The organism is Psychrobacter sp. Ps1, from assembly GCF_022129425.1.
Lineage (GTDB): Bacteria > Pseudomonadota > Gammaproteobacteria > Pseudomonadales > Moraxellaceae > Psychrobacter.
Genome location: NZ_JADQAN010000011.1, coordinates 1 through 57,671, shown reverse-complemented (window position 1 = coordinate 57,671; position 57,671 = coordinate 1). Strand labels below are relative to the sequence as shown.

At 43.6% G+C, this 57,671-nt stretch carries 45 protein-coding genes and 1 riboswitch (1 of these 46 running past the window's edge); of the genes, 21 read left to right on the top strand and 24 right to left on the bottom strand.

Translation table 11 applies throughout. The features are described 5' to 3' along the window. Positions 1 to 218, top strand: partial view of a histone deacetylase gene (locus tag I3249_RS07295; RefSeq protein ID WP_238069313.1) — the 3' portion only. Its footprint begins 697 nt before the window's first position; the window shows 218 of its 915 coding nt (coding positions 698–915); its start codon lies beyond the left edge, outside the window; its stop codon occupies positions 216 to 218. A 32-nt stretch (positions 219 to 250) separates the two neighbouring features. On the opposite strand, the gene I3249_RS07290 is transcribed toward I3249_RS07295, so the two are convergent. After that, on the bottom strand, positions 251 to 1,033 hold the full coding sequence (locus tag I3249_RS07290) for a sulfite exporter TauE/SafE family protein (RefSeq protein WP_238069312.1): 783 nt from the start codon (positions 1,031 to 1,033) through the stop codon (positions 251 to 253). Between the two features lie 80 nt (positions 1,034 to 1,113). Then, a complete protein-coding gene (coaBC, locus tag I3249_RS07285) occupies positions 1,114 to 2,526 on the bottom strand; it encodes a bifunctional phosphopantothenoylcysteine decarboxylase/phosphopantothenate--cysteine ligase CoaBC (protein WP_238069311.1) in 1,413 nt (470 codons plus the stop codon). A gap of 128 nt (positions 2,527 to 2,654) precedes the next feature. Between coaBC and radC the strand changes: the two genes are divergently transcribed. The 3 genes from radC to I3249_RS07270 all read left to right on the top strand — a co-directional run bounded on the left by radC (position 2,655) and on the right by I3249_RS07270 (position 8,533). Next, positions 2,655 to 3,338, top strand: coding sequence for a DNA repair protein RadC (gene radC / locus I3249_RS07280; protein WP_238069310.1), 684 nt, complete (start codon positions 2,655 to 2,657; stop codon positions 3,336 to 3,338). A 349-nt stretch (positions 3,339 to 3,687) separates the two neighbouring features. Next, a complete protein-coding gene (locus I3249_RS07275) occupies positions 3,688 to 6,633 on the top strand; it encodes an acyl-CoA dehydrogenase (protein ID WP_238069309.1) in 2,946 nt (981 codons plus the stop codon). 523 nt (positions 6,634 to 7,156) lie between these two features. Next, positions 7,157 to 8,533 carry a dicarboxylate/amino acid:cation symporter gene (locus tag I3249_RS07270; protein ID WP_102091812.1) on the top strand — a complete coding sequence of 459 codons (1,377 nt, stop codon included), beginning with the start codon at positions 7,157 to 7,159 and terminating at the stop codon, positions 8,531 to 8,533. Positions 8,534 to 8,651: 118 nt separating this feature from the next. Here the strand turns inward: I3249_RS07270 and I3249_RS07265 are convergent, their stop codons facing one another. After that, the gene (locus I3249_RS07265) at positions 8,652 to 9,407 is read right to left on the bottom strand and encodes a TSUP family transporter (protein WP_101206038.1); all 756 of its coding nucleotides are present in this window, start codon (positions 9,405 to 9,407) and stop codon (positions 8,652 to 8,654) included. Positions 9,408 to 9,871: 464 nt separating this feature from the next. Here I3249_RS07265 and nhaA point away from each other — a divergent pair, with 464 nt between their 5' ends. The 3 genes from nhaA (at position 9,872) to I3249_RS07250 (ending at position 13,328) form a co-directional block, all read left to right on the top strand. After that, a complete protein-coding gene (gene nhaA, locus I3249_RS07260; protein WP_238069308.1) occupies positions 9,872 to 11,074 on the top strand; it encodes a Na+/H+ antiporter NhaA in 1,203 nt (400 codons plus the stop codon). 200 nt (positions 11,075 to 11,274) lie between these two features. Continuing rightward, a complete protein-coding gene (locus I3249_RS07255; protein ID WP_238069307.1) occupies positions 11,275 to 11,877 on the top strand; it encodes a DUF2799 domain-containing protein in 603 nt (200 codons plus the stop codon). 77 nt (positions 11,878 to 11,954) lie between these two features. Continuing rightward, positions 11,955 to 13,328, top strand: a complete 1,374-nt coding sequence (locus I3249_RS07250; protein WP_238069306.1) for an oxygenase MpaB family protein — start codon at positions 11,955 to 11,957, stop codon at positions 13,326 to 13,328. A gap of 132 nt (positions 13,329 to 13,460) precedes the next feature. On the opposite strand, the gene I3249_RS07245 is transcribed toward I3249_RS07250, so the two are convergent. Beyond that, positions 13,461 to 14,195 carry a CoA pyrophosphatase gene (locus I3249_RS07245; RefSeq protein WP_238069305.1) on the bottom strand — a complete coding sequence of 245 codons (735 nt, stop codon included), beginning with the start codon at positions 14,193 to 14,195 and terminating at the stop codon, positions 13,461 to 13,463. Positions 14,196 to 14,752: 557 nt separating this feature from the next. On the opposite strand from I3249_RS07245, the gene I3249_RS07240 reads away from it, so the two are divergent. Next, positions 14,753 to 15,316 (top strand): NUDIX hydrolase, encoded by a 564-nt coding sequence (locus I3249_RS07240; RefSeq protein ID WP_102091805.1) that lies wholly within the window; start codon positions 14,753 to 14,755, stop codon positions 15,314 to 15,316. Positions 15,317 to 15,398: 82 nt separating this feature from the next. On the opposite strand, the gene I3249_RS07235 is transcribed toward I3249_RS07240, so the two are convergent. Further along, on the bottom strand, positions 15,399 to 18,464 hold the full coding sequence (locus I3249_RS07235) for an insulinase family protein (protein WP_238069304.1): 3,066 nt from the start codon (positions 18,462 to 18,464) through the stop codon (positions 15,399 to 15,401). A gap of 291 nt (positions 18,465 to 18,755) precedes the next feature. On the opposite strand from I3249_RS07235, the gene I3249_RS07230 reads away from it, so the two are divergent. Together I3249_RS07230 and I3249_RS07225 are read left to right on the top strand one after the other, a co-directional pair. Next, a complete protein-coding gene (locus tag I3249_RS07230) occupies positions 18,756 to 19,217 on the top strand; it encodes a universal stress protein (protein WP_238069302.1) in 462 nt (153 codons plus the stop codon). 99 nt (positions 19,218 to 19,316) lie between these two features. Further along, positions 19,317 to 19,778, top strand: coding sequence for a universal stress protein (locus tag I3249_RS07225; RefSeq protein ID WP_057761630.1), 462 nt, complete (start codon positions 19,317 to 19,319; stop codon positions 19,776 to 19,778). A 118-nt stretch (positions 19,779 to 19,896) separates the two neighbouring features. Here I3249_RS07225 and I3249_RS07220 read toward each other — a convergent pair whose 3' ends face one another. Beyond that, entirely contained in the window at positions 19,897 to 20,832 is a 936-nt protein-coding gene (locus tag I3249_RS07220; RefSeq protein WP_238069301.1) for a LysR substrate-binding domain-containing protein, read from the bottom strand. 230 nt (positions 20,833 to 21,062) lie between these two features. Here I3249_RS07220 and I3249_RS07215 point away from each other — a divergent pair, with 230 nt between their 5' ends. Beyond that, positions 21,063 to 22,187, top strand: a complete 1,125-nt coding sequence (locus tag I3249_RS07215) for a YeiH family putative sulfate export transporter (protein WP_238069299.1) — start codon at positions 21,063 to 21,065, stop codon at positions 22,185 to 22,187. 317 nt (positions 22,188 to 22,504) lie between these two features. On the opposite strand, the gene I3249_RS07210 is transcribed toward I3249_RS07215, so the two are convergent. Together I3249_RS07210 and I3249_RS07205 are read right to left on the bottom strand one after the other, a co-directional pair. Next, positions 22,505 to 22,714, bottom strand: coding sequence for a cold-shock protein (locus I3249_RS07210; protein WP_045453470.1), 210 nt, complete (start codon positions 22,712 to 22,714; stop codon positions 22,505 to 22,507). A 243-nt stretch (positions 22,715 to 22,957) separates the two neighbouring features. Further along, a complete protein-coding gene (locus tag I3249_RS07205) occupies positions 22,958 to 23,380 on the bottom strand; it encodes a YbaN family protein (RefSeq protein ID WP_238069298.1) in 423 nt (140 codons plus the stop codon). A gap of 431 nt (positions 23,381 to 23,811) precedes the next feature. Further along, positions 23,812 to 23,928, top strand: a riboswitch (TPP riboswitch). Between the two features lie 171 nt (positions 23,929 to 24,099). Between I3249_RS07205 and I3249_RS07200 the strand changes: the two genes are divergently transcribed. Then, positions 24,100 to 24,996: an ABC transporter substrate-binding protein gene (locus I3249_RS07200; protein ID WP_238069297.1), complete on the top strand. Its 897-nt coding sequence runs from the start codon at positions 24,100 to 24,102 to the stop codon at positions 24,994 to 24,996. A 110-nt stretch (positions 24,997 to 25,106) separates the two neighbouring features. Here the strand turns inward: I3249_RS07200 and I3249_RS07195 are convergent, their stop codons facing one another. The 3 genes from I3249_RS07195 to I3249_RS07185 all read right to left on the bottom strand — a co-directional run bounded on the left by I3249_RS07195 (position 25,107) and on the right by I3249_RS07185 (position 30,744). Next, positions 25,107 to 26,405, bottom strand: a complete 1,299-nt coding sequence (locus I3249_RS07195; RefSeq protein ID WP_238069296.1) for a VWA domain-containing protein — start codon at positions 26,403 to 26,405, stop codon at positions 25,107 to 25,109. Positions 26,406 to 26,440: 35 nt separating this feature from the next. Beyond that, entirely contained in the window at positions 26,441 to 27,505 is a 1,065-nt protein-coding gene (locus tag I3249_RS07190; protein ID WP_269137226.1) for a RelA/SpoT domain-containing protein, read from the bottom strand. Positions 27,506 to 27,774: 269 nt separating this feature from the next. After that, positions 27,775 to 30,744, bottom strand: coding sequence for a valine--tRNA ligase (locus tag I3249_RS07185; RefSeq protein ID WP_238069294.1), 2,970 nt, complete (start codon positions 30,742 to 30,744; stop codon positions 27,775 to 27,777). 260 nt (positions 30,745 to 31,004) lie between these two features. Here I3249_RS07185 and I3249_RS07180 point away from each other — a divergent pair, with 260 nt between their 5' ends. Continuing rightward, positions 31,005 to 32,147: a formate/nitrite transporter family protein gene (locus I3249_RS07180; protein WP_238069293.1), complete on the top strand. Its 1,143-nt coding sequence runs from the start codon at positions 31,005 to 31,007 to the stop codon at positions 32,145 to 32,147. A 189-nt stretch (positions 32,148 to 32,336) separates the two neighbouring features. Here I3249_RS07180 and I3249_RS07175 read toward each other — a convergent pair whose 3' ends face one another. The 6 genes from I3249_RS07175 to I3249_RS07150 form a co-directional block, all read right to left on the bottom strand. Then, positions 32,337 to 33,260 (bottom strand): bile acid:sodium symporter family protein, encoded by a 924-nt coding sequence (locus I3249_RS07175; RefSeq protein ID WP_179799341.1) that lies wholly within the window; start codon positions 33,258 to 33,260, stop codon positions 32,337 to 32,339. A 305-nt stretch (positions 33,261 to 33,565) separates the two neighbouring features. Then, positions 33,566 to 34,072: a heavy metal-binding domain-containing protein gene (locus I3249_RS07170; RefSeq protein WP_102090473.1), complete on the bottom strand. Its 507-nt coding sequence runs from the start codon at positions 34,070 to 34,072 to the stop codon at positions 33,566 to 33,568. Positions 34,073 to 34,165: 93 nt separating this feature from the next. Then, positions 34,166 to 34,606: a YbjQ family protein gene (locus I3249_RS07165; protein WP_227673332.1), complete on the bottom strand. Its 441-nt coding sequence runs from the start codon at positions 34,604 to 34,606 to the stop codon at positions 34,166 to 34,168. Positions 34,607 to 34,714: 108 nt separating this feature from the next. Then, positions 34,715 to 35,272 carry a UPF0149 family protein gene (locus tag I3249_RS07160; protein ID WP_101206057.1) on the bottom strand — a complete coding sequence of 186 codons (558 nt, stop codon included), beginning with the start codon at positions 35,270 to 35,272 and terminating at the stop codon, positions 34,715 to 34,717. Positions 35,273 to 35,570: 298 nt separating this feature from the next. Beyond that, positions 35,571 to 35,807: a hypothetical protein gene (locus I3249_RS07155; protein WP_057761656.1), complete on the bottom strand. Its 237-nt coding sequence runs from the start codon at positions 35,805 to 35,807 to the stop codon at positions 35,571 to 35,573. A 186-nt stretch (positions 35,808 to 35,993) separates the two neighbouring features. Then, on the bottom strand, positions 35,994 to 37,451 hold the full coding sequence (locus tag I3249_RS07150; RefSeq protein WP_238069292.1) for a hypothetical protein: 1,458 nt from the start codon (positions 37,449 to 37,451) through the stop codon (positions 35,994 to 35,996). A 434-nt stretch (positions 37,452 to 37,885) separates the two neighbouring features. Here I3249_RS07150 and serB point away from each other — a divergent pair, with 434 nt between their 5' ends. The 6 genes from serB (at position 37,886) to hemJ (ending at position 43,690) form a co-directional block, all read left to right on the top strand. Next, positions 37,886 to 39,076, top strand: a complete 1,191-nt coding sequence (gene serB, locus I3249_RS07145) for a phosphoserine phosphatase SerB (RefSeq protein ID WP_238069291.1) — start codon at positions 37,886 to 37,888, stop codon at positions 39,074 to 39,076. Positions 39,077 to 39,416: 340 nt separating this feature from the next. Then, the gene (locus I3249_RS07140) at positions 39,417 to 40,412 is read left to right on the top strand and encodes a DUF368 domain-containing protein (protein ID WP_238069290.1); all 996 of its coding nucleotides are present in this window, start codon (positions 39,417 to 39,419) and stop codon (positions 40,410 to 40,412) included. Between the two features lie 282 nt (positions 40,413 to 40,694). Next, on the top strand, positions 40,695 to 41,087 hold the full coding sequence (gene aciT / locus I3249_RS07135; RefSeq protein WP_238069288.1) for an AciT family ciprofloxacin tolerance protein: 393 nt from the start codon (positions 40,695 to 40,697) through the stop codon (positions 41,085 to 41,087). A 206-nt stretch (positions 41,088 to 41,293) separates the two neighbouring features. Then, positions 41,294 to 41,800 (top strand): SCP2 sterol-binding domain-containing protein, encoded by a 507-nt coding sequence (locus tag I3249_RS07130; RefSeq protein ID WP_102090478.1) that lies wholly within the window; start codon positions 41,294 to 41,296, stop codon positions 41,798 to 41,800. A 245-nt stretch (positions 41,801 to 42,045) separates the two neighbouring features. Beyond that, entirely contained in the window at positions 42,046 to 43,209 is a 1,164-nt protein-coding gene (gene bioB, locus I3249_RS07125; RefSeq protein ID WP_269137225.1) for a biotin synthase BioB, read from the top strand. 46 nt (positions 43,210 to 43,255) lie between these two features. Beyond that, on the top strand, positions 43,256 to 43,690 hold the full coding sequence (gene hemJ, locus I3249_RS07120; RefSeq protein ID WP_057762639.1) for a protoporphyrinogen oxidase HemJ: 435 nt from the start codon (positions 43,256 to 43,258) through the stop codon (positions 43,688 to 43,690). A gap of 108 nt (positions 43,691 to 43,798) precedes the next feature. Here hemJ and I3249_RS07115 read toward each other — a convergent pair whose 3' ends face one another. The 6 genes from I3249_RS07115 to I3249_RS07090 all read right to left on the bottom strand — a co-directional run bounded on the left by I3249_RS07115 (position 43,799) and on the right by I3249_RS07090 (position 52,412). Next, positions 43,799 to 44,437 (bottom strand): hypothetical protein, encoded by a 639-nt coding sequence (locus I3249_RS07115; protein ID WP_238069286.1) that lies wholly within the window; start codon positions 44,435 to 44,437, stop codon positions 43,799 to 43,801. Between the two features lie 264 nt (positions 44,438 to 44,701). Continuing rightward, positions 44,702 to 45,193, bottom strand: a complete 492-nt coding sequence (locus tag I3249_RS07110; protein ID WP_101206065.1) for a hypothetical protein — start codon at positions 45,191 to 45,193, stop codon at positions 44,702 to 44,704. Between the two features lie 118 nt (positions 45,194 to 45,311). After that, on the bottom strand, positions 45,312 to 46,028 hold the full coding sequence (gene rph / locus I3249_RS07105; protein WP_057761673.1) for a ribonuclease PH: 717 nt from the start codon (positions 46,026 to 46,028) through the stop codon (positions 45,312 to 45,314). 181 nt (positions 46,029 to 46,209) lie between these two features. After that, a complete protein-coding gene (locus I3249_RS07100; RefSeq protein WP_160023500.1) occupies positions 46,210 to 48,009 on the bottom strand; it encodes an AMP-binding protein in 1,800 nt (599 codons plus the stop codon). Between the two features lie 528 nt (positions 48,010 to 48,537). Continuing rightward, on the bottom strand, positions 48,538 to 50,265 hold the full coding sequence (locus I3249_RS07095; RefSeq protein WP_160023498.1) for an AMP-binding protein: 1,728 nt from the start codon (positions 50,263 to 50,265) through the stop codon (positions 48,538 to 48,540). A 353-nt stretch (positions 50,266 to 50,618) separates the two neighbouring features. Further along, the gene (locus I3249_RS07090) at positions 50,619 to 52,412 is read right to left on the bottom strand and encodes a von Willebrand factor type A domain-containing protein (protein WP_238069284.1); all 1,794 of its coding nucleotides are present in this window, start codon (positions 52,410 to 52,412) and stop codon (positions 50,619 to 50,621) included. Positions 52,413 to 52,869: 457 nt separating this feature from the next. Here I3249_RS07090 and parC point away from each other — a divergent pair, with 457 nt between their 5' ends. Together parC and I3249_RS07080 are read left to right on the top strand one after the other, a co-directional pair. Continuing rightward, positions 52,870 to 55,176, top strand: a complete 2,307-nt coding sequence (gene parC, locus I3249_RS07085) for a DNA topoisomerase IV subunit A (protein ID WP_238069282.1) — start codon at positions 52,870 to 52,872, stop codon at positions 55,174 to 55,176. An 80-nt stretch (positions 55,177 to 55,256) separates the two neighbouring features. Then, positions 55,257 to 56,375: an SEC-C metal-binding domain-containing protein gene (locus I3249_RS07080; RefSeq protein ID WP_238069281.1), complete on the top strand. Its 1,119-nt coding sequence runs from the start codon at positions 55,257 to 55,259 to the stop codon at positions 56,373 to 56,375. 81 nt (positions 56,376 to 56,456) lie between these two features. Here the strand turns inward: I3249_RS07080 and I3249_RS07075 are convergent, their stop codons facing one another. Then, positions 56,457 to 56,936: a BLUF domain-containing protein gene (locus tag I3249_RS07075; RefSeq protein WP_238069280.1), complete on the bottom strand. Its 480-nt coding sequence runs from the start codon at positions 56,934 to 56,936 to the stop codon at positions 56,457 to 56,459. Positions 56,937 to 57,671: the final 735 nt, after the last annotated feature.

The following is a 57,671-nucleotide window of genomic DNA, read 5'->3' as shown; positions in this document are numbered from 1 at the left end:
TCGACGTACTCGCGACCGATAAGCTCGGCAAACTTGGTTTGACACAAGCAGGATGCAAGGCGCGTGATGAATACGTTCTGCAGCAAGCAAAAGCCGCAAATATCCCTGTCGCTATCGTGATGGGTGGCGGCTACTCAGAAGATATCGAAGATGTGGTTGAGGCACACTGTAATACCTTTCGTTTGGCACAGCAGATATTTTTTGAAGAATTGGTCTAATAAGATATCGCTGAAAAGGCTTATATCTTTAGCTATAACAATGCGGTAATACCTTGCCAGCCAACGCGTATTCCAAGCACGATTAAGATTAATAAAATAAGCTGACGAAAACGCGCTTGTGGTAAATAACGACGCAAACGGATTCCAACTAGCAGTGTGACTATAGACAGCACACTTAAAAAAGTAATCAGCTGCCACTCACCACTGCTCAGTGCCATGATAGGCTCACGCAACACGATAATTTGAGCAATCTTTCCTAAGAAATAGCACATGTTGCCGACTTTGGCGATGGTGTTTTTATCATCACTGGCAGACAATAAATACATCATCAGTATGGTCGACATTGCATTGGTCGAGCCGCCAATCACGCCTGCACCAAAGCCAACGGCAATTAATATAGGCTTGGTGTTTGGTAGACGGATTTGCTTACCGAGTAAACTACTCACAACGTAGAAGGCAATGACCGCGGCCAACAATAAAAGAATATAAGCGCTATCGACCCATAGCAAGAGTTTCGCACCTAAAATGCTACCTAGTAAGCTGGTAAGCGCAAGCAACCAATAGCGTCTGCCGTAGTAGATGAAGTTTTGCCAAATGGTGCGTTCACCGCCTACTAGCCACGTCATCACATTAACGACTAGCGAGGGGAAAATCACTAGCACAATGGCATGTTGCAATGGGTACATGCTAGCAAGCGCGGTGGTCGTCACTAGCGTTGCGCCAAGTCCGCTAATACCGTGTAGCAGTGAGGCAAGCGCAAAAATGACCGTCAGCACTAGCATCTGAGTGCTATCGTTACCAGCTATATTCATCATATCGGTCACACCATTTGAGGCTCAGCGTCCATATCTACACACTATCTACATGCTAGCTATCAGATTTAGCGCCTGTAGCTCTAACTATCTTTACGTTGACCGATTGCTTGACCAATAATGCTAGCCAGTTGCTCAGCAATTTTATCTTTACTGGTCTTCTCAAGCGTTATCGCGTCACGCTCATAGCGCTCAGAGAAAAACACCTGCATCGCATTGTCATCACTAGCAAAACCGATATCTGCACGTGAGACATCATTGCAAGCAATCATATCCAAATCTTTTGCGACCAACTTACCACGGGCATAACGCTCGACATCTTGCGTCTCTGCGGCAAAACCAACGACAAACAACGCAGGATGCGCAAGAGAAATCGTCGCTAGAATATCAGGGTTTTTCACCAAACTAAGCGTCATGGCATCTTGCGTTTTTTTAATTTTTTGCGGTGCGGCTTCTTCCGTACGATAATCTGCCACGGCTGCAGTGGCAATAAAGATATCTGCTTTTACAAACTGGTTGTCATCATAAGACTGTAGCAAGTCATGATTGTCGTTATGGTTATGGTCACTTACATCATCACCGCAACCACAGTCACCATGATGATGTTCGTGGGAATGGTTGTGAGAGTGATCGTGCGTATGGTCATGAGAATGGTCATGCTCATCTTCAAGGACCCATTGCAGCTCGCTATGCGTGCCATCCACACATTGCTGCGCCGCTATCAGCATATCTTCAGCAGACAGTACATCGATTCGTGTGACATTGAGCGGCGTGGCCAATGCCACTTTACCACCAGCGATCAAGACAACGTCTGCACCAGCAGCCACGCAGGCGCGCGCCAATGCAAAGCCCATTTTTCCTGAAGAGTGATTAGACAAATAACGCACAGGGTCAATCGCTTCTACCGTTGGACCTGCGGTAATGACCACTCTTTTTCCTGCCAGTAATTGCGGCGTCGTATTCATCGCTATGAACAGTAACACCTCATCCAATAATTGCTCAGGCTCAGGCAATCGTCCTGCTCCGACATCACCGCACGCTTGCTCACCGCTAGCTGGCTGGATAATTTGATAATTCATATCGCGCAATGTTTGCACGTTTAGGTTGACTGCCGGATGTGCCCACATCTGCTGATTCATGGCAGGAGCAATAATGACAGGAGCTGTAGTGGCAAGGCACACTGTGGTCAATAGATCATCAGCCATTCCCATGGCCAGACGCGCAAGCGTGTTGGCTGAAGCAGGTGCAATTACGATTAAGTCAGCCCATTTAGCCAGCTCAATATGCCCCATGCCTGCCTCGGCTTGCTCATCGAGCAACGAGACGTGCACCTCATTACCCGTCAACGCTTGTAGTGTCAGCGGTGTGATAAATGCTTGTGCGCCTGTCGTCATGATAACGCGCACATCAAAGCCTGCCTTAACCAACAAGCGGGCAAATATAGCAGATTTATAAGCGGCGATACCGCCAGTAATAGCAAGCACAATATTGGACATAAGCGTGGCATCAACAAAAAAGTGAAAAGATAAAATTGCGCTTATAGTAACAATTATGAGATAAATTGGGTAAGATTTTCCGTATCTATCTCAGATAACGAGTATCAACCCATTTTCAAGGAGTGACAATGGCGATCAAAGACTGGCATGAGGATGACAGGCCACGCGAAAAACTTTTAAAATTTGGTGCAGCTCATTTGTCTGATGCCGAGATACTGGCCATATTTTTGCGTACGGGTACTCAGTCTCAATCAGCGATTGAATTAGCGCGGCATTTGATCAATCAGTTTGGTAGCTTAGCCGAGCTATTAGCCGCCCCTCAAAAGACGGTTCTTGCCTGCCATGGTATGGGACCTGCAAAGTACGCCCAAATATTAGCCTCACTTGAGATGGGTACGCGCTATCTGGACAGCCAACTCAAAACTGGGCAAGCACTAGGACGCTCACAAGCGGTCAAAGACTATATCAGTACCCAGTTGCGCGGTGAGCACCGTGAAGTATTTGCAGTACTCTGTCTGGATAATGCCCTCAACCTTTTAAACTTCGAGATACTATTTACAGGTGGTATCTCATCATGTTCCGTCTGTATCAAGCACGTATTGCGACATGCACTAAGCCATGCTGCTAGCCAACTTATCATCGCGCATAATCATCCTCATACCGATGCTAAGCCATCAACGGCAGATAACTTACTGACCTACGAGCTAAAAAAAGCCTGCGACCTGTTAGATATCTCGCTTGTCGATCACATAATCGTTGGTCGTAACGACACTTTGTCTTATGCCGAAAGCTGCCTTGCCCCTTTTGGTTAGCTCTTTGACAAGTTTTCGATAATAGCTGGCTACGTGTTCCAACTAGACATATGATGAACCTGCAAACAATTATTTTTGATACATATCATCGACAGAGCGTAGCATTTTGGCTCTTGATAGTTATCGACAACTGTTTCATATTAGTAGCCATTCTTGTCATTTATTTGTCAATTACTTACTAGACCGTTAATACTAGTACTTAAGAGACGTAAAACCGAGCATTTATGGATTAACAAATCATTCGATTTACTTGTAAGACAGTGAATGGCAAGACGAAAAACAATTATAGTTAGCTCTTTCATTCACGTACTTTTCGCATTTTTTATTCAGCGCTTTAAAGGAGATAGTCATGGCAATTGGCTTGTTTATTTTGGCAGTCATCATTCAGTTAGCCGTGGTCTTGGCCATCTTTTTGTTGTCCTTATCACGGGTCACCGGTAGCATCGTCGCCCTGATTACGGTTATCGTTACCGCAATTATCAGCCCATGGTCGCTCATTTTGGGTATACCAATGGCATTACTGTGCTTGGTCTTACTCATTGCACCGCTTCGCCAATCGTTAATCACTAAGCCTGTTTATAAGGCGCTGGGCGGTGCGATGCCAAGTATGAGTGATACGGAGCGTGAAGCACTTGATGCGGGTACTAGTTGGTGGGAAAAAGAGCTGTTTATGGGTGCGCCAAACTGGGATACCTTTGCCAATTATCCTTATCCGCAGCTCTCAGAAGAAGAGCAAAGTTTCATCGATAATGAAGTAGAAACTTTATGTGCCATGCTTGATGAATGGCAAATCCAGCATAAAGATAAAGACCTATCACCTGAAGCATGGCAATTTATCAAAAGTAATGGGTTCTTAGGCTTAATCATTCCAAAAGAATTTGGCGGCTTAGAATTTAGCTCTTATGCGCAAAGTCGTGTGATGAGCAAAATCGCTTCGCGCTCGCCGACTGCCGCTGTGACCTGTATGGTTCCCAACTCGCTCGGCCCTGGTGAGCTATTGATGCACTATGGTACAGACGAGCAAAAGCAGCGCTGGTTGCCAGGTCTTGCGAAAGGTGATGAAGTGCCTTGCTTTGGTTTAACTGGGCCCGAAGCGGGCTCTGATGCAGGTGCGATTCCTGATACAGGTGTAGTCTGCTACGGTATGCACGAAGGCGAGCAAGTGCTTGGCCTACGCATGAACTTCTCTAAACGTTGGATTACCCTAGCACCTGTCGCTACTGTCGTTGGCTTAGCATTTAAAATGCACGATCCTGAAGGTCTGCTTGGTAATCCTGAAAAAACCGATTACGGCATTACTTGTGCCCTCGTCCCAGCCAACCACGAAGGTGTCGTAACAGGGCCACGTCATAATCCAATTGGCTCACCATTTATGAATGGTACAGTCGATGGCAAAGACGTCTTTATCCCGTTAGATTACATCATCGGCGGTGTCGAGAACGCTGGTCGCGGCTGGCGTATGCTGATGGAGTGCTTGGGCGTTGGACGTGGTATTTCTCTGCCAGCTCTATCGACATCAGCCAGTGAAATGACTTACCTATCTGTCGGTGCATTCGCCAAAGTTCGCGAACAGTTCAAGATATCAATAGGTAAATTTGAAGGTGTACAAGACGCTACTAGCCGTATGGCGAGTAACACTTATATGTTAGAAGCGTTCCGACATTTGGTCACTTGCGGATTAAACCAAGGTGGTACGCCCTCAGTCATGACTGCCATGGCAAAATACTATGCGACTGAAACCATGCGTAGTGTCGTCAACGACGGTATGGATGTGGTCGGTGGTCGTGCTGTGCAAATGGGTCCGCGCAACTTCTTAGCGACACCTTATCAGGCGATTCCTGTTTCTATCACGGTTGAAGGCGCTAACATTTTGACCCGCTCACTCATGATCTTTGGTCAAGGTGCGATGCGTTGTCATCCTTATTTATTCGACGAGCTTCAGTTACTACAAAGTGAAGATAAAGCGGCGGCCACTGAAAAATTCGATACCCTTTTCTTTAAGCATTTAGGTTATACGTTTAACCGTGGTGCAAAAGCCTTTGTCGCAGGCTATGTTGGCGGTAGCGATAAGGCCCCGAGTTTCGCAGATGCCTTTACCCGTCCCTACTACAAACATATTAATCGTTTAAGTGCGAGCTTTGCCCTAACTGCTGATATGGCATTAGGACTACTAGCAGGGGACTTAAAGCGTAAAGAGATGCTCTCTGGTCGTTTAGCAGATATTCATAGTCATCTATTTATTGCGACTGCTATTTTGCAGTTCTATGAACATGGTAGTAAATCAGAGTCTGAGCGCTTACATGCCGAAGTTGCGTTACAAAACAGCTTGTATACGATTCAAGAAGCCTTTGTGTCATTCTTTGCCAACTTCCCGAATCGTATGGCAGCCAATGTGGTTAGCTTTGTAACCTTCCCAAGTGGACGTATCTTTACGCCAGCAAGCGATGAGCTAAAACGCCAGTTAGGTGACACTTTCATGGATGATTTTGCAGCCAACCCGTTCCGTGATTATCTAAAAACGATGGTTTATTACAATACCGATGCAGACGATGTGACTGGTCGTATGGAACATGCTTATCAGACGTTAGTAGAAATTGAACCGTTGTGGCAGAAGTTCAAAAAGGCAGAGCATCAAGACAGCTTTGAAGGTCTAACCTTTGAAGACCATGTGGTACACGCCAGTCAAAATGGCGGCATTACTGAAGAAGAAGCAGAAGTGCTGATTCAATATAACGCCATGCGTTTTGATTCCTTACTGACCGATACGTTTGACGAGCATCTATCAGAAGCGCTAGAACGTGACAATCCGCATGCGCTTGAAAATGCAGTCCATCAACTGACTGATTACGCACAGCTAAAAAGACAAGCTCAGAGTAAAAATAGTATCGCTGTGGATACCGATGCATCTGCCGTTGATGAGCTAGCCACTAACGAACCAACTATTAACGAACCAGCTATTAACGATCTAGACAGACCTGCAAACACAGACAATCATACTGGTGATGCCAATCCTAATCATGGTTATGAAAGTGATGGCGATGTAGAGTTAGTCAGTGAGCAAGATACTATCAAAGAAGTAAATTCGCAGACAGATTTTGAAGAGTCAGAGCCTGAGAGAGAGGCACTCGATCATCGCCATCGTGATGCTGAATCACATCTTAACGAGCGTATGGGCAATAATCATAATCGTCATATTGCACCACCTGACGAGATCAATACTGAAGTAATTGATAATGATATCAAACCTTTAGAACGCCAATCACCTTTATCACGCGAAGAAGACGATAAAGTTTAAAGGTCTATGCTGTTTTTGATATTAGTATTAGAAACTGAGTATTATTAGATTTATAGTAAGAGTTTCATTTTTTATTAGCCAGACTATCTATAAACGATAGTCTGGCTTTTTTTGGTCTATTGGAAATTCTGAGCTTAATTAATCATATGAGTCTTATTCTTTTCTTTGCATTTCGATGATTTGAAATCAATGGTTCAATATCAATTGTTTGACATATTCGCTTACCCTAAAAACTCTTTCATGAATATTTTGTTTCATATGGGAAACAAACCGTTTAGAATAAATATTGACTATATTATGGGCACATAGTTGTAACGAGGAATGTACATTTAGAATAAAATCAGAAAAAAATCTTGCAGTGCCCTTAGCTATTCTTTTATATTGTCCACGAAAATGTGACATCGAGCGAAAATCACGGGAACTTAATAGTCGTAACAAGCTTTGTAGTAAGGCTGATAAGTACAATCATGTTGGCTAATGAACACTTACTATAAAGCTGTTATGCACACAAAGGATATGAATTATGTGGAAGAATTTAGGACTGACGGGCAAGATTATTGTTGCCATGGTGCTCGGTATTGGACTGGGCCTATTTCTAAACTACTCAGGATTGAACGGCGAAGGTAGCTTTGTTAATACTTACATCACCAACGGCTTCCTTGCCATTGTTGGTAAACTATTTGTCAACTCGCTAAAAATGTTGGTCGTACCTTTGGTGCTTATCTCACTGATTTGCGGTGTATGCGGTATTGGTGATATTCGCCTACTTGGACGTATTGGTACCAAAACGTTCATTATTTATATGATAACCACTGCACTCGCTATTGCGACTGCAATTGGTCTTGGCTCGTTATTCGGTATCGGTAAAGGCATGAATATCGGAACGGAAGCCGAGTTTGAAGCAGCGTCAGCGCCGCCTCTACTTGATGTGTTCTCTAACATTATCCCATCGAACCCCATCAGCGCGATGGCAAATGGCGATATGTTATCGATCATCTTCTTTGCTATTTTGATCGGTGTCAGTATCTTGATGGTAGGTAAACCTGCCAAAGGCTTAGTGCAGAGCCTAGAGCTAATCAACGAAGTTATCTTAAAGATGGTCACGATCATCATGAACCTTGCACCATATGGTGTATTTGCGCTATTGACCAAAGCAATGGCAGAGCTAGGTTTAGACTTGATTTGGTCACTACTTGGTTATGTCGCGGTATTGGTCGGGTCATTGGCCTTCCACTTCTTTATCACCATGATGATTGTACTAAAAGTGTCTTCAGGCTTGTCTATCAAGACGTTTTTGGCAAAAATGCGTGAAGTACAGATCTTTGCTTTTAGTACCTCAAGCTCGAACGCGACGATTCCTATTACCTTGCGTACTGTTACCAAACGTATGGGTGTGAACAACTCAGTTGCGTCGTTCACTGTTCCTTTTGGTGCTACCATCAATATGGATGGTACAGCTATCATGCAGGGTACTGCGACCATCTTTATTGCCAACATTTACGGCATTGATTTGGGTGTAACCGAATACTTAACCGTCATCTTGATGTCAGTACTGGCGTCTGTTGGTACGGCTGGTGTACCTGGTGTTGGTCTAATCATGCTGTCTATGGTATTTGCTCAAGTGGGTCTGCCAATCGAAGGTATCGGTCTAATCTTGGGTGTGGATCGTATCCTTGATATGTTACGTACTGCTGTAAACGTTGGTGGTGATGCTGCTGTTACTACTATCGTAGCAAAATCAGAAGGCAAAATGGATCTGGCTATTTACAACGATCCTAATGCTGGTGCAAAAGACGTATTTGATGGTCATATCGATGAAGACAATGAGCGTGAGTTCTCTGAAGTCTTTAGTGATGGCATCATGGGTAGTGAATACGATGATGTCGATCGTCGCCGCTAACCCACGCCTGCTAGATAGAAGTGCATAAAATAAAAAACCTCAGTCAAGTTGGCTGAGGTTTTTTTATGATCAATAACCAGTAAATAATAATGGTTGATACGGTTCTATCAACAACTAATTAGCCAAACACGTACTTGGTCAACATCGCCAGACAGACCAGTACAATCACTGGACGAATCAATTTGCTACCGCCTTTGACCACCATATGCGAGCCAAAATAGGCGCCGATGGTTTGTCCAACCATCATCGCTAACCCCACTTTCCACAGTACGTTACCACCCAAAATAAAGAAAATTAACGAGCCAATATTGGTCGATAAATTCAACACTTTAGCCGCGCCTGTTGCTTCAATAATTTGACGACCACGTAATGCCACATTACCAAGCGCAAAAAACATACCCGTACCTGGACCGATATAACCATCATAAAAACCAATCAACGGTGCCACGACTTTTTGCCATTTGCTCTCTGAGATGCGCGGTGCAGCCTCTACTTCACCCAATCTAGGGGCAAATAACGTATAAATACCGATAGCAGCGATTAAAAATGGAATGACCTTTTCAAGCAAGTCAGGTGGTGACATTTGTACAGCGATGGTGCCGATAACGGAACCAATAAAAGCGGCGATGATAGCTACTTTGATACGTTGCGGTTTGACGACTCCTTTTCTAATCATAGTAATAGACGCCGCTAGGGCGCCTGATGCCGCTTGCAGTTTGTTGGTACCGAGCGTCAATACTGGTGGGATGTTGGCCAGTAGCATGGCAGGGATAGTCAATAACCCGCCGCCGCCAGCGATAGCATCAATAAATCCTGCCAATGCGGCCACCGCAGTAAGCATTAAAATAATCTCTAACGAGAAAGTTAAGTCCATGACACTGACCTGCAAAATATGATAAGAAGAGAAAAGGAGTTCTAAGTTGAAGCTAAAATATCATTATCGATAAGCTGACAGCTTACCAGTGCTAGCAAAAGAAATAATGACACGTCGCACAGCGCTGCTCATTATAAAGATAAAACCGTAAAAAAAGCCAAAAACGTAACAAAGTCTGCTAAATTTGTCTAATAACGTTCCGAATATGCTCAGCCAAATAGCGACTTATTAAAAAGATGTAACGACTTACAACTATTGTGCTCGTCAAATCCTCTTTATAATATTGCTATTGTGAATATAAAAAAGTAGACCGTTGGCACTGGCTCAACGTATTTTGTTGTCTATATTGATAAGAGTATGAGAAACTGTTTCTGTCTATTTGCTACCTCGAAATTATAGGTAGCGCAGACATTGATGGATATTTGAGGTTATTTAGTAAATTGTATTTAGCGAATGAGGATGATATGGCAATACGAAGGATTAAGGCATTTTTTGAATTTGAGGCAGCGGGCGGTATCGTCTTAGCATTGGCTGCCGTTGCTGCAATGATCATTGCCAACTCCCCTCTTAATGTTTGGTACGAAGGTTTTATTCACGCACCAGTTGCCATTCAAATTGGCGAGTTTGCGATTGCCAAAGATGCTCACCACTGGATCAATGACGGTCTAATGGCTGTTTTCTTTTTCTTGGTCGGACTTGAGCTCAAGCGTGAAGTATTGATTGGTGAGCTGTCCAACGTCAAACAGATTATTCTGCCAGCTGGGGCAGCACTGGGCGGTATGATTATGCCGGCGATTGTCTATCTGCTCTTTAACTACAATGAGCCTGAGTTTTGGAAAGGTTGGGCCATTCCTGCGGCGACAGATATTGCGTTTGCACTCGGTATTTTAAGTCTTTTAGGTAACCGTGTACCTAACTCTTTAAAGGTATTTTTGGTCTCTATTGCTATCTTCGATGACATCGGTGCGATTCTGATTATTGCTTTGTTTTACACCAGTGAGTTGTCGCTAGAATCATTAGCAGTAGCTGGTCTATGTTTGCCGTTCTTATATGTTCTTAATCGCCGTAACGTTACCAACATCACGCCCTATCTACTCATTGGTCTGATCATGTGGATTGCCGTACTCAAGTCTGGTATCCATGCAACATTGGCCGGTGTGGTACTAGCACTGTTTATTCCGATGTTCGACCGCACTGATCCTGAGCACTCTCCACTTGAAGAGCTAGAGCACGATCTACACAATACCGTCGCCTTTGGTATTTTGCCAATCTTTGCTTTTGCCAACTCGGGTATTTCGCTCGAAGGCGCAGGTTTTGCTGAGTTATTCCACTCAGTACCGCTAGGTATTGCCGCTGGTTTATTTATTGGTAAGCAATTAGGCGTCATGTTCATGTGCTGGTTAATCTTTAAGCTTGGTATCTCAACCATGCCAAAAGGTATGGACTATAAGCAAATCTACGGTGCAGCTCTATTGTGTGGTGTTGGTTTTACCATGAGTTTGTTCATTGGTGGCTTAGCGTTCGCTGGCGACACCACTATGTTTGATGAGCGCTTGGGTATTATCATGGGTTCAATCGTCTCTGGTATCGCAGGTTACATCATGCTAAAAATGAGCTTGAAAGACAATGCTAGCGGTACATCGGTCGATTTGACTCGTCCACATTAATGAAACGTAGAGTAGCTTATAATGGTACTGCTTAATGTTGATGCCACTTATAAGCTGCTCTATTTTATTTGTATGTACGTTATCGAGATACCTACAAGTGACCTAGCAATCAATCACAAGGCTGCATAATGTGATTGATTGCTAGCGTTATTTATTTATGTTCATAGTTATTATAGTTATCACAGCTATCGGAGCTAACCATGTACCAACCTATATACCATGCTGTACGTCAACTGGCATTAGGATTATCTGTGTTCGGTAGTGTCTATCTGCTAGCAGGCTGTGCAACACTCTCCAAGCAAGAATGTCTCATCGGTGACTGGCAAGCTATCGGCTATAACGATGGCGTGGCAGGTTATCATTCAGACCGCTTAGCCTCTCATACAAAAGCCTGTGCCAAAGCTAGCGTCGCGCCTGACTATCAGGCATGGGAGCGAGGTCGTAAACTTGGCCTGCAACAGTACTGCACCATCAATAATGCCTATAACATCGGTAGACGTGGTCGTCAGTTGAACAACGTTTGCCCGATCACTATGGCCAACACATTGCAAGCGGCTAATCAAAAAGGGCTAGATTATTACGCCTTAGACAACCAATTAGACAAAGATAATCGCCTCTTAGATACTTATCAATCAGAATTCGATAAGTTAGAAAATGGTGAAATGCTAGATTTTGCTAATGAAAAAGAAGCCCGTGCACGGCTGCTATCTCTATCTGATGAGATTCGTGATACCAAACGCCGCATCCGAACAACACAGCAGCAATTAGACTCATTGAACCGATCCAGTAGTTTTTACGAATGACTGGGATGCGAAGCTATCGCAATGCAAGTTTTACGTTCTAAGGCACGCTCTAACTCTGAAAATGGTACTTGATAACTATGGATAAGAAAATCATCAATACGGCAAGTACTGCAACTGACAAACCTGACTTTCCATCATCGAATGCTCAATCATCGAACGCTTATCAGCGTCATGGACGTACCACTGCTATCGATGACCATAGCGATTTGCAGGTTTTAAAACGCATTAAACGTTATCTATTGCCAAAAGACTTTACGATATCGCCTGCTCTACTAAATGAGATAGTGGCAGGTTACGATATTGGCGATCCACTCGCAGACGCGTTAGCTACACAGAGCATAAAGTTTGCAAAACCTTTACAGCACACTATTCTTGGCGATAGTCCAAACCATAAACTTACGAACAACGACCTTGTAAACAATCCATCATTTAGCGCGCTCACTGAGCAATTTAGCAACCATCCTGACTGGTTCGACCCAAAACTTGCCCAGATAGGCGCGGTTGCCTATCGGCGCTATCCACTCATGCTCATTTGGCTACTGCGTAATGTTGCTTTGATGGCTGGCTATAGCATCCCTGCCCTCTCGCTACCGCTCATTCAGACGGGCGCACTGATGCACGATGCGCTACCACGACTGATGCGTACTTATGCCTATATCTTGGCCGTGTCTGAACACCCTTCATCTAATATGAGCGCAGGCAATCAAAATAAACCTGTCGAGCAAATGCTGGCCATTGGCTCTGAGGGCTGGCGACAATCGATCCAAGTACGTCAGATACATACCTTGGTACGGCAGAACCTACTCAAAGGTAAAGGCAATGCTGCTACAGGCGTGATACCAAACGCCGAGCAACATCATAACCCTGATGGTAGTTGGAATACCGACTATTGGGGCACCCCTATCAATCAAACCGATATGATTGCCACCCACTTACAGTTCTCGTTACTAATTATGCGCGGTCTAAGATTGTTAGGCGCACGTATTAGCACAGAAGAAGCTGAAGGTATCCTGCATCTATGGAACCTTGCCAGTTATTGGATGGGGGTTGATCTAGATCGTCTGCCAAAAGATGAGGCCGCGTGTTGGGAATGGCTGTATACCTATCTATCGATACAGCAGCTAGACTTTAAGATGGGACAACCACTGGCAAAAGCATTGCATGATTTGCCGCGTCAGCTAATGGGTGAAGACAATCGCCGTGGACGTTTTGTCGAAATGGTCAATGCGAGTGTCACTCGGACTTTGGTCGGTGATGATATAGGCGATGGGCTGGACTTACCAAAATCGAAGATACGCTTTGGCGTGTTGTCTTCCGTACCGATTCTTTTTGCGCTCGATACTGCACGGCAGCATAATGCATCCGTTGCTCATAAGTTAGAAGCATTCCGTGCCAAGCGCCAAGACAATATGAACTGGTGGCTTAAAAAGAACGATGATTATTATAAGTAGATGATTATAGTCATCCCACTATAAAAGCATTACTGTGTTAACCTCGTTTGAAGTATCACATATACATCTACACTCGGTTGCCTTGTACTACTTTTAAATTGAATCGACTATATTATAAGTAGATGACATTTATCAGCGTTTGTTTTCTACGCGGTAATACCATTCTAGCTGTCGATCAAACCCTGTTTCTAATAGGTTAGCAATTACCCGTCCTGTTAGCCCCCATACTGTCTCGCCATCGACCTGCCAGCTCGGCGTCAGTATGGTAGCCATTTGCTCCTGCATTTTATACTCAATTTCATACTCTACCGTTGGTTGAGTGACTAACGATTCTAAATCTGCCCAAAAAATACGTGATATTTCTCCCGCTTCAGGTACGAGTACTAGACCAGGAGCGATGAGTGCCACGATTGGGCGTACGCTCATACCACTTTTTGAAGTTTGGATCGGTAGCTGACCAAGTAATTGGACTTTATTGGGCGGTAGCGCTGTTTCTTCACAGGCTTCACGCAATGCAGTAACGACATTATTGCCATCGCCTCGATCATGTTTTCCACCCACACAAGACACTTCACCCGCATGACTGTTCATGTGGGCGGCGCGGCGTGTTAATAATAGTTTAGGCCTGCGCTCATGAGTAATAGCGACCAGTATTGATGCATCTGCAATCGGTGTCTGATATAAGCTGTCCAAAATACGCGTACTTTGTGAGGTGTTGCCACTCTCGTACATCGCTGGACTCGTCAGCGCGTTCAATGTCTCGTGCTGTACTCGCTCGGCCAGTTTTCTGAGTGTAGGATGACGAATAAAACTTGGGACAGCAACTGACAGGTTATCGAAGCTTACAGCCTCCGGTGGGAATAACATTATACTTGCCCTATATTTTTATCGTTATTAAGCGGTATCAACAGCATCTTTCTTGTTTTCTATTATTAAAATCGCGACTAGTAAATAAAACCAACAATCTATTTATTGTTCTCGGCCACGCGACTTGTCAGCGGCTTTGATATCAATAATTACTGAACACTCACTAGACTAGCGCAATATAATAGTGGCTGCATGCTATTTATGTGACTGATTCATTGCTTATCAATGCTCAATAACGGCCTTGTTGACCAATAACAGTAAGCCTATCTGTGAAATGATGCGTTACTGTTATCGTGATTCTGTCCGTCGATAATATGTGCTATCTTAAGACGATAGCTGCTCTTTAGAATAATATCTTATATAGTCGATCTTATATAAGTCAGGTACGTTTAAGTTAGGTTTATCGTCAGGTTCACTCAGTTTACTGCTTGTGGTACTTGTCTCATCATCCTTGTATCTAACGTATCTCGAAACGATGACAGCAGCACTTCAGAATATAGGTCTTATAACCTATAAAAAACATCATACACAATAACTTTTATAACAAGGTAGTTGATATGCGCTATTGCCTCCAATGCGGTCATGAAGCAGAACGAAAAATCCCACCTACAGATAATATGCCGCGTTTAGTATGTCCCAATTGCCACTATATCCACTACGAAAACCCAAAAGTTATCTGTGGCTCGCTGGTGGTACATGAAAATAGAGTACTACTCTGCCGCCGTGCCATTGAGCCACAATATGGGCTATGGACGATACCTGCAGGTTTTATGGAAAATGGTGAGACCATGGCTGAGGGTGCTGCGCGCGAGAGCTACGAAGAAGCTGATGCTATCGTACTAAATCCGCATCTATACTGCATTTATGATTTGCCAGATATTGGGCAGATCTACTCTATTTATCTGGCCGATCTAAAAGATGGCGCGTATGGTATTGGCTCAGAAAGTCTCGACTGTGCACTGTTTAGCGAAGAAGACATCCCATGGGATACACTGGCATTTGAAGCCATTCGCCGTACTCTAAAAAGCTACTTTGCTGATCGTAAGCAGTATAACGAGTTGTCAGAATTTCCGATTCATCAAGACAAAATTGGCAAAGATTTGAGTATCAAACGATATTAGTCAATTACCTAACCGCAAAAAGCCAAGCATGATGCTTGGCTTTTCTGTGCTTAACTTTTAATCAAAAATAAACCTAATTGTCTTAGCTCTTTATTCTACAAACCTCAAAACCAAGACCTTTTACCGTCTCTTCTTTGTCGTAAGGCGCTAGTACTGCACGTACATGCTTTTGCCCTTGTAGATATTGCTTAGCAACGCGCTGCAAATCAGCGACTGTCACGGCCAATATTGACGCACGCATTTTGCGCTGCCAGTCGACACCGCGATGATGTAGATTTGCAAAGCAGGCTTTGATTGCTTCTCCTGCAGGAGAGCCTGGCTTATCCATGCCTGAGATAATACCTAAAATAGCTTCTTCCAATTGCTCATCGGTCTGTGGCTCGTTTAATAACCACTCGATACTGGCTTCAAAATGAGCAAAGGTCTCAGCACATTGTGGATCACGATAGCTAAAGAATTTAAAGGCACAAGCGTTGGCATCGTAACCTGCACCGCCACCGTAGGCACCGCCGCGCTCACGAATCGCACTGTGCAAATAACCGTTACGTAAGTAAGGCGCTAATACCATGAGTGCAGCGGTATCAGGATGGTCAGCAGCAGGTACAGTATAAGCACTGGCATTGTGATATACGTTGGTTGGTACTAGCCATGCTAGATCTGCAACATCAAGCGCTACCCCGTTTTCTAATGCTTTGACTGTATCAGTCGCACCATTTAACGCAGTATCTAATTGCAGGTTTGCAAACTCACTTGGAATATTTGCTACTGCGTTCGTTAAATCATTAGAAGCGGTCGTCGCTTGGCTGTCTTTCCAGCTATCGACGATTAAGCTACTCAAGCGTTCGGTTTGCTCTGCCTCACAAATAATAACGGCATGCTTAGGCAAGCTGATCAGACGTTGATGTAAATCCATCAAGCTGGTAGCCAGTTGATCCCACTGAGCATCATCTGTACTAGCATGTGCCAAGAAATCCTTAAGCGCGTTCAATGCTGGTAGACCGCTGCGCACATATTCCAACTGTGCTTGGCGACTCATACCACGACTAGCCGTTTGCATCGCATAAGAGTGCCCTGAGCCCGCTAAGTTTGACTGCCAACCCGCTTGGCGCTGTTGCAAGATTTCTTTGATACGGTCATGCTCAGAGAAGATACTGTGCTCCATCACTTCCTTGAGCAAATCAATCGCTTCAGGTTTGCGATTTAGCGCACGCGTTGCTACCACAAAATAACTGCTAATTGCTTGGCTATCATCGACGTTGGTACGCTGGCTAATACGAGCGGTCACACCAGAAGAATGCGCTGCTTGCTTGGCTTGCATCTCATGAGCACTAAGCGAGTCAGTACCTAGCTCAGACAATAGACTTAAATAAATAGGCAACAATGGATGATTGATCACATCATTGACTGGTAGCGCATCTGCGCTCGCATTACCAATTGCTTCAGTGAGTGGGACAATCACTTGATAGTAATAAATGCCATTAGTGCCAGCTTCATACTCAAATAGCGTGCTGTCTTGCCCGCTCAAACGCACCTGCTTTTGCGTGCCTTCTTTAAAGCTAATATCCGTTGGTACGTCTTCTAAACCAACTTTTGGCAACAAGCTCAAATCATCTGGCGCAGCTTGACGTGCAGCCAAATCTAAAGCTTGTTGCTTTAAAATAGCTTTGTCATCAGCAGTCAAATCCATCGCGATAGTATCTAAACGAGTCTGTTCAGCTGCTGCCAAACGCGCTGTTTTTTCGCTATCAGGCGTCATCGTTACGCGTACACGATGCTGATTGTCCAATAGATGCGTTTTAATCAAGTTCGGTAGCCACTGCGGATCGACGACTTGCTCGCGTAGCCATTGTAGATGCTCATCTACTTCCCAGACGTCGATAGGGTTGCCATCATGAATGGCGGTACTAAAGCCCTCTAACATCAGGTTTAGACCATAAGGAATGCTATCGCCGCCGATGTGACGCTGATCAATCTCAATCTGATGCAGAATGGTTTCGATTGTCTCATCATCAACTGGTGAATTGGCCACTTCGGTCAGCAAATCAATAATGCCCTGCTCGACCGCTTCGGCATGTTCAGGGTTAGAGCCGCGCAGTCCCGTATAAAAGACCATTTCATAATGACTGTCATCAAGTCCCAATAGCGGACTTGGTGCTTTACCCAGTGGATGGCTATCAAGATAGGCACGCAATGGCGAACCTGCATGCTCAATCAGCACGCCCTCTAATAGACGCAATGCCAAACGCTGCTTAGGATCGGTAATCGATGGTAGTAACCAAGCAACCACGTGATGCGTCTGATCTGGGCCGGCTTCGTCAGCAGTATAAGTATCAACCGCGCTGATTGGCGCAGACAAACGTTGCTCTGGACGCGATACATGCTTTTTGCCTGCTTCAAATTGAATCAAAGCATCTTCGTGTATTTTCGCTTGCGTCTCAGCAACAGGGATATTACCGAAGCTCATAATGACACTGTTTGACGGATGATAATGGCTCTGGTGAAACTCTGTCAGCTCAGTGTGTGTCAAGTCAGGGATATCAGCAGGATCGCCGCCTGAATTATAATGATAGGTCGTCGTTGGGAACAGATGATGAGCAACCGTATGATATAGCTGATCAATCTCGCCACTCATCGCGCCTTTCATCTCATTAAAAACGATACCTTTAAATTGCGGCTTATCATTTTCATCAAGCTCTACGCGGATGCCTTCTTGGGCAAAATCGAGCGGATGGATATTGGGGAAAAACGACGCATCTAGATAGACAGCGAGCAAGTTAAAATAGTCGTTTTTGTTTTGCGTCGCATACGGATAGGCCGTCCAATCAGCGGCGGTCATCGCATTCATAAACGTATTTAACGAGCGTTTAATCATTGAGAAGAACGGATCACGTACTGGAAACTTATTCGAACCACATAATGCCACGTGTTCTAAAACATGCGCCTCGCCTTTTGAGTCCATTGGCTGGGTGCGAAAACCGACCAAAAATGCATTTTCATCACTTGGGTGTGCCAGATGATAATGCATCGCTCCTGTTTTTACATGCTGACTGATCAGCACATCCATCGATAGCGCCTCAATATGGCGATGCTCAATCAGCTCAAATGCTGGATGCAGCGTTAAATCAGCAGTAAATGGCGTGTCCGTCATAGTTATCCTTATCGCTTATTATGCGTATAGTGCCCTGACTGTCAGGGAAAATAGAGTAATAAATTGGCTAAAAAAGAGTTGGCTTAGCGCTATTAGTGGGGCTGCGACATGGATAAGTCAAGGCGGCAGTCACGCAATAATCCACCACATAATCTACGTTCTTATCAACTTTAGCTATTAAAGCCTTAAAGTTACAAATCCATCAATATCCACAATTTTATTATGGATTTATCACTTAACAAAGATGATTTGCACTGCTACTATAAAGTTAACTATTAATAGGAGTACCTTATGAGCTACCAACACGTTTTATTGGTCACTGACTTACTATCCGATGCGGACAAAGTGGCGCTAAAAACCAAGCGTATCCTCGCAGGCTCTCCTGAAGCCAGGCTGTCTGTCTTGCATATAGTCAAAGATGACATGGTGCGCTTTGGTTATGAGCTCGTGCCTGCCTCTAGCCTCTCGGGTGATGTCGATAATGAAAAGTGGCAAGAAGCACGGGCGAAATTAGCGCAATTTTTGGCACGTAATGAGCTGGAAGCAATCAACTCTGAGATCACCGCTGCCATCTCTAATAGTAAAGGTATCATTAATTACTGCCGTGAAAAAGACGTCGATTTACTTATCATTGGACGCCATGAACGCCATGGTATTGCCGCTTGGTTGGTAGGAGCCACTGCCGATAGTATCTTGCCAAATGTCCCTTGCGACAGTTTAGTGGTGAAGCTTGATCAGCCTGTCTTGGAATAATTGGCATTACTCTAATCCGCTGCTAAAGACGACAAGCTTTACTTAACAGCGCCCTAGAGTAGTGCTATAGTAAATACTATCTGACACGAGGAAGACGCTATGAGTTACGAACATATTTTACTGGTTACCGACTTACTCTCTGATGCAGATATAGTCGCCCAAAAGGCCAAGCGCATCGTCGAAAACCGTCCAGGCTCTAAGCTATCTGTTTTGCATATTGTCAAAGACACCATGGTTGGCTTCGGCTATGAGCTGGTGCCTGCCTCTAGCCTTTACGATGAGATTGATGATGAACGCTGCCAAGAAGCACGTGCAAAGCTGGCGCAGTTCCTTGAACGCAATCAGCTAAATGCGGCAACGTCAGAAGTCACGACTGCCATTTCTAGCAGTGAAGGTATCGTCAGCTACTGTCATAAACACGATGTCGATCTATTGGTCATCGGTCGTCATAAGCGTACCGGTATCGCTGCATGGATCAGTGGCGCGACAGCAGATAATATCTTGCCCAATGTACCTTGCGATAGCTTCGTAGTGCGACTGGACAAGCCTGTTTCAGCATAACAATACGCTTTGATTGTCTTATATTATCTAAAGCATGTCTCAAAAAAAAGCGCAGCGTAACTTTTAACGCTGCGCTTTTTTATGGCTAATAGATTTTAGGTTCATCCAGACTCATCGTTTAACCTTGTTGAATAATATCTATAAAGGTTTGCCAAATAGGACTTTGGTGTCGAGCTTTGTGCCAGACTAGCCACCATGTACGCGATAGATCAATCCCTGCCACGTTCACTTGTACCAGTTCACCTGTTGCTAATTCTGTCTCAATCACGTGCTGTGATAGACAACCAAGACCAATATCTGCACTCACCATGTGCTTGATGGCCTCGGATTGATGTATGGCCTTTACCACTTCTGCATTGGGTAGATACTTTAGTAATTGCTCATCGATAATCTGCCGTGTGCCTGACCCTGCCTCACGCACCAGTAACGGCAACTGCGCTAACTGATTAATACTCAGCTGATAGCAGTCCTCGTCTTGGCTATAGGTAGCTATATCCTTTAGCCACTTGCTATCACGCTTGGCAAATATCACTAGCGTATCGGTACGCCATTCACGCTGCTCAATAACTTTCATATCTACCGGACGCGGCATTCCTTCTACCAGTGCGATATCGATATTTAGTTGCTCAACCTCGCTCACTACCTCTTGCGTATTGGCAATATACATATCGACATTGGCATCGGGTAGCGCCCCATATAGCTTACCAAGTAAAGATGGCAGCACGTAATTGCCGATAGTGGTACTGGCACCGATGTGAATCTGTCCTGCTTGATACTGATGATAATGCTCAAGCGTGAGCGACTGACCCAAGATAGCCTGTGCCTGTATATAAATAGGATGGGCATTAGGGTGTTGATTGAGCCTGCGACCGACGCGCTCAAATAGCGGCATCTGTAGTCTAGACTCTAACTCTGTCAGTGCGCTGCTAACTGCTGATTGTGATAAATGCAGCTCCTCACTGGCGCGACTGGTGCTACCTGTCTGATAAATACTGACAAAAACAGCAAGCTGCTTAAGCGTAATCTTTGGCATTGTCTGCACAGATTTTTTCATAATATTAATAATGCCCTATGTTGCCTTATGTCAGTTTTCAGCCTGTCTTATTCGTAACGTTTGTCTTTTTTGATGCTTATGCGCGGTATATCGACTTCTATCATAATCTCTAACCTAAAAAATCGATAGCTTATATCTTATTAATCTGTTTTTATTATAAATGCAGCGGGCATATACTGTCTATTCATAAGCTTATGCTTATCTTAATATCAGTGATAGGATACCGCGTCATGTACACACTCGTCCAATCAGTCAGCAACTCCGTTCATAACTATACCCCTAATCACCGTCACTTAGCGGGATTAGCGGTAGTTCTGATCGGTAGTTTGTTTTGCTTATGGTTGGACAGCAGTTTGGATATCTGGTCAAACGGACGTATTGTCGGCTTATCCTCTTTAACGCTAGCGATTTTGCTGGGTATGATTTTGGGCAATACCGTCTATCCCAAATTCACTGAACGTTTAAACGGTGGTGTTTGCTTTGCCAAAGGTCAGATATTGCGACTTGCGATTATGTTTTATGGGTTTAAACTGACCATGACGCAAGTTGCGAGTGTCGGTATGCCAGCGATTATGACTGACGCGCTGGTACTGACGTCAACCTTTTTGCTGACCTATTGGTTAGGCACTAGATGGTTAAAAGTCGATAAAGAAACGGTTATTTTAATTGGTTCAGGGGCAAGTATTTGCGGTGCTGCTGCCGTCATTGCCGCAGAGCCTGTGGTCAACGCGCAGGCCCATAAAGTCACTATCGCCGTGGCAACTGTGGTGGTGTTCGGCACTATCGCGATGCTGCTATATCCTTTTTTATATCATCTTGGTTGGTTACAGCCTTGGCTAAGCGCCCAGCAGTACGGCATGTACACTGGCTCAACCGTCCATGAGGTCGCACAAGTCGTGGTCGCAGGTAATGCAATCAATACCGAGATTGGTGATACCGCAGTCGTGACCAAGATGATACGTGTCATGATGCTCGCGCCTTTCCTGCTTGTGTTATCGTTTGCGCTAACCAAAGAGCGCACCGTAGATAGTGCGGCTGTAGAAGAAGATAGTGATAGAAGCGAAACAGCGTCATTTATGACTCGTGTTAAACAAGTCAAAGTGCCATGGTTCGCGTTTATCTTTATCGGCATTGTGTTGATACATACATGGGTGCCAATATCTGAGAGTATTGTACGCAGTATGGTGATGCTAGATGATGTACTACTTACGATGGCCATGTTTGCATTAGGTCTGACCACTCATCTGAGCGCGATCAAGCAAGCTGGCGTTAGACCCCTTATCTTGGGTGCTATTATGTTCGGTTGGTTAATACTGGGCGGTGGTCTAATCAATATTGGCATTAGCTTTATATAATAAGCTAAATATTCATTCTTAACTGCTGATGTCATTGCATAATGTAAAAGGCCTCCAACTATCTATAGTCGGAGGCCTTTTTACATCTGTCATTTAATCTAATATGATTGGCTAAAACTTTTAATCTTGGACTAGTACTAACTTTAATACCAGTACCTTAAATACCAGCCTCTTAAATACCAGCCTCTTAAGTACTAATGCTCTAAACACTAATGCTGTAAATACCAAGTCTCTAAATGCTAAAACATAGACGAAAAAAAACGAACCCGAAGGTTCGCTTTTCTACATCTATTCATCTATCTGTCTATAAAGACAAATTAGATAGCAACGATGTTATGTGCTTGTGGGCCTTTTTGGCCTTGAGTTACAGTGAACTCAACTTCTTGGCCTTCAGCCAAAGTTTTGAAACCTGAACCAGTGATTTCGCTGTAATGAGCAAAAACGTCTGCGCCAGTTTCTGGAGCGATAAAACCAAAGCCTTTAGCTTCGTTGAACCACTTAACTGTACCTTTTTGAACGTCTGACATAGTATAATCCTACTTTTAAATTTATTAATGGTCTAGTGACCGGTAACGCTTGCAAATAGCTACTGAACGATAAATATTAAAACGAAGGATTATAACTAATACTACGAGGTAATGATTTGGTGCAGAACTGCTCTTAAGCTTGGGCGTATTATAAGGGGTACATCCCAGTATCGCAAGTCTTATCTCATATTTCGTGTAACCAGAGCCGTTTATTGACCGATTTTGGCGCAAATTGCAACGGATTTAGGCATTTGGTAAACGGAACAAATATATCGCTACTCCACTACAGACAGTGGCTACCGCCCATGCCATCCACATCATATCGGCAGGCAAACGATAAAATAACATAATTGTCGATGCTGCCATCATAACCGTCGCTAAACACTTGGCATAAAGCGGAACGGCATGATTCTCTTCCCAGTCACGGACGAATTTACCAAAGTATTTATGATTAATCAGCCAAAAATGAAAGCGTCGAGAACTACGTGCCCAGCAACCTGCTGCTAGCAAGATAAAAGGCGCAGTAGGCATCACTGGCAACAATATACCGATAATACCTAAGATAAAAAACAGCCAACCAAGCGTCACAAAGGTCCAACGCAGCATTGGGCTGTTGGATTGATCAGTCTTAGGTCGGTAATAGAACGTTTTTTTATTATCGGTCATATAAGTTGTCGGTCGTGTAAGTTGTCAGTTATGCCAAATGTCGATTGTCTAGAGTAGCGCCTATTAGATAAGCAGCGGCATAGAAGGCTAATCATGCAATATCGCCCGTCTGCGCACAAGACTATTTATATAAGGTTTTTGCTATTGATAGGTATGTTTGGTTAGTAATTGGGTAAGTACCAATAATAAATACTGCATTCTTTTATTAATACATCGATTGAAAGCGCTTATAAAAAGCCGTGATAAGCTTTGAGAAGCAACATCTATCCTAAAGAGCGGTTAACGAACACCAGTCATCACCTGCCATCGTCATTCCCGATACGCTTGCATCCCATCTTGTAAGTCGTCTATGATGATGCAGTAACTATCGATAATAGCCATTCGCAGTACGGATTCATTAGCAGTACTGATCAAAAATAATGCAATAACAATCAATCTTGTCGGGGTGCTTTGATTTAACGCTGTAGACACAGCCCACATCATCGCTGAGACACACCCGTGAACCTGAAGCAGTTAGCACTGACGTAGGAAACAAGCGTGACACGCCCTCAGAGGTCTATAAATAAGCGCAGTCTATAGATGACGTACTGGTGATAACCATCTTAAACGCTGAGCATCTGACAATTAGCATCGAGACTTCACTTTTCTTATTTGGCCTTTCTTGTTTTACCTTAATAGTATCAGTCTGATTGTTTTCCATAATCAAAAAGGAAACAACCATGCAGCCGACCACCAAACTTACTCTGACCCTCGAATGGTTTTTAAACCCTGATCATCTGCCCTTTATCGCTGGTGTAACCACGGGCGCATATGAGCAAGCAGGGCTTGATATTACTATCATCGAGCCAGATGACCACTATGATGGCTTTGCCGAACTACAGAACCAAAGTATCGATTTGCATGTCAATGAGCCTATCCATCTGTTTGAACATTACGCGCCTACTCTACGTGCACTGGGCTGCTTTTTTGAGACCGATGGCGGTATATTGATGCAACGCGCTAGCATGAATAAATTAAAAAACAATCAGCCTATCCGCATCTGCACCCCTGCTGCTGAAGAAAAAACCAATCGTATTGGTTTTGAGATATTGGCGCGTTATGCCAAGAAAAATGGCTTTAGTATCAGCCGTGATAATGTGACCTTTGTACAAAAAGACTTTTATCACATCAAAAACCTGCAAGAAGACCCAAGCCTAGATGGTGCATGGCTGTGCTTTTATAACTTTGAGGGCGTTGAGGCAACTCACGAAGGGTTAGAGTTTGAGTTTATCGATCAGCATCTGTCACCTTATCCGAACTTTTCGGCGTTAGAGATTCTGACAACGAATGAGATCTATAACGCGAAAAAGGACGCGATAGATACCTTTATTCAAGTGACCAGCCAGATGACTGAACTGTGTAAAAATGAGCCAGCCACTGCCCACCGTATGTATTACGACTATAGTAGAACCGAGGCTGATACGCTGATGGATGCCATCATTGATAATACGCTCGGCAGATTGATCACGACGATTACGCCTGATGCCAATAAATGGCAAGAACTGCGTGAGATGCTGGCCGAGATCGATATTGTGACGTTGACTGATGAGCAGTATCAGTCGCTTTGGGCGCTATAGATATTTTATAAGTTAAGATATTTTGAGGAATAAAAAAACCGCCATAGTGTTTGGTGTGGCGGTTTTTTATTTAGCTGTAATCGAATAGTGAGGTTAGCGCAGTCATATTTTTATAGTGAATTGACTATGCCTAGTTGCTTGGCTTCTTTTAGCCACATTGGGAACTCTTCTAGCATATTCTCATACAAGGCTTCTTCGCTGATATCATCCAAGTCATCGAGTTCAAAAAAGTCGCAATTATCAATCACGCGCCCTGTCATATCGTCTAGTTTTTTGAGGATACCATAACCACGACCACCCAAGCCCACAAACTGCCAAAATATCGGTAGTTTCGCGGCTTCCGTCATGACTCTCGTGATACCGCGATTGTCATTCACCCCGCCATCACTGATAAATAGCACGTAGACAGGCACATCCAAGCCGTCTTTTTGATAAAACTCCGTCACGGCTTTCATGACTTCTGCTTCATTGTTAATGCGTGGGCCAAGTGCCCATTTGCGCCAGCCGCCATGAGCGTTGTCAATGAAACCATCATAGTTATTCAGCCCAATCTCGCCCAAATACTGCGGATCTCGGGCAAACGCCCAGCAGTCTAGCGCTTGGTCGTCATCGAAGCTCACTGCCAATGGCAATATGCGATTGACTACCTCTTGCACGCGGCCTTTTTTGTACTGTCTGTTCATTGAGCCTGAAGCGTCTAACACCAATGCTACCTTTGCGGTTAACTGCTGCAATTGACGTTTCTCAAGCGATATCGTGGCTTTTTTGGCGAGATTGACGAGTTTTGGGGCTTTGTCTAGCATGACCTTCTCTAACGATGGTTTTGCTTGAACTGGTCCTGCGGTCGGCTCGAGTACTTGCGGGCTGCCCTCTTCTACATCGCCACCGAAATGCTGCACGATGGCGGCAAGTCCACCATTAAAGCCTTGCGCGACGTTTGATACTCGCCAAACGCCACCCTTACGATAAAGCTGCATGAGCATACTGGCTTGCTGCTGGGCAAAGTCTGCTGCTTGATACTCTGCCTGTACCTTTTGTGACTGCTGCCAAATGCCAATCTCTAACGATTGAATTTGATTCAGCGGCGTGTCGGCTGATAATACAAAAAACAAGCTGTCTATATTCGCAGCCAGTTTGGATAAATTCACTTCAAACTCGGCTTGGATGCCTTTACTCGCCGTTGGCTGCGACTCGTAATGGGTGAGCTTGATTTGCCCGCACGGTGAGGTTGGCTGATTATAAAACACCATGTAATCATCATTGATCAGTTTGCCCGCTGCGTCTAAGGCAAAGCAGCTGATGTCCATCTCTATTGGGCTTTGACGAGTGAACTTGAGCGTGATTGGTGCGGTATCATCAATAGCAAGATTGCTTAAAGGCGCGCGTTGTCCGACGGTGAGATGGTTCATGGTGTTCCCTTAATCTATTTGAGAGATTAGAAAATTTAGCTCAAGTTGGATGCGTAATCATTTAGCCTATCAAAATACCTTTTTAGAATGCTTATAAATTCAGATACATCTATGTAGAAGTTTGGAAAAGCCTTTCTCAAGTTAGTTAAATTTGTAATTTCAACGAATAAGACTTGAATTTGATCTGTATAATTCAATTCTTCTTCTAATCTAATATAAAGGTCATTAACAGTTTTAGATGCCGCTTTAGGATAAGTTCTCACTACACTTTCTTTTTTAATGTAGTCAATAAATATAATTGCATAGTCGTTCTTGGAAGTTTCATTTAGCTTATAGCTTATATCGGAGGTCATGTTATTAAGGAGCGCTAGTAGTTCTGTTATTTTTAACTCTAGCATTATCTCTTTAAGCCTTATAGAGCCTCTAATCACTTCTTCCGCGTCATCTACAGTAAGGTGCTTACGACCACTTTCAAACTTCTCAAACCATGAAAATATATAAGAAGATTCCTTAAAAAAATTCTTCCAGTCTTTTTCGCCATCGCCCCCTTTGAAATCTACTCCCATATAGGTCCCTATAGTTTCTACCACAGTAGACCATGCATGCTGTGACTTCGTCCTAACTTGTAACTCAAATAATCTTTTGTACTCTACACCTTTATGGTTATTCGTTATTTCGAAAGTTATATGGTAGCTTCTATACCCATCTTCTTTAGGTTTTTTTATATAATTAAACTCTCTAACGAGAGAAATATTTTTACCTAAAATTTTACCTTTTTGCAATAACTTAACTACCTTTGCTAGCTCTTTTAAATCATTGACTACAAGTCTTACACCTACAATATCCTGCATTTTTGTAAGTCTCATACCTTTACTTTTGACTAATTTCTGTTTTATTGACACTAGCCTTTTTAGTCGTTGACCTATGTAGCAATTCTTAAGATTTAGATTTTTGACAATTCTTTCTAATAGTTTTGAAGCTATATCCAATGTATAAATGTTGTGAGATCGCCACTCTCTTATCACTTCATGAGCCTGCCTGTTATTAAAGTCTTCAGATATAAGCTTATATACGTTGTTGTAGTATGTGTTGGACTTCATTCGAAGGTACTCACTATCGGATATAAATCTTGTTGTATTTTAAAAATACTCAGAAGGCTGTATTTATCACTGATTTCGGAAAACATTATTTACCGACTTCGTTTTAAATAACAAAGTCGTAGAAACATACAGTATGATGAATCATAACACACAGATGTTTATCAATAGCATATAGATAAAGTCTGAAATAAAGAACTAACCAGTAGACAATAAAAAACGCCATCACAATCGTGATAGCGTTCTTTTTAATATAGATATCTACTTTTAAATTACAACGCCTTCAACTGCTCCATCTGCGCCGTCATCGCGGTCAACTGCCCTTCTAACTCAGCCAGTTTCGCTTTCTCAGCATCGACCACTTCCGCAGGTGCTTTACTGACAAAGCCTTCATTACCTAGCTTACGCGCGATACCATCGGCTTGCTTTTGTAGCTTTTCATGCGCTTTGCCCAGACGTGCCAGCTCAGCCGTTGGATCGATGAGCCCTTTCATCGGTACGAGTACCCGTAGCTGACCGACCATACTTGATGATGATAGTGGCACCTCATCGCCTTCTTTGACGATCTCTAAGCTCTCGACTTTGGCAAGCGCTTTGAACTGGTTTTTGATACGTGATAGACGCGCATCTTCATCAGCAGAGATATTTTGTAGTAGCACTGGCAAACGGACGGCGTTACCCAGTTTCATCTCACCACGGATGTTACGGACGCTAGCGATTAGCTCCTGTAGCCACGCCATATCCGCTTCGGTCTGCTCACTAATTTGGCTGGCATCGGTCTGTGGATAGTCAGCGACCACGATGCTGTCGGTGTTTTTACGACCCAGTAGCGGCGCGATGGTCTGCCAGATTTGCTCGGTCAGATATGGCATGATTGGATGCGTGAAGCGTAGTGCCGTCTCTAGTACGTGCAGTAGTACATAGCGGATTTGCGCTTTACGCTCGTCAGATACCGAGTCATCATTTAGGCTGGCTTTGGCAAGCTCAACGTACCAATCACAGTATTCATTCCAGATGAACTCATAGATATCTTGGCTGACCATATCGAGACGATACTGAGCGAAATGCTGATGAATGTCTTTGATGCTAGAGTTTAGACGACTCATGATCCATTTTTCTGGCAATTCCCAAACGTCAGGGTTCGCCGTTTGGTCGATAGGCTTGGCACTGCCTTCGCCATCGACACAGTTCATGAGTACAAAACGGCTGGCGTTCCAGATTTTATTACAGAAGTTACGATAGCCCTCGACACGCTTTAGATCAAAGTTGATATCGCGACCCGTACTGGCTAAGGACGTGAAGGTAAAGCGCAGTGCATCCGTACCATAAGCTGGGATACCCTCTGGGAACTCTTTACGCGTTTGCTTCTCAATCTTGGCCGCGTCTTTTGGATTCATCATATTGCTGGTACGTTTTTCGACCAACGCTTCTAGCTCAATACCGTCAATTAGATCGATCGGATCTAAGACGTTACCCTTTGATTTTGACATTTTTTGACCGTTGCCATCACGTACCAGACCATGCACATAGACGGTCTTAAACGGTACTTGCGGCGTGCCGTCTTCGTTTTTCACGAAGTGCATGGTCATCATGATCATGCGGGCCACCCAAAAGAAGATAATATCAAAACCTGTCACGAGCACGCTGGTCGGGTGGAAAGTGTCCATCACGCGTGGATCAGCGTTGACGTCTGCCCAGTCAAGCGTACTGAACGTCCATAGACCAGAGCTAAACCATGTATCGAGTACGTCGTCGTCTTGGCGCAGTTTTACATCGTCGCTTAGGTTGTATTTGCTACGCACTTCCGCTTCGTCACGGGCGACATAGATTTCACCTGTCGCATCGTCATACCATGCAGGGATACGATGACCCCACCACAGCTGACGACTGATACACCAGTCTTGTAGATCGGTCATCCACGCCATATACATGTTTTTGTACTGCGCAGGGACGAACTCAATGCTGCCGTCTTCTACTGCGTCAATCGCAGGCTTGGCAAGCTCTTTAACTGCGACATACCACTGATCGGTCAACCACGGCTCAACGATCGTACCGCCACGCTCAGCACGCGGGGCTTTTAGTGCGTAGTCCTCGATATCTTCTAGCCAGCCCTGATCCTTTGCTTGCTCAACAAGGAACTTACGCGCGGCAAAACGCTCAAGTCCGGCATACTCGCTAGGCGTAGTCTCTAGCTCTGGCTCACGTGTCTGCAAGTCAGGATAGACTTCCATCGCTGGCAAAATGTTGGCGCGCTCATCAAGGATGTTAATCAATGGCAAGCTATGACGACGCCCTAGTTCATAATCGTTAAAATCATGCGCTGGAGTAATTTTGACACAACCCGTACCGAAGTCTTTTTCGACATAGTCATCAGCGACGATAGGCACGACACGACCCGTAATTGGCAAGGTAATGGTTTTGCCGACCAAGTGTGCATAACGCTCATCGCTAGGATTAACGGCGACAGCGGTATCACCAAGCAATGTTTCAGGACGCGTGGTAGCAACGACCAGATAGTTTTTACCATCTTGAGTGGTTAGCTCTGCATCCGTGAAATGATAGCGGAAATGCCACAAGCTACCTTTTTCGTCGTGGTTTTCTACTTCCAAATCAGATAATGCGGTTTGGAATTTTGGATCCCAATTCACCAAACGCTTACCACGATAAATTAAACCATCGTCGAACAGACGAACGAACACTTCTTTTACTGCGTTAGACAGACCATCATCCATGGTAAAACGCTCACGCGACCAGTCAACCGAGCTACCCAAACGGCGAATCTGGCTAGTGATATTGCCGCCCGACTCTTCTTTCCATTCCCATACTTTATCGATGAAATCTGCACGCGTCATATCACGGCGCTTGATACCTTGCGCTTCTAAACGACGCTCAACGACCATCTGGGTGGCGATACCCGCATGATCTGTACCTGGCTGCCATAGCGTATTTTCACCATCCATACGGTGATAACGGGTGAGCGCATCCATAATAGCATTATTAAAACCATGACCCATGTGTAGCGAGCCAGTGACGTTTGGCGGTGGCAGCGCGATAGAAAACGACTCGTCTTTATCAAAAGTCGGCTGAAAATAGCCGCTTTCTTCCCAGCCTTGATACATACCTGCTTCGACTTCCGCAGGATTATAGGCGCTCTCTAATTGGCTTAGCGCCGCTTGGATCGACTGGGTCAGATTGGTTTTCGCATTGCTATCAATGCTGGTATCGGTATTAGGATTGCTCATAATAGGGTGATCTTATTGTTGATAATGAATGTGGTCAAAATGAGATAGCGCACAACGCTATAAAAACAGGAAAAATAGTTGATAGTGTGATTTTAACGCAGATAGGCAGATTTTGTTAGATGGTAAGACAATTTATAAAGCCTGAAGGCGATTTATTACCTAAATTGTTAATCAATTAACAACAGCAATCCGAAGAATGGGAAATATAATAGAGATTACTTATGCAGCAAAATCATTAGCCTATAACCAGCGAGCCAACCGTGTCCCAAGATACCGAGCATGACCATGATTCCCAGGCTAATCTATCAAACAATGAGCGTACAAATGCGAGTACCACTACTCCTATACCTGAAGGTAACGATACACCAAAAGAAAGCGGCAGCCATTCTAAAGACATTGAGGTAAATAAGGACGCAGACGACACTACAGACAGTCATGCAAACGAAACTTCAGATAGTGACGCAGACGAACCTATCAAAGCCACCGAAGACTTAGAAAATGATGACCTACCAGAAGAAATCAGCGACGAAGACAAAGAAACCATCAAAAAGGTCGCCAGTGACGACAATCTAAGCCAAGCAAAAAGCTACGCTAGCATCTTAGTCGAGCAAGTTATCCACGCAAAAGAAACCTTTGAGCGTTCACTTGGCTCGTTATTTACCAGTTCCTTTACGGCTGGGCTAGAGATTGGCATCAGCTTTTTTATGATTTTATCAGCGTTTGCCTTGCTCAATGAGGTGATACCAAGTCGCTATGCCATGGTGCTGTCGTCACTGCTGTATCCGATAGGCTTTATTATCGTGGTGATTGGTCAGTCGTTATTATTTACAGAGCAGACTTCCCTCTTGAGCTTGCCTGTCTTGAATAAAATTGAACCGCTGCACAAGCTCCTGCGGCTATGGGGCATCGTCATCGCTGGTAATATCGTTGGCGGCTGTATCTTTGCAGCATTAATGATTGGTCTGGGGCTACATATGCATCTGTTTACAGACCATGCCATCGATGTCTATGCCGAGCATATCTTAGGTTTTGAGTGGTGGGTTATCTTTGGTAGCGCGGTGTTGGCAGGCTGGATGATGGGCGTGGCTGCATGGCTAGTGACCTCTGCACGGGACACACTTAGCCGTATCGTACTGGTGACGCTCATCACTGGTAGTATTGGGTTTTTGGGGTTGCATCATAGTATCGTGGGTAATATTGAGGTGTTTTCTGCCTTACTATATGGCAATACCGTCAGTCTTTGGCGTTATTTGGTGTTTTTAGTCGTGGTACTGGTGGGTAATACGGTCGGCGGTGTGGTGTTTGTCGCGGTCCTCAAAAACCGTACATTCTTGTTTGAAATTGAAAAAGTCAAAGAACAAGCCGCCGAGGCAAGAGCGAAAATGGACAGACGAAGATTTTAGACTTGAGATAAAACTGGTTTGAGCTAAACTGATTTGAGTTAAAACGAGCACTAAATATAAAAGCCCATAACCTGCTTCATTATACAAAGCGGATTATGGGCTTTTTTTATTGCATCATACATTGTTGATTTTTGCCAAGTACTGTCTCAACGGGCGCAACAGTGCGTTACTACGGTTATTTTAAACCTCTTACATTCTACGTGCTGCCAATACACTGTTTTCTATCTCGGTTCTTTTGGCTTTATTATGCTGGGCAGTAAATACTCTGACCATGATACCAGCGGTCAAGAACATGATTAGCGTATAAATGGCTGGCGTCATCGACATCTTATAGTTAGCCAATAGCGTCAGTGCCATAAACATTGAAAGCGTACTGTTTTGTAGGCCGACTTCCATAGTAATCGAGCGTCTTTGTGCAGGATTTAGACCGAACCATTTACTGGTGTAATAACCAAGCGCCATCGTCGATACGTTCAATATCAATGCCACAGGGCCAGTAGCGATTAACGCTTCAACGATAATGTCTCGTTGCACATAACTTAAGAAAAGTACCAAGAAGCTCAAAAATATCACGCCAAAACGAGACACCATCACCTGTCCCTTGTCTGCAGCATTAGGGGCGTAGCGTTTGATCAACATACCAATACTGACGGGTAAGATAGTCAGAGCAATTAGGCTGATCATGGTCTTGACCACTGGCAGCTGGAACTCACTACCCGCACCCATAAAGTATACGAGCGAAAAACTAAGAACGATAGGAATGGTAAATACGGTAATGACACTGGCAATAGCGGTCATGGTGACCGAAAGTGCGACGTCACCTTTGGCTAAATAGGTAAATAGATTCGATGTCGTGCCACCAGGACACAGTACTAGCAACATAACCCCAACGGCATACTCTGGCTCGAGAGACATGGTGGTTGCCAAAGCAAAACCTACGAGCGGCAAAAATATTAGCTGATTGGTCAAGCCTATGGCGACTGCTTTAGGGTATTTGACGACTCTCTTAAAATCATTGGTAACTAAGGACAATCCCATCCCCATCATAATCAAAAAGATACTAATGGGAATGACTTTTGCATTTATAAACGTGACTAACTCAACACCTTCCATAACTACATCCTTGTAGATAGAGCCCTTACACGGGCAGGTTTATGACAATCTCGTCATGCTCAATCAGCCAATCCTGCTGATATCTTGGGTAAAAGCCACCGACGTTGTCAGCTCTTTATATGACACTTTTTCATACAGTCGTGTTTTTAAACCGACAATTTTTGATAAAACTGGTTACTACGAACCGAAATAATAACGGAACGGCAAAATTCAGTATATCGTTGTAAAAGTGTATGGTTTTGATTTTTCTGACTACTCGTCAGTCAATTATAGGTTTTTACACTTGATAAAAAAGTAGAAATGATTTAGGCGGGGATTTTATGATTTATAGCAGATGTAGAGTGAATATGGTTAATACTGATAACAGCTGTACCGTAGGCGATGGCTTCGACCATACTGCCTAATTGGTTGACATTGGTTACCTCAAGGCGTAACCCATAGATATGTGTGTAGCCTTTGGCTTTTGCCTCAGTCCGCATACGAACAATGGCTTCGCGGCGCGCACGATCTAGCAAAGTCTCATAGGTGGTTAAGTTTTTGCCAAAGACACTTAATACGCGAGCGATAATCATTTTGAAATAATCTTGAGCGATGACGACACTACCAAGTACCAGCTCGCCTTCACTACCCGCTGCTAACTTGGGACGGTATAGACGTTCGCTTGAGACAGTAATATCGCCCAATGCTTGCTCTGCTACTGTTAACTGTGCCAAATGCTGACGCTCATGACGCGATCCGAAGAACCAGCCAGCCGCGAATAAGAAGACAAACGGCCCATAGTTGATGAGCACTTGCGTGAGTGAATCATTCATAGCACGTTTCTCATCGTAAAAAGCATCGGTGCTTTTAGCATTATAGGATTCGGTATTGTAGTTTTTAGTATTGTAGCTTTCAGTATTATAGGACTAACCAAAAGGGTTGAAACGCGGTAAGTCATCAGGTGCGACTTGGGTCTGAGTACTCAAATTTTGACTAGAATGGTTGTAACCATCGCTTGGTGGGTTTTGATATTGCTCCTGTGATATCGGCGCGACCTTGACCGCCGTACCATAGACAAACAGCTCTGAGGCACCTTGGGCGATACTAGAAGTCGAAAAACGCAGACCGACCACCGCATCGGCACCTAACGCCTCTGCTTTGACAATCATGCGATCGATTGCTTCTTGACGTGACTCTTCTAATAGCTCGGTATAGGCCGTCAGCTCACCGCCAACGATGTTTTTTAACCCAGCAAACAAGTCTTTACCGACGTGCTTTGAACGCACGGTACTACCGTACACCACGTCTAGGCGCTCGGTAATTTGATAGTTAGGTAAGTGTTCAAGGTTAGAGAGTTGCACAGTCATAGGATGACCTTATCGGTGACTTATAAAACGTATAGTAAATCAAGACGCTGCGATACAGCATAGACAAGACAAAAACAGCACTGCTAGCAGCGCTGTTTCTTAATATTATTAATCGTTGGTATGAAACAACAAAAACAATTCAGTCAAATTGCCTTCGATGCTATTGGCCATCTGTACCATTTTATCTTCGTCTTTACGCATCTCAGACAGCTCTGGATCTTCATCATCGATACCGCTTAGTACGATCATTGGCAAAGTCAATACCGCGACGTCTTCTGCCGTTTCTTGATCTTCAAACCAGTCGCTTGCTTCATCACCATACATGGCATCGACGAAACCGATTGACCAAGCAACGATGTCTGACTCGTCAGAGAAATCAACCGCCACTTCTTCGTTGCCAGCATCTTCACCAAATGGTAATTCAATAGGCGTCTCGTTTTTTAGCTCAGCCATAATCGAATCACGCCAGCGTTTTATGCCGTCGATGACGTTGTCTGGAATCTCACTCACGTGACCTTCAAAGAGGGCATCCATCCAGTTAGGCAATGGACGACCGATGACTGTCGCCGTCAAAAAACCATGCGCTGCGACACTATCTAGCACGAACTGGCTTTCTTGATTGTCCAAATAGTCTAGTAATTCATCAAAACTTAGTTGGTTACTCATAATTTGGTTTTCCTTAGCAGATAGATGTCATCAATCGCAGTGGGCGATCGGTTAAATAAAAGAGGACGAGTACTTATTTTAAGACTAAAGGCTGCTTAGTTAATCAAACTCAAGCAACCTCCATCAGGTAGGTATTATCGAGATGAACTGGTTGCGAGCAACCCTAGAAAATTAGAAAAGTAACAAATAGCAGGCAACCAATTCGACTGGCTAAATAATTTTAGTCATTAAAATAGCCACTGCTGTCAAAGTAGCCACTAAAGCACTTTAGTCCACTGAAACGACTGATGCTGACAAATTAAAAATCGTCATCATCCCAATCATCGCCGTCTTCATCGAAGTTGTCTATGTCGTCTAGATCGTCTTTTAACTCTTTAGCCAAACGCTTTTCTTCTAGCAAATTATCGATTAGCCGACGTTTTTCAAGACTACTTAAACGTGTGCGTACGCTCGTCTCAGCTTCTTCAACCATCTTTGCATCATCATCGTCGACAAAATCATCATCAAAATCGTCGTCAATATCAGCGTCACTCATGACAAACTCCTATCATTTTTAGGCAAGGGTATTAAGAATACATCAATATATATATGCCTTATAAAGTCTCTATTGAATGTTGTCAATCCTTTTTCGCAATATGGTACATTTCAACTCTACGATTAAGATAGTCCAGTAGGCTATATAACAGACAATTGTAATATAAATGACCAAATACAGTCGGCATTAAATGTGTAGCTCATCCTCATCTTCAATCATAAGAACTGCGTTGCGCACATCGGCCAAACGCTGAATCAATGAGTCGTTAGCCCCATCAAATATCGCACACTCGCGCTCATAGACAGTGGTTGGACGCATGATGTTATGTACTTGTACATGATTGCTTATTTGCTTGAGGCCGGCATTTGGCAATAGTATTAATAGCTGCTCTTTTTTGCCGATACTCTGGAGCAGGTGAGTCATTGGCTCTGACTGCGCGTCATCACTCACGCCTGCTTTCGCTGGCAAAGCAAAACGCGACAGCTCAATATGCTTATCATGGATAATTTTGTTGAGCATTAAATATAGCTTGGCAAGCATTACGCCTGCGAGTGCCACTTTTGCATGGCTATTATCAGCCTTTAGTACCACACTTGCGCCATTATCTTCGAAGTGCGCTTCATTCATCGCGCTCACGCCCAGTAGCAATGGTTGTCTTAGTAGCTCAGTCACGGCTTGATTGAGCAGCTGGGTGCAGAGTGCTAGATAAGGCAGACGCTGCGCAGGTGCAAGGCGTTCAAGCATATTGAACTCATCATGGAATACGACTTGGACTTTGACGCTATCAACAGACCGGGTGGCAGATAGCTTAGACGTATGACTGGTAACTTGAGAAGCAACACTATCTGTATCCGCTATCTCGCTTTCGCTACCTTCACTCGCACTCGCTAGATTGTCAGTATCGCTACCTGTCTCTTGGTTTTGCTGAGTTCTAAGATACTCGTTCACTTCATTATGTACATTAAACTTGCGTGCATTAGTCACTTCGTCATCTGCTGCGTTTGCCGTATTATCAATCGCCACTTGACTGTCTGCTAAATGAGGCGCTGACTGACCCGTTGACTGGCGCTCAAGTTCACGGTCGTAGCCGCGTTGATCGACTGGTCTATATTGGTCGCGATACAGCTCTTGGATATCTCGACTTAATGCATTGATTTGCTCTTTGGTCGGACGAGCGAGGTAACCGTAAATCAACCAAAGCAGTAAATGCAGCAGCATGGTGCCGATGACAAACGGCCATTGCATGGCTATAATCTCGCCTTTGCTGACGTCTTTTAGGGTCAGTGCAACGCTACCGATGACTGCATCGCCATTGGTGGCGATTTGACGAATAGTGTCACCCTGTTGCATCGGCGCGTTGCCTACTGGCACTAAGATATCGTCGTTGTTGTCCTTAATCAGTATCCGTGTGACGTCTTGCTCGCTGGTATAGCGATTGGCAATAACGCTTAAACTCACACGGTCTTTATTTTCTAAAGACAACCTTGCTTCTTCAATCAGCTGGGCGACCATCTGCTCGCCTTTTAACGCACGACTATTGCTCAACTGTTGGTCAGTACTAATGACCAATAACAGCGTCTGCAAACAAAAACTAACCAGAAGAATAATGGCAAACAACCCTTGCCGCGGCGCTAAATACGTCATGATATGTTAAACTTTTTTGGAGAGAAGAAATTAAAAAACGAAGCTATTGCTCATTTTTTGGCTAATTTTTAAACAATTGTGACGCGCGCCAATGGTAGTGCGCACATAGTGATAAAGCAGTACTGCTTATTAATGACTATCAACACCATCAATATTGTTGCCAGCTTCGCTATCTTTTGCGAAGGCATCGTTAAGAAGAAAGCATCGTTGATAAACAGCCAGCTTATCTCATCTACTATATCACCATAATAAGCCTTATAGCGTGAGCGCTTTATAAATTTATCATAATAAATTTATTGCATTTTCTATGACTTCTTACGCCATAAAATCTGTTTTTTAGCATCATTGTTACTTTGCGCGTCATCTATAGGCGCTGCCCAGTAAAACTGTTATTATTCCTAATCTTATATGAGCATACAAGGGACAATTGAGCCATGCCAAAAAATACATCTTATTCGTTACCAAAAGACAGCAAAGCATGGCAACAAGCCGTTGATTCTATTGCGGCATTATTACCCGAAAATACCAATTTGCAAGACTTTGATGCGCTACAGTCGCTACCTGTTTTTGCGCTCATCGTAGTACTGCCGACTCAGGTATCTGCATTGGATATTCATCAGTACGTTCAGTCGTGGGTCGATGAACAGCCAAGTTGGCATCTAGTGACCGTTGCCGAAGATACTGACGCTAGCTTCGTCAATATCATGGTATCTGATACAGAGCCTACAGCTGCAGACGCACAGCGCCTACCCTTTACCCATACTCAAGTCTACCGTTATCTGCTAGTACCAGTCACTGACACGCTGATGCACCCTGGCAAAAAAACCGCAGCCGCTCACATCATTGATGATCAACTGACCGCTCGCCTGCGTCGTGACCTAACTGAAGAATATAACAATACACGCAGTGCAGATAGCACAGGCAACATAAACGTCGTGGACTGTCATATCCTGTCTGTCGGTCATATGCTGCGGACACACAAGCTTGCCTGCTTTGATATGGACTCGACCTTGATCGAGCAAGAAGTCATCGTAGAGCTGGCAAAAACGGCTGGTATTGGCGAAGAAGTTGAAGCCATCACTGAAGCAGCAATGCGCGGTGAAATTGACTTTGATGAATCATTTGCTCAGCGTGTGGCCTTGCTAAAAGGCACTTCTACTGATGTGCTGGATGATATCTGTAGTCGCCTAACATTATCGACTGGTGCGCGCACAACGATTAGTGCGCTAAAAGCACTGGGTTATCATACGGTGCTGGTCTCGGGCGGCTTCACTTATTTTGCCCGTTATATCGCTGAGCAGTTGGGTATCGATGAAGTGCATGCCAACGCTCTAGATATCGAGGAAGGTGAAGTCACTGGTCATGTACAGTGGCCTATTGTCAATGGTGCCAAAAAAGCCGCTATCGTTGAGCATACCGCTGAGCGCTTAGGCATTGAGATGTCACAAGTGGTCTGTGTCGGTGATGGGGCCAATGACTTACCGATGATGGCACTGGCTGATCTGGGTGTGGCCTATCATGCCAAACCAATCGTTCAAGCACGTGCTGATGCCGCTATCAACGTGACAGGGCTTGAAGGTACTCTGTACGCTCTTGGCTATCCTGCACTGGCGCCTACTGAGTAATTGCAGAACGCCTTATGCCATTCAATAAGCTAGGTTAATGTTTTGTCATTAATCTGGCTTTTATGCTTTAGGGCGTGGCTTAGACAAGAAAAATAGCGTAGATAGTATCGGTATATTAACTAGCTATTTGACGATGTTTGACCATTTTTAGTCCAGTTAAATGACTATTAAGTGAATGGAAGACACGCCCTAGTACGTTACAATAATTAATAAAATCTGCTATTCATACTGATGTTTAGCTAACGCCTGTTTTAGTTATTACTCATTTTTAGATGCTACTTATTTTTAGCTAATGCTTACTTTCAGATGACACTTATTTTTAAATGATAAAGGAATGCCCATGACGGCACCACAATCTCCACGGCCAACTCAGCCGTCAGCGCCAACGCCACTAGAACAAGATACGGCACCTGTACATACAGATAGCCCAAAGCAGCTGGTAGGTATCTATATCAGAGGTATGGCCATGGGCGCAGCTGATATCGTACCTGGCGTCTCTGGCGGCACTATTGCGCTGATTGCAGGGATTTACGAGCGCTTGATTAACGCGCTTGGTAGTATCGGCCCCAATCTTTGGACGATATTTCGTCAGGAAGGTGGCATCAAAGGATTCGCGGCGATTTGGCGACAAGTAGACGCGACGTTTCTATTGTGTTTGCTACTGGGTATTGCCACTAGCTTTGCAACCTTAGCCGGTATCATTAAGCATTTATTGGACAACCAACCATTGTTTATTTGGTCGTTCTTTTTTGGATTGGTCGTCGCAACGGTATTTATCTTACTTAGTGAAATTAAGCGCTGGAATATAGGACGTGTCGCACTGTTCGCGACTGGGCTTATTGCCGCCATAGTCATCAGTAGTATGCCGTTGCTTACGACCACGCCTAGCTTACCGTATTTGTTTTTTGCAGGGGCAATTGCTATTTGTGCCATGATCCTACCAGGGATATCAGGGTCGTTTATTTTGCTTTTGTTAGGTGCTTACGACGCGGTATTAGAAGCGGTCGATACGATGAATCTGAGTGCCATTTTCACAGTCATTGCGGGTATGGCGACTGGGCTATTGTTATTCACGCGCGCACTTAAGTGGCTACTGTCGCATTATTACCAAGCTACTTTGGCATTGCTGACAGGCTTTATCGCAGGCTCTCTAATAAAAGTATGGCCATGGAAAGTAGATGCGCTAGGCTCGCTCAACACTGAAGCTGTTCATAATGTCATGCCGTGGCAATACCCTACTGGCGCACAGTGGTCAACGACAGTAGGACTTATGCTACTCAGTGCCATCTTAGTTTCGTTATTATCTTGGTGGGGTAATCGTACCAATCGAGTCTAAGTATTTAGCAAACTGTCAATCCTGCTTTCTAGTTTGGCCTAGTTTGCTAGCTAATAAACGTCGTCCTAGACTAGAAAAACCATTTGCGTATTCCTCAAAATAAGCGCCATTCCTCACGGCGCTTAGCCTAACATCTAGCCATCAAATATCGCAAAACAAGCCAAAAAACCAAACGTCAACGGTTGTCGCAAAGTCGCCTGCACCCTCTTCAGCTTTACTCAATAACCTCTCATAATAGTCTTATTGGAATTCACCTTATGAATAGCGAGATGAATGATGTTAATGACTATATTTTCTTTTATCGGTGTAGAGGCATGGAGCGGCTCGGCATGGCTTGGTTATGGACTGCTAGCCAGTTTAGTAGTGGTGCTTGCCGTATCGTCATATCGTTGGCTACTGCTATATCTGTTTGGCGGTATGGCCTACTGGTTCACCGTTGAGTTGATTCAAAATATATTAGCCGGTCGCCCTATGTTGATGGAGCTATCATCATGGCATCGCTATATTATCGCTATGGGTATCAGTTGGTTACCGTTGGCAGCCTGGGTACTGTATCGGGCATTACGCTATGATGATGTGAGTCAGACAGTTAGTCAGCAACGTGAGCTAGAAGCTGCACGCTATATCGAACACACTCCTGTCTACGATGATAACTATCAGCCACGTTTTCGTTAAAACTATCCTATTTATACTTCTGTTTGTCTATATCAATACCTTACTTACGTCAGTGACATCGAATGTTACAAGATACTTAACGCTCTCTACTTAACTCCTAAAGAGTTGACACCTTATGATAGTTTATAATCCAGTTATATATTTGTCATAAAAACTGGTATAAAGTACGCTTTATTTTTATGCCTCATTTCTTTAGGAGTTCTGCTATGTTTACTGTTCCTGTATTAGATATCAAATCTGATCCATTAGATGCTTTATTGGCTGTCGTCGGCTATCGTTTGTCTATGTTAGCTGATAGCGATAACGAAGACGTCAAAGCGTTATTCGCTGATCGCCAAGTTACGATTGAGTTTGCTAGTACTGAGTCTGATATCGCCCGTTCTTTTAGCTTTGATAATGGACAGTTTAGTCAACAAAGCGGTCATGCAAAAGAAGCCGATTTGACCATCACTTTTAAAGATTCTATGACTGGTGTTAGACTGCTAACCAAAGGTAGCTTGCCTGCCTTTATGACTGCTGTACAAGAAGGTAACTTGAGCATCGAAGGCGACTATAGCCTAATGATGTGGTTCAACAAACTTGCCAAGCATATCGTTCCAGCTATCCCAGAAGAATGCAAACCATATATCCAAAAAGCCAAACCTTACGCTTATAAAGCACAGAAATTTGCTGAGCATTGGGTTGGTATTGCTAAGCACAAACTTGGTAAATAAAAAGAATGGTGCACTGAGCGGTAGTCATTGGTAGAATGGATAATATAGAACTAAATAGCCAAACGTATAGTTACTATTTATGTGCGCTACTGTGACAATTATACATACTGTCTAGCAGTGTTCTGATTTTCTAAAAAGGTTGCGGTATACTATACGGCAACCTTTTTTGTTACCTTATAAATGACAATAGATAAAAACATTGGTTTTATTTAATAACATTTAATTCTTATAAAAGGACTTACCTTATGGCAGGATTGCTTAGCATCTCCGAACCTGACGCCACCCAGCCAACTGATCTAGCCACTCAGCCAGATGCGACCAACAGTAATTTTTTGGCCAGTCTAGCCACAGACGCGACTCAAACTGATAATAAAGTAGCTACGACATATAGCCGTGAAGAAATCGCGCAACTGTTTGACTTACCTTTAATGGACTTGCTGTTACAAGCACAAACTATCCATAGAAAGCATTTTACTGCTAATGAAGTACAGATCAGCACGCTACTCTCTATCAAAACGGGCAACTGCCCTGAAGATTGCGGCTACTGCTCACAGTCAGGCCATCATCGCGACACTACCAAACTACAAGCAGAAAAGCGCATAGAAGTTGACAAAGTCATCGCTGCGGCCAAACGCGCCAAAAATAGTGGCTCATCGCGCTTCTGCATGGGTGCCGCATGGAAACATCCAAGTGCCAAAGACATGCCTTATGTAGTTGAGCTAATCAAAGAAGTAAAAGCATTGGGACTTGAAACTTGCATGACACTGGGTATGCTCGATACCAATCAAGCAACACAGTTGGCCGATGCAGGATTGGATTACTACAACCATAACCTAGATACTTCGCGTAGCTACTATGAGCAAGTCGTTAGCACGCGTAGCTATGATGAGCGTTTAGATACAATAGAAAACGTGCGTAACTCTGGCATCAACGTCTGTAGTGGTAATATCGTTGGTATGGGCGAAAGCCGTGATGACCGCATCGATTGGGTACTTGAGCTGCTAAAAATGCCAAAAGCGCCTGAATCAATTCCCGTTAATTTGCTAGTACCTATTGCAGGTACACCGATTGGTGACAAAGTATTGGCCGAAGGTCAGCTGTCTGTACTTGAGTGGATTCGCACTATTGCTGTCGCCCGTATTTGCTGCCCGACTAGCTACGTGCGTCTATCTGCTGGCCGCGAAAGTCTGTCAGATTCTGAGCAAGCCTTGGCATTTATGGCAGGTGCTAACTCATTCTTTTATGGTGACAAGCTTCTTACTACTGGCAACTCAAGTCAGTCAGGCGATGACAGACTCATGCGTGAGCTTGGCCTCACTAAACAGTTTGCCGCACCAAGAGCACCTAAAGTATTGCCTGTCATGGATGCGATGAATGGACATCAAACACAAGTAGTATTGGCAGATTAAGTTAAAGCCCTCGCTAAAAAATACAAGCTAAGCAAGAGAAACTATGATGGCAGATTATTTTAACTGGATTAAAGCGGCACACATTATCTCGATGGTCTGCTGGTTTGCGGCGATATTTTATTTGCCGCGCCTGTTTGTTTATCATGCGATGAGCGACGATAGCATCAGTCATGAGCGCTTTGCCATTATGGAGCGCAAGCTATATCGTGGCATCATGACCCCATCGATGATAGCGACATGGATCTTTGGTCTATGGATGTTGGGACTGGGCTGGGATGTGTACAAAACCCAAGGTTGGCTACATGTTAAATTGCTCTTAGTCGTGCTGCTATCAGGCTATCATGGCGCTTGCGGCTTTTATCGTAAAAAGCTGATCGATAATCCACATTATAAAACGCATAAATTCTGGCGCTGGTTTAATGAAGTGCCTGTCTTCGCCTTAGTTATTATCGTGATTCTAGTCGTGGTAAAACCGTTTTAGGTTCAGAAAAACCATCTAACCTGCAAAAAAGCGTCCGTAACTTCAATGAGTTGCGGACGCTTTTTTATTCAATTATAGAACATGTTGTCAAACTGGAGATATCGAACACTAAACACTAGGGCGCATAATTTGATAAACATTACTTAAATCGTAAACGCGATAACGAGCTGGTTCACGGCGATTTTCGCCAGCATAGCTCAGTATCAATGCTTGCTTGGCATGCTCATCGACCCAACCGACAAACAGGCCGCTATGCTCGACGCCATTGTAGCCATGGTTAATATAATAGAGCCAGTCGCCTGCTTCAATCTCGCTGCTACTAGCATAGGGCCCTTGCGCATAAGTGCCTTTGTGTATGGTATTACGCAATACCCCTGCCCGATTAAATACAGCATTTAAATAGTCCCAGCAGCCACCTTGAATAATCGTGCGCTCGTTAAGTGCCATTTTGCGTGCGGTACTGACCACCTCACGTGCTGCCATACTACTCTGCGTCTCGGCATTGCTTAATAGCGGTAGATACTCGCTATCGACATTGTCATAGTTGCCTGACAAAAACGCCGGTAAAACCGTAGGTGCTGAACGCTGTACCTCAGGATAACGATAGGACGTATTCGTCGTTGGTTGAATAGATTTTTGGGCGATAAGCATACTCATACTATCTGCATGAGCTTGTCCTACCATGCCGCAGGTAAATAGTAAAAAACCGCACGACGTGGTGACTGACGGTATAGACAAACGCAGCATGACTAACTCCTTGTCAATAGATCTCAATGACAGTATCAATAATAAGAAGGATAAATTTTATAATCCTACTTATAAACCATTTGCGCACAAATCTGCAAGCACTATTCGCCTGCGACAGATGATAGACGGTATAAATATACTGATAGATGACAATATTGGGAAGACGCGCGTCGAGTGAGATTTAAAGTGATATTTGAGTTAGAGGTTTGGATAACACGAAGACAATAACTACGCTTTGGTAAAGTATGAAATTAAGAAAAGATACTAATTACTCTTCATTTTAATATTTACATGACGTTTCGTTAGCGCTTGCCCTTCTAAGATAGCTTTCGCAGCTTTTGCTTCTTGAGCACTCTCGAAACCAGTAATATGATATTTGCGAACGTCACTGCTATCGACAATCTGTAATTGCTCGCCAATCAGCGTTATCTTATCACCATCCGTTAAATGAATATGCTCACGCTTACCTAGATTGTCATGGACCAGCTCGCCAGCCCTTACCCACAATGTGCCACTGCTAATCATACCGCTCATGGCTTTTTTATGCTGTTGGCGCTTTTTATTAAAAATGAAGCTACCAATGATAAGCAGGGCAAGCGCACCGATGGCTAGACGCTCAGGCAATAGGCTCATCGCCATGGCGACTGCGACGGCCCCGACCAATAATGCAGAACCAAACCAAAACATGCCATTATCAGCAGCATTTGATTGCCCTTGTAAGGTGATTTTGGCGCCATCATCAGTCAGCTTTAGCATGTGTTGTTACCTATTACGTAATGTACGAATATTTTCTATTAAAAAACTGCCTATTAGCAGCTAACAGGCAGTTATTGAGACCAAAAACAAAGACAGTGTGTTGTAACTAAGCGCTAGTCTACCAACCAAGCGCCGTCTGTTGCATTTTAATCAATTCAGCGATGCCTTTTTCAGCTAATGACAGCATAGCATCTGCTTGAGCACGAGTGAATGGCTTTTCTTCAGCAGTACCTTGCAGCTCAATGTACTCGCCTTTTTGGGTCATCACAACGTTCAAGTCGGTATCGCAGCTAGAGTCTTCTTCGTAGTTCAGATCAAGATACGCTTCGCCATCTTTCATACCAACAGAAACCGCAGCAACCAGTCCGATTAGCGGATCTGCTTTGAGTTTCTTGGCCTTTTGGATACTCTCTAGCGCATCGATAAGCGCAATTGCAGCACCAGTGATACTAGCCGTACGAGTACCACCATCCGCTTGCAACACATCGCAATCAAGATAGATGGTGTTTTCACCAAGTTTACTCAGATCAATCATGGCACGCAAGCTACGACCGATCAAACGCTGAATCTCTTGCGTACGACCTGACTGTTTACCTCGAGCCGCTTCACGCTGATTACGAGTGTTGGTCGCACGTGGCAACATACCATACTCGGCTGTGATCCAACCTTTGCCTTTACCCTTGAGCCAGCGCGGCACACCAGATTCTACACTGGCAGTACATAGTACTTTGGTATCGCCAAAACTTACCAATACTGACCCTTCAGCATGCTTCGTATAATGGCGCTCAAAGCTGATCGAGCGAAGTTGGTCAAGCTCACGATTGTCAATACGCATAAAAATTCCTAGTACAATGTTATAAAAGCAGTGTCATAAAAATACCTATCAGTCGTTAGCAAACACATTGATGGGTATGTAGTCGACTAAAATCTTAAGATATCCTAACGTGACAACGGCGCAATAGCAAGATTCACACCTGCCATTACGCCACCGTTATCAATAGAATGTCAGATATAAACTATTCTAACCCTTCCATCTTACGCAATTCCTTACGTAGGATTTTGCCAACGTTCGACTTTGGTAATTCGTCAACGAACTGTATATGACGTGGGCGCTTATAGCCAGTCAGTTGTTTTTTGCCATATTCTAGTAGCTCTTTTTCAGTCACGTCGCCTTTTTTGACCACAAACAGTTTTGGCTCTTCGCCGCGATCATCGTTTGGTACACCAATAGCACCGCATTCTACGACTGCTGGATGCTCACTCATTGCCTCTTCGATTTCGTTTGGATAGACGTTGAAACCAGATACCAAAATCATGTCTTTTTTGCGATCAACAATTTTGATAAAGCCTTTTTCGTCCATGATTCCAATATCGCCAGTTTTTAAGTAACCGCTAGCCGTAAAGGATTCAGCAGTTTCTTTCGGACGATTCTGATAACCAATCATGACCTGTGGACCTTTTACACAGATTTCACCTCGATCGCCCATGGCTACTATATTTTCGTCATCATCAATGAGCACAATATCCGTACTAGGCGCAGGAATACCGATTTTTCCAGTAAATTCCGCAATGGTCATCGGATTGAAAGCCACCACGGGTGAGGTCTCAGATAGGCCGTAACCTTCAACGATAGGCAGGCCAGTGATTTTATGCCACTCTTTGGCTACGCTAGGTAATACTGACATACCGCCGCCGATAGACGCTTTTAGATTAGAAAAATCCAAATCAGCAAAGTTATCTTTGTGTACTAAGCCATTAAACAAGGTATTCACAGCAGGAATAAACGCTGGCTTGTACTTGGCCATCTCTTTGATAAGCCCATCAAGATCGCGCGGATTCGGAATGAGTAGCGAGGCATAACCTTGGTACATACTACACATACCGCAGACCATAAATGAGAATACGTGATATAGCGGCAGTGCAGTCAAAATCACATCTCTACCATCTATATCATCATCAAATGCACTGTTCATTAGCGCGCTGACCTGTAGCATGTTGGCGACTAGATTGCCGTGAGACAGCATCGCCCCTTTCGCTACTCCTGTCGTACCACCGGTATATTGCAGTAGGGCCACATCGCTTAAGTTCAACTCAGGGCGCTGGTACTTACTGGCTGATTCAGCATTTAAGGCATGCTTGAAGCTCACACTATTCGGTATGCTATAAGCAGGAATCATCTTTTTAACATGACGAGCCACGAGGTTGACCACAGCTCCTTTAATCGTACCTAGCATATCACCAATGGTACACACCACTACGTGCTCTACCTGACCTTTATCTTCGGCATCTTGATACGTTTTGGCAAAGTTTTCAACGATAAATAGCGCTTTCGCACCACTATCATGCAGCTGATGTGATAGCTCACGGCTGGTGTATAGAGGATTTACATTGACCAACACCATCCCTGCGCGAATGATACCCAAAGCGACCACTGGATACTGCAAGACGTTGGGCATCATTACCCCAACTTTATCGCCTGCGACCAGTCCTATTGACTGCAAATAGCTAGCAATCTGTCGGCTATATAGATCTAATTGCTTAAAAGTAATCGATGAGCCCATGCAGATATAGGCAGGTTTTTGGCCATAACGGCTAAAATTACGCTCGAACACATCCAGTAAAGAGGTATTGTCTTCTGGCATCTCGATAGTAGCATCGATGCTATAGCGCTCATAAGCGCTCAGCCACGGACTATCACTGTCGATGGTCGGCATAGTAGGAAACGCGTTGCTTTGATAAACGTCGTTAGTAGTATTGGCTTTATCGTCAGTTGCAGCGCTATTATCTGTCGTTTTTTTATTAATATTATCCGTCATAATTTTCCCTAAATGTTACTGTTAAAAACATTGAATATGCTAATGGAAACACCATTTTTTATGATTGTCGCTGACAGCAGAAGCTTATGAATAAGAAATAGATAAGTATGATCGGGTTTGTCATTCATAAGCTTTGCAAATTAAAGTGTGTTACTGGGTCTATGATAAATAATACTACCACTCAGCACGACCAAGTCGAAAACGATATTTACCACCATGATTTCGCCTGTTGTTTTGAGCAAAACCAGTACGATTTTTTGGACAAAAACAAAAATACGTCGATGGGCACTATAGCAGTTTTAATAGATATTCTCTATTAATAGTGGCTGTCATCCGCAAATGTCAAAAGCGATAAAGACAAAAAAAAGCGATAAAGACAAAAAAATGATAAGACAGCATGGTTGCAGCCTTATCATTTTTGGTTACTACTTTAGTTACTACAGTATCTAATCGAGCGACACTTTCACATGTGTCTTTGGTTAATACACACATCTATCAAACAACTATCTAGGTGCGTGTATCAGCAAATTAACCGTGGTTTTTTTCTTCGAGTACGCGTAAGTCTTTATGTAAGATTTTGCCGACGTTTGATTTTGGCAACTCATCGATAAACTCAACATGGCGCGGACGTTTATAGCCTGTGAGATTCTCTACCGCATAATCCAATACTTCTTGCTTGGTCAAGCTTGTATCGTTACGGACAACAAAAATCTTTGGTATCTCGCCGCTCTTTTCATCTTCGATACCGATAACGCCGCACTCCAAGATTTTTGGATGACCAGACATGACTTCTTCGACTTCGTTTGGATAGACATTAAAGCCTGAAACCAAGATCATGTTCTTTTTGCGATCAACAATAGTGACATAGCCGTCTTCGTCCATAATACCGATATCACCAGTTAAAAAATAACCATCTGGCGTCATCACTTCATTGGTCGCATCTTCGCGCTGCCAGTAACCTTTCATCACCTGTGGACCACGAACCCCAATCTCACCGCGCGCGCCGATCTCGACTTCATTGCCTTCTTCATCGATGATAGCAATTTCAGTACCTGGCATGGGAACGCCGATGGTGCCACTAAACTCTGTGCTGCTCAGCGGATTGGCAGTAGCCACGGGTGACGTCTCAGACAAGCCATAACCTTGTAGGATAATGTTGCCCGTGATTTCGCGCCATTTCTCAGCGGTAGCGCTCACAACTGCCATACCGCCGCCCATCGACATCTGCAACTTGCTATGATCCATGGCTTTAAACTCTTCGTTGTTAGCCAGTGCATTGAACAAGGTGTTGACCGCTGGGAAGAAGGCGGGTGGATTGCCTTTATATGCTTTCATTAAGCTATCAAGGTCGCGAGGGTTTGGCACTAGTAAGCAGACGCAGCCACGATAGATCCCAAACATACCGCAAACGGTAAACGAGAAAATATGGTATAGCGGCAGGGCGGTCAGAATAACAGCCTGCTCGCCTTTGGCATCGAACTCATCAAAAGCACTACCTAAGAAGGTGTTGCTCTGTACTAAGTTGGCAATGAGGTTTTTGTGCGTGAGCATCGCGCCTTTAGCCACGCCTGTTGTACCACCTGTGTATTGTAGGACAGCAACATCATTGAGCATAATGTCATTAGGACGCTTGTATTTACGCGCAGGACTTTTTTTCAGCATGTTCTTAAAGCTGATGCTTTTAGCGATACTATAATCAGGTACCATCTTTTTGACATGGCGTACGACAGTATTGACCATAAAGCCTTTGAGCGTACCCATCATGTCGCCCATACCAGTGATGACGACATTATCAACCACATCACGGCCGATATCTTGATAAGTTTTAGCGAAGTTTTCGACCATGATTAGTGCTTTGGCATCAGAATCTGTAAGTTGATGCTCAAGCTCTTTGGTGGTGTATAAAGGGTTGACGTTGACCAGGGTCAAACCTGCACGCAAGACACCAATGACAGATACTGGCAGTTGCAAAATGTTTGGCATCATGACTGCGACTTTATCGCCTTTGGTCAAGCCAAGCGACTGCAAATAAACAGCGACTTGCTTGCTTTGCTCATCAACTTCTTTAAAAGTAATACTAGCGCCCATACAGACATAAGCGGTCTTACTGCCATATTTAGCAAAACTTTGCTCAAAGATATCAATAAGCGAAGTGTTATCAGCTGGCATATCGATATCATAAGTCATGCCAAGCTTTTCATAGGTTTTTAGCCAAACTTTATCGTCACGACGGGTTAAGTTTCCTTGATTTTCCATAATCTTTTCTCTCCTAGTAATAATACATTACCGTCAACCCACGCCAATCACAGTGTGATAAATATACAAAACGTCAGAGTCTTGCCTATCGTTATGATAAAAAGCAAGGCTGCGATATATTTGTATAGTGCTGAGCGAACAATATAGCGGTAAATAACCCTTTGTTCATTAACATACACACTTTATACATAGTACTCAATACAAAAGATTGCTACACCAGTTCTCAAATAGGCTTGACGCTCAATATCCCTATAAATATCAACATATTAGATTAAAAATATCAGTCAAGCTATTAGAAAATATGACCCTTAACTTCTGCTTCATAATGACCATCCCGACACGATATCTGTTCACTATTGGCTATTTTTTAGCGCACTCGCCAGCTCAGTTAACGTCACAAAGTTGCGACGAGTACCATCAGTATCGCTACTTGGTCTATCTGCGATACTACTTTTGGCAAGCTTAGTGCTATCATTGTACTGCCAGTCATTAATATAATCGCTTTGAGTCAAGCGTTGACCGAATCCTGCTACTGCCATCGCAAACTGAGTATCGATACTGGCTTTGTTTAAAGCGTGGCTAGCTTTATTAATCGGTTGGCTAATCAGTTTGGAGCTACCACCTGTCGGTTCTTTATAACGAATTTTTAGATAGCCAAGCTCATTATAGTTCTTTTTATTATTCGAACTAGTACTAGCATTGCTGTCAGCATAACGGCGATCGCTATATAACCCTTTTTGTCCTTTTGGAGTTACCTCAAACAAAGCGATAACTGCCTTACCTGCCCCAAGCTCACCTGCATCAACTTTGTCATTATTGAAGTCTTCTTCAGCCAGTACGCGATTTTCATAACCAATCAAGCGCCACTCACTCACCATATCAGGATTAAACTCAACTTGGACTTTTACGTCTTTAGCGACGGTGTTAAATGTCGCAGCTAACTCATCCCCAAAGACTTTTTTTGCTTCAGTTAAGCTGTCAATATAGCTGTAATTTCCATTGCCGTTGTCCGCCATCTGTTCCATCATGTGATCATTCAGATTACCACGACCGAAGCCAACGGTAGACAAAGAGATACCGCGATCGCGATTGGCTTTGACCAAATCCAGCATCTCATCGACATCACTAATACCAACGTTAAAATCGCCATCCGTTAACATCATGATTCGATTGATACCGTTCTTTTTTAGTCCTTGTTCAGCTTGCCTGTAGGCCAATTTCAGAGCGTCTTCTCCATTGGTTGAGCCTGAGGCATTCAACTCCTCGATAGCAGCCAATATTTTTGCTTTTTGGTCACCACTGGTCGCAGGCAACGCCACACTAGTACTACCTGAATAGGTCACAATACTGATGCTGTCTTGGGCGCGCATTTGCTCCGTCAACAGCTTAAGCGACGACTGAACCAATGGCAGCTTATCGCGTGACGACATAGAGCCTGAGACATCTACTAAAAATACGAGATTGGCAGGTGGCATAGATTGCTTATCCGTTTTTTGCGACCAGCTACTATCAACGGCTTTGATACCGACTTTGACGATTTTGTTATCCTGATCTGCTCTATCCCAAGGCGAGTCCACTACCTCATTTGATACAACAAATGGGGCACTACCTAAGCGTTTGCCATCATCAAATTGATAATTAAAATAATTAATCAATTCCTCTACCCGTACGGCATCAACAGGTGGTAGTTGACCCTCGTTTAAATAGCGGCGCACATTGGCGTAGCTGCCCGTATCGGTATCGATAGACAAGGTTGATACCGCCATATCCGTAGTTCGATGTACAGGATTGGCTGCGTTTTTCTGATAGTTGTCTTTTGCCTCTGGCGTGACTATGATGCTCGGTAATGGGCGTACGATACCTGTCTGCGCCGCAGAACGTATCATCATCTGTTGGCTGATGACTGAGGGCTTAACACTGGGTGACGCCATGATAGACTCTGACACCACTGCTGCATCTTGATTGACTGTGCTGCTTGTCTCGGCTGGTAGCGTTTTGCTCATTTGTGAAGGGCTACAGGCTGTCAATCCTAGACTGGTTATAGCAGTAATCAATAGTACATTTCTAGTAGAGTTTTTCCCTAGGTGCTTACTTTCGTTTTTTAGCATTGTAGAGGCAGAAACTTGAGATAAAGGGTCACATGACATAACAGAAATTCCTTATTGTAAGATAATTCAGTAGCGACTTGTCCGTGTCAATATATGGTTAATGCTATCTAAATAGGCAAAGCAGCCGTCTTATTTAGTCTATTAACTGTCATACTTTCAGTTATTAGTTTTGCATTAGAACTATTTTGAACCTACTGTTTTTGGATTGATGATAGACAAAATATCTTAAATAAAAAGGATTCAACCTTAAGACATCTATTAACCATATAAAAAACAAATATTAGATTTACTATACTTAACTTGATCTATAAAAGCTATGAATCACCACACTATAAAAGACCCTTATAAGCGCTTGTTTTAAGCACGTCACGAGATGTCGTATATTCTGATATACGTCTTTTTAATTGGTGCAATATCCTTTACGATAGCACTATCCTATTTGTATGCTTGAACCAATTATCTATACCTATTAAAACTGATAAGTGAATCCTATTTTATGTCTGATGTTATTGATCATACGATCGCCCCAATTATTCCCAATGAGCCGATGGACACTCGTTCAGTCGCAGAGTTCACTGAACAAGCCTATCTCAACTATGCCATGTACGTCATCATGGATCGGGCGCTGCCAAATATCGCTGACGGTCTAAAACCTGTCCAACGTCGCATCGTCTATGCCATGAGCGAACTTGGGCTAAAGTCATCTGCTAAGGCCAAGAAATCCGCCCGTACGGTCGGTGACGTATTGGGTAAATACCATCCGCATGGTGATATCGCTTGTTACGAGGCAATGGTACTGATGGCTCAGCCGTTTAGTTATCGCTATCCGCTTATCACTGGTCAAGGTAACTGGGGTAGCCCAGATGATCCGAAATCCTTTGCGGCGATGCGTTATACCGAAGCTAAAATGTCAGCTTATGCCAATACTTTGCTCGCAGAACTCGGACAAGGCACGGTCGATTGGCAAGATAACTTCGATGGCACGATGCAAGAACCAACGACCCTACCTGCCCGCCTGCCTAATATTTTATTAAACGGTACGACAGGTATCGCGGTTGGTATGGCAACAGATATTCCACCGCATAATCTTAATGAAGTGGTACGTGCGGCTATTCGATTGCTTAAAAACCCAGAGCTATCGGTTAAGCAGCTTACCCAATCGATACCTGCACCTGACCTACCGACACCAGCGGAAATCATCACTAGCAAAAAAGATTTGCAAGCGATGTACGAAACTGGACGTGGCAGTTATAAGATGCGTGCCACCTTTCATGTTGACCCTAAAGAAAAAAACCTCGTCATCATTGATGCGCTTCCTTACCAAGTTTCAGGCAACAAAATCCAAGAGCAAATAGCTAAGCTTATGACCGATAAAAAGCTGCCTTGGGTGACGGATATTCATGATGAATCAGATCACGAAAATGCCTGCCGTATCGTCCTTGAGTTGCGCTCAACGCGAGTCGATGTCGATCGTGTCATGAGTCACCTGTTTGCCAGTACTGACCTAGAAAGCAATTACCGCGTCAATATGAATATGATTGGCTTAAATGGTAAGCCGCAGGTGAAAAACTTAAAGGAAGTCTTGGAAGAATGGTTAATCTGTCGCCGCTCGGTGGTCACGCGACGCTTGCAATATCGCCTAGATAAAATCGATAAACGCTTACATATCTTGGCGGGCTTACTGATTGCTTATCTGAATATTGATGAAGTGATTCGCATCATTCGTGAAGAGGATGATCCAAAAGCGACCTTGATGCAGGATTATGACCTGACTGACATTCAAGCCAATGCTATCTTGGATATTCGTTTGCGTCAGTTGGCAAAATTAGAAGAGATTGAGCTGCGCCGCGAGCAAGATGAACTTGCTGCCGAACGTGCCATCATTCAAGAATACTTAGACAATCCAGACAGTCTAACCAATCTGATGATCGATGAGCTTACTGCCGATATGAAAGAACATGGCAATGAGCGTGTATCACCATTGGCAGAACGCGAAGAAGCACAAGCACTGAAAGAGTCAGATCTCGTACCGAGTGAGCCGGTCACTGCCATCTTATCAAAGGCAGGTTGGATTCGTGCCGCCAAGGGCCATGATGTCGATGCTGCTGGTATGAGTTACCGCTCAGGTGACAGCTATCAAGCGCACGTGCGCGGCAAATCAAACGAAAGGATTTACGTACTCGACAGTACGGGACGCAGCTATAGTATCGATGCGCATAATTTAGCATCTGCACGTGGTCAAGGCGATCCATTGACTAGCGTATTAAAGCCGCCAGCAGGCGCTAGCTTTGAGCAGCTACTAACGGGTGATAACGATCAACGCATTATCCTTGCCAGCTCGGCAGGTTATGGTTTTATCAATACCATTGGTAATCTCGATAGCAACCAAAAAGCTGGTAAAAACGTCATTAACCTAGCAACTGATAGTCGCTTGCTCCCTGTTGCACGTATCGACGTACCAGTAGAGACGGCTGCTAATACAGAAGGTGAAAATAGCAATGTGCGTGTGACACCTGATCATGTTGCCGTTGCGACCAATGCAGGATATCTACTGATATTTGCTCTTGATGATTTGCCTGAACAAGCTCGCGGTAAAGGGAACAAACTTATTAAACTGAAAGATGGCGAAGAGGTACTTGCTATCACACCACTTAGTCAGCAAGACAGCCTTGTCATTACTGCTGGCAAACGCCATGTGACACTCAAGCCAAATGATTTGGCTAACTATACGGGTGTTCGCGGTAATCGTGGTGGGCAGTTGCCAAGAGGCTTTCAGAATGTGACGAGTGTTGAGATTGGGTAACGCTTTTGGGATTTAGAAAGTTAAGCTGAACAATCAGCCTGCGCTAGACTTATCAGCAAGCTTAAAAAGGGTAGTGATTTATGAAAATAGGACGTAATGAGAAGTGTTGGTGCGGTTCAGGAAAGAAATTCAAACATTGTCATCTTGGACGTGAGAATGATTCTCCTGTGAATAAAGGCGAAGCTATTACTCATAGTCAAAATAACGCTTCTCGAAAGTGTTGTTATGTCTCTTCTGATTTAAAGCATGAGTGCAGTAAAAAAATTATCAATGCTCATACCGTCTCAAAAAGTAGCAGCCTAAAAGAAATTGCAGATGAAAGCGGTCATGTTTTAGGATTAAAAATAAACTTAGCGAATATTATAAAAAATAAAGGAAAGCTAGTTCCAGAAAAAATAGGAATTAATCAAGCTTCTACCTTTAAAGGGTTCTGTTCAAAACATGACAAGTCTCTTTTTTCTTGTATTGAAGATAGAGAGTTTGTTGGAGATGACGAGCAGTGCTTAGCCCTAATGTATCGCTCAGTAGCGAAGGAGCTTTATGCTAAAGAAGGTGGACTTAACAACTCCGAGTTTGCTAAAAATGGTGATAAGGGTAAGCATTTATTAGGTCAACTATCTATTCAAAATTTTGTTGCAGATCAACAGAAAGGGATCAATACTGCTCTCTCAGAATTATCGGAGCTTAAATCTGAACTTGATGATCAGCTCTTAGGAAAATCAGTTGGCAATTTAAGCCATCTTATTATTGATTCAACAGCACCTATGCCTGTCGCTGTTTCTTCAGTTGTTGCCCCTATGAATGACTTTGATGGAAATTTAATCCAAGATTTAGGTGACTTAAATATTGTTGCTGATCACTTAGTGTTTAATTCGTTTTCTAGTGACGGTAAAGGGTATGTAATTTTCAGTTGGTCAAAAGACTCTGCCAAAGTGTTAAGTTTTATCAGCTCACTACTAGCTTTAGAAGATAACAAAATTTTTAGTGCGCTAATAAGGTTCTTTTTTGGAGTTGCTGAAAATACATTTATTTCACCTGTATGGTGGGACAGTTTATCGGACGAACAAAAAGATAAAATAAATGGCCTTATCATGTCAGGGGTAAGACCGTTCGAACCTAATAACGATAACTTACTAGTTGATGATGGTGTCAATTTTTCGGGGTGGGAGATTGGTAATATTAGGAAAATAAATTTTTAATAACACCTTTTACTGAATAAAAAAGCCGCCTATACACACGTATAGTCAGCTTTTTTACGCCAATCAGAATAGAGAAATCATCTAAGACTTATTAGATTCGCTATCCGCAAAGATAGTTTTCAGGAAGCTTGTAATCTGAGTGCTTTTCATTAGATACGGATTAAAGTCAGCACCTGCCGAGAAGCTTTTTAGGGTATATGCTTCATCTTCTGCACTTGATGTTAAATATTTTATTAAAAACCCATCCCACCTACGTTCTTCTATTTCCTCAATCTCACTGATGTGGGGTACTAGGTAAGAGTACTCACTGATTAATTTTACTAGTATTTCATTGATAAGAGGTCTTGGACCTTCAATATTTTGAATAAAGTAATTGTCATTCACGACAAGCGCTGAGGTTACACCACTTTTTTCATTTTTCCTTCGCCATTGCTCAAGCAGACGAGCCAACCCTATGCCATTATTACTGTCACTATTTCTGCCAATATACGTTAGGCTGAGAGTAATATGCTCACCATGTCTTTTTCTATTTTCTAAAGGTTGGTTGGTAGTGATATGCATAAGAAACCTTATTTATAAAAAAATTATCTAAATCAAAAGATACTTTATAGACGGCTTTTTTACGCCAATTAAAATAGATGACTCTTATGATATGTAAAGGCTACTCATCTAAAACCTATCGGATTCAGCACCTTCAAATATCGCTGTTAGAAAATTTTCAATCTGAGTACTTTTCATTAGGTAAGGATTGAAATCAAACCCTGCTGAGAAACTTTTTAAGGCATACTCCTCATCTTCGGCACTTTCCGTCAGGTGCTTGGTTGGTCGTTATATACATAAGAAAATCCATTTATATAATAGGTATATAAATTAATATACACTTTATCATAAAGTATAATCAATAAAACTCTTGGGAATTGATCAGCTTCTTATCATCCATACCTTAAAATAATATGACAAAAACAGGTATCACCAAGGCGTTTTTATTAGTTAAGTCCTGCAAGAGTCAGGTATGACTAGTCACTTATGAACATCCGCCAATATTTTATCCAGTTGCTAAGAAAACATCCTGTACCGATACTGCTAACTTACTTTCAACAAAAAGCCGCCTATACAAACGTATGGACGGCTTTTCTATTCTAGATAGGACAAGTAACTACTAATTACTTTAAGAGGCAAATGCTTAAAAACTAAATGCCACTCATTTAAAATTAATTAGATTAGACCTCTTGCAAAAGTCATAATTTAAGCTCGGAATTAATGATACCAGCAAACAGCTTCATTCTAAGATCATAG

Coding starts and splice junctions, on each gene's coding strand:
- radC (WP_238069310.1), top strand. CDS start 2,655: ATGGCGATCAAAGACTGGCATGAGGATGACAGGCCACGCGAAAAACTT.
- I3249_RS07155 (WP_057761656.1), bottom strand. CDS start 35,807: ATGAGTGACGCTGATATTGACGACGATTTTGATGATGATTTTGTCGAC.
- I3249_RS07235 (WP_238069304.1), bottom strand. CDS start 18,464: ATGACGGACACGCCATTTACTGCTGATTTAACGCTGCATCCAGCATTT.
- I3249_RS07115 (WP_238069286.1), bottom strand. CDS start 44,437: ATGCTGCGTTTGTCTATACCGTCAGTCACCACGTCGTGCGGTTTTTTA.
- I3249_RS07290 (WP_238069312.1), bottom strand. CDS start 1,033: ATGATGAATATAGCTGGTAACGATAGCACTCAGATGCTAGTGCTGACG.
- I3249_RS07270 (WP_102091812.1), top strand. CDS start 7,157: ATGTGGAAGAATTTAGGACTGACGGGCAAGATTATTGTTGCCATGGTG.
- I3249_RS07230 (WP_238069302.1), top strand. CDS start 18,756: ATGAGCTACCAACACGTTTTATTGGTCACTGACTTACTATCCGATGCG.
- rph (WP_057761673.1), bottom strand. CDS start 46,028: ATGCGTATTGACAATCGTGAGCTTGACCAACTTCGCTCGATCAGCTTT.
- serB (WP_238069291.1), top strand. CDS start 37,886: ATGCCAAAAAATACATCTTATTCGTTACCAAAAGACAGCAAAGCATGG.
- I3249_RS07090 (WP_238069284.1), bottom strand. CDS start 52,412: ATGTCATGTGACCCTTTATCTCAAGTTTCTGCCTCTACAATGCTAAAA.
- I3249_RS07190 (WP_269137226.1), bottom strand. CDS start 27,505: ATGAAGTCCAACACATACTACAACAACGTATATAAGCTTATATCTGAA.
- I3249_RS07255 (WP_238069307.1), top strand. CDS start 11,275: ATGTACCAACCTATATACCATGCTGTACGTCAACTGGCATTAGGATTA.
- I3249_RS07140 (WP_238069290.1), top strand. CDS start 39,417: ATGACGGCACCACAATCTCCACGGCCAACTCAGCCGTCAGCGCCAACG.
- I3249_RS07170 (WP_102090473.1), bottom strand. CDS start 34,072: ATGAATGATTCACTCACGCAAGTGCTCATCAACTATGGGCCGTTTGTC.
- I3249_RS07130 (WP_102090478.1), top strand. CDS start 41,294: ATGTTTACTGTTCCTGTATTAGATATCAAATCTGATCCATTAGATGCT.
- I3249_RS07075 (WP_238069280.1), bottom strand. CDS start 56,936: ATGCATATCACTACCAACCAACCTTTAGAAAATAGAAAAAGACATGGT.
- bioB (WP_269137225.1), top strand. CDS start 42,046: ATGGCAGGATTGCTTAGCATCTCCGAACCTGACGCCACCCAGCCAACT.
- nhaA (WP_238069308.1), top strand. CDS start 9,872: ATGGCAATACGAAGGATTAAGGCATTTTTTGAATTTGAGGCAGCGGGC.
- I3249_RS07150 (WP_238069292.1), bottom strand. CDS start 37,451: ATGACGTATTTAGCGCCGCGGCAAGGGTTGTTTGCCATTATTCTTCTG.
- I3249_RS07265 (WP_101206038.1), bottom strand. CDS start 9,407: ATGGACTTAACTTTCTCGTTAGAGATTATTTTAATGCTTACTGCGGTG.
- I3249_RS07245 (WP_238069305.1), bottom strand. CDS start 14,195: ATGTTATTCCCACCGGAGGCTGTAAGCTTCGATAACCTGTCAGTTGCT.
- I3249_RS07110 (WP_101206065.1), bottom strand. CDS start 45,193: ATGCTAAAGCTGACTGATGATGGCGCCAAAATCACCTTACAAGGGCAA.
- I3249_RS07165 (WP_227673332.1), bottom strand. CDS start 34,606: ATGACTGTGCAACTCTCTAACCTTGAACACTTACCTAACTATCAAATT.
- I3249_RS07185 (WP_238069294.1), bottom strand. CDS start 30,744: ATGAGCAATCCTAATACCGATACCAGCATTGATAGCAATGCGAAAACC.
- I3249_RS07225 (WP_057761630.1), top strand. CDS start 19,317: ATGAGTTACGAACATATTTTACTGGTTACCGACTTACTCTCTGATGCA.
- I3249_RS07215 (WP_238069299.1), top strand. CDS start 21,063: ATGTACACACTCGTCCAATCAGTCAGCAACTCCGTTCATAACTATACC.
- I3249_RS07205 (WP_238069298.1), bottom strand. CDS start 23,380: ATGACCGATAATAAAAAAACGTTCTATTACCGACCTAAGACTGATCAA.
- hemJ (WP_057762639.1), top strand. CDS start 43,256: ATGGCAGATTATTTTAACTGGATTAAAGCGGCACACATTATCTCGATG.
- I3249_RS07210 (WP_045453470.1), bottom strand. CDS start 22,714: ATGTCAGACGTTCAAAAAGGTACAGTTAAGTGGTTCAACGAAGCTAAA.
- I3249_RS07095 (WP_160023498.1), bottom strand. CDS start 50,265: ATGGAAAATCAAGGAAACTTAACCCGTCGTGACGATAAAGTTTGGCTA.
- I3249_RS07175 (WP_179799341.1), bottom strand. CDS start 33,260: ATGGAAGGTGTTGAGTTAGTCACGTTTATAAATGCAAAAGTCATTCCC.
- parC (WP_238069282.1), top strand. CDS start 52,870: ATGTCTGATGTTATTGATCATACGATCGCCCCAATTATTCCCAATGAG.
- I3249_RS07100 (WP_160023500.1), bottom strand. CDS start 48,009: ATGACGGATAATATTAATAAAAAAACGACAGATAATAGCGCTGCAACT.
- I3249_RS07195 (WP_238069296.1), bottom strand. CDS start 26,405: ATGAACCATCTCACCGTCGGACAACGCGCGCCTTTAAGCAATCTTGCT.
- I3249_RS07080 (WP_238069281.1), top strand. CDS start 55,257: ATGAAAATAGGACGTAATGAGAAGTGTTGGTGCGGTTCAGGAAAGAAA.
- I3249_RS07160 (WP_101206057.1), bottom strand. CDS start 35,272: ATGAGTAACCAACTAAGTTTTGATGAATTACTAGACTATTTGGACAAT.
- I3249_RS07220 (WP_238069301.1), bottom strand. CDS start 20,832: ATGAAAAAATCTGTGCAGACAATGCCAAAGATTACGCTTAAGCAGCTT.
- aciT (WP_238069288.1), top strand. CDS start 40,695: ATGACTATATTTTCTTTTATCGGTGTAGAGGCATGGAGCGGCTCGGCA.
- I3249_RS07200 (WP_238069297.1), top strand. CDS start 24,100: ATGCAGCCGACCACCAAACTTACTCTGACCCTCGAATGGTTTTTAAAC.
- I3249_RS07240 (WP_102091805.1), top strand. CDS start 14,753: ATGCGCTATTGCCTCCAATGCGGTCATGAAGCAGAACGAAAAATCCCA.
- I3249_RS07250 (WP_238069306.1), top strand. CDS start 11,955: ATGGATAAGAAAATCATCAATACGGCAAGTACTGCAACTGACAAACCT.
- coaBC (WP_238069311.1), bottom strand. CDS start 2,526: ATGTCCAATATTGTGCTTGCTATTACTGGCGGTATCGCCGCTTATAAA.
- I3249_RS07275 (WP_238069309.1), top strand. CDS start 3,688: ATGGCAATTGGCTTGTTTATTTTGGCAGTCATCATTCAGTTAGCCGTG.